Genomic DNA, 56,327 nt, shown 5'->3' on the forward strand with positions numbered 1-56,327 from the left:
GCTCATAAACCCTGGGAATCGCTCATAAACCCTGGGAATCGCTCATAAACCCTGGGAATCGCTCATAAACCCTGGGAATCGCTCGTCCAGCGAGCCTAACAGCCGCTGGACGAGCAAAAAAAACAAGCCCCTGCACTCGGCAGGGGCTTGTTTTCTTTCAAAGAAGTACTAAAAATTACTATAAGACTGTCCGCCATCTACGTTTAGCGTACTTCCAACGACCCATGATGCCTTTTTGGAAGCTAAAAACACCACAACGTTGGCTACTTCTTCTACTGTCCCGAATCGTCCGGCAGAAATATGTTCTTCCACAAACGAATTGATTTTATCTGGATCTTGTTCCAATCTTTTTTTCCAATTTCCTGTTTCATGCAAAATTGATCCAGGGGCAACGCCGTTTACTCGAATCCCCTTCTTGATCATCTCATCACCAAATGACTTTGTGAAGGAAATCATCGCGGCCTTGCTCGCATTGTAAGTGGGCTTACCACCCGATTCACGGCCAAAAATAGACGAAATGTTAATAATAGCTCCACCGTCAGATTTCCCAATCATTATTGCTGCCGCTCTCTTACTCAGATCGACTGCTGATAAAAAATTCAAATGCATAGCTTCTTCAAACTGCTCCATACTTGTCTCCATAACAGAAGAACCATTGCTCCCACCTGCATTGTTAACCAAGACATCTATTGTTCCAAACTTCGTAACGAAATCATCCATTACTCGTTCACGATCCTCAGCAATCGTTACATCACCTTGGAAAATTTCGATCCCTTCTTTTTGAGCAGCTTCGAGATCAGCCAAGTTACGACCGACGATCCCCACTTTTGCACCTTCTTCTAAAAAGGCATGGGCGATACCTTGACCGATCCCTTTAGATCCACCTGTAACAAGCACAACTTTACCTTCAAGATCTAAATTCATACGATTAACGCCTCCTTTATGAGCAGAATGATTTTTTGATGTGAGACAGGAAATGGATAATTTTCAAGTTCATCTACACGGACCCATTTCCAATCAGCAGGCAGCTGTTCCAAATCATCTTCACTTTCAATTTTTCCCTGCCATATTTGAATCTCCCATTTTAAGTGAGAAAACACATGCTCAATGTATCCTGCTTTTTCCTCTACAACCGCTCCAAAATCCGTCTGTTCTTGTACATATCCAACCAATGCCTCAATCTCTGCATCTTTGTGCTCCCCAACATACTCGGTGTTCGGAAATTCCCACATGTTAGCAAGCAATCCTTCAGATGGTCTTTTGTGAATGAGAATTTCCCCATCATGATTTAACAAAACACCTGCAGTCATCTTCGCTTTACGAACTTTTGTTTTTCCTAACTTTACAGGAAGTTCAGCTTGTCTTCCACTCTCAAACCCTCTGCATAATTCTCGCATCGGACATAATAAGCAAGCTGGTGATTTCGGCGTGCATATTAGTGCACCTAGCTCCATTAATGCTTGATTAAAAGAAGATGGATCTTCGTGTGAGATCAGCTCCCTTACTGCTTTTTCAAAAAGCACACGCGTTTTTGGTTTGCTGATATCTTCTTCGATCAATAGAATTCTGGATAAAACACGCATAACATTACCATCAACGGCTGGTTCTGGAATACCGTAAGCGATGCTAAGGACCGCTCCTGCTGTATAAGGGCCAACTCCCTTTAATCCAGCGATCTCTTTTGGCGTATTCGGTACTTTTCCTCCATAAGATTCGCATACTTCTTTTACTGCGGTTTGTAAGTTTCGAACTCGGGAATAATAACCTAGACCCTCCCATGCTTTTAAGACTTTTTCTTCATCCGCGTAAGCGAGGTCTTGCAGCGTTGGGAACAGTTGAGTAAATCGTTCAAAATAAGGAATGACCGTGTCTACTCTTGTTTGTTGAAGCATAATCTCAGAGACCCAGACACGGTAAGGGTCTTGATTTTCTCGCCAAGGCAATGTTCGTTTGTTCTCGTTATACCAAGTTAACAAATGGTCTTGAAATTGTTTCACATATGAATCATTGAGGGAAAATATACTATTACTTGTTGTGTTCAATTTACAGATCTTCCTTTGTGTTTAGCTTTTCAAACGCCCAGCAATGGATTTTTTCTAACCCTCCTGTTACACATTCGTCAAGGATTGAAAAAACAGGATGCTGAAGAGATGTTCGATTTTTTTTAATCGTATCATATGTTGCTTGATCGTTAACTTGGAAACATTCAACATATAATGAAGGCTGATCTGCAGCTCTGTACCATTGAATATCAGAAGCACCACTAGCTTTAAGCTCATTGATAACAGAATCCATTTGAGACTCATACAATTGAATGAAATCTGGACTTACTTTATACTCCATAAAAACCGTTAACATATTCTTTTCACTCCATTCCTACATAGGAGGTGATCGCCTTGGATACAGGCACACATATTGTGATGGGGCTCGGGTTAGGTGGTTTAGCGATGCTGGACCCTGCAATTGCAAATGATCCAGTAACCTCCCAAGCTATTCTTGCTGGGACTTTGATTGGTTCCCAAGCACCCGACTTTGACACAGTACTCAAACTAAAAAATAATGCGGTATACATCCGCAATCACAGAGGACTCACACATTCATTGCCAGCACTCGTAATATGGCCAATGCTTTTATTTGGGGCTATCTCATTATTTGTTCCAGAAGCCGATAACGGAAAGCTTTTATTATGGACAGCGATTGCCGTTTTCCTTCATGTTTTCGTTGATATCTTTAATGCTTACGGCACACAAGCTCTATACCCGGTTTCAAAGAAATGGATCGCGCTTGGTGTTATCAGTATCTTTGATCCCTTTATCTTTTTCTTGCATATCGGAGGCTTGCTACTCTGGTATATAGGTGTTGATCCCGGATACACGTTTCTAACGGTTTACAGCATACTCGTTGTTTATTACATCATTCGGATTATATCCAGACAGCGTGTGAACAAGATCGTGCTGAAAAAGATTCCAGAAGCGGAAGAAATCTATGCCAGCCCGACCATTCGTTGGGGACAGTACCATCTAGCCATTAAATCGAAACACGAATTCTTCGTAGCCGGTTTAAAAAATGGAAAAGTAACGGTTTGGGATACTTTCGATCGTCTTGCTGTTCCAAAAACAAAATTGATTGAAGCTGCGAAAAAGGACAAAAATATATCTGCTTTTCTTTCGTTCTCCCCAGTACACCGATGGGAAGTCGAAAAGAACGATCACGGACACCTCGTTCAATTTATTGATCTTAGGTATAGAAGTAAAGGACACTACCCTTTTGTCGCGATGGTACAGCTAGATGAGAACTTGAACATCATTACTTCCTTTACAGGATGGGTGTATTCTGAAGACCGTCTGAAAAAGAAGATGGAGTTCTCACCGCTCGACCTTATCAACAATAATGAATAGGAAGAAGACGGGCTTATTGAATAGGCCCGTCTTTTTTTACGAATCGCTGAAATTTAGGATTGTTTGAAAAATACTCGTGAAGCTTATGACCATAAGAAGTAATCAGCTGTGTTACCATCTTCTCGGTAACCTCTTGTCCTTCATATTCCCATCCCGCTTTCGCTCGAGTAGACTCAAAATCTTCCCATAATCCTTCCACCCATTCCCTAGCTTCTTGATTTGTAAGGGCTGGGTTCTTTTTTTGCAGTAGTTTCGCCAATCTGTCAAAACGCTCTTCCATTATTCTCCCTCCTTATCCAATTTTTAAAGAAACCCCCGTCACATAAAGGGTTCTCTCACGTTTCATACTAGTTGAGAACCGATAACAAGGAGGTAATCACATGCGTAACAAATCAAAAAACTTCCCTAATCGGATCTCCTTCTCAGGTGAGCCGAGATCAAAAGAAGAATTCTCTTCTAAACGGCCAGATGGATCCATTCGTGACCATCCGCAGGAACGAATGTTTTTATCCAATCAACACCGAGATGATCAGTAACTCTTGCGGTTATGAATTTCATTCTGGGGGGTGAATCAGTTGAACAAGAAAGACTACTTCTCATCAACGCGATTTAACGGTAAATATTCTGACCCCTTTCACTCACCGCGTGCCAATTCGAAGCATGCGTACAATCAAGTGAACGGGGAAACCCAGCAAGCATTAAATAACTATGTGCTTGAAATTCAAACACGTAAGCGTTCATAGTGACGAATAAAGGAGCGGTCCTGTACCGCTTCTTTATTTTGTTTATTATGTTTATAGCCTTTGTTGATTTCTGTTTTGAAGTTAATATCTTTTAGTGTTTACAATGCTTCTCTGACTAGTTGATTAGAGTGTAAGGTGCGAGACTCCTGGGGGATCAGCGGGACAGGTGAGACACCTAAGGTCGCAAAGCGACGAGGTGGCTCACCGCACGCCCCCCCGGAAAGGGAGCACCTGAAACGGAGATCAACCACTTCCATAAACATCATTGTAAATACTTATACTTTTTATTCTAGAACTGAAATCGGCAAAGCTTCGAGTGCACTTTGTTTATTTTTGTAACCCCAGGCAAAAATACCATTTAAGTACAGCACTGAAAACGTCGACCCCGGGTCTCCTTGAATTCCGTACTCTTTTCCGCTTTCGATCATTGAAGGATCCATCAAGTAGCATTTGCCCATCGCGATCTTTCGTTCATAAACAGCGTACTCACTTACCATGCCCATTTGTTCTGCTTTTTGTGCCTTAGCTCGAAGGGAAGCAATTTCGCCTTTAATTTCAACTTCTGTCATCTCGCTGAATCTTTTTTCCATTTGATTACTTCCTTTCTTTTCTGTACCCTATATATGCTTAAGAACTAACTACATAGGAGTGATAATTTTGAATAAGACTGTCATTATTACAGGAGGCGGTTCTGGTTTAGGACTCGCACTAGCCCGTGAATATAATAAAACGTACAACGTATATCTCGTTGGCCGTAATGAGCAAAAATTAGAGCAAGCTGTTCAATCATTCGCTCACAGCGAAAACAAAGTATCGTATAAAGTTTGTGATGTTACCGATTACGCAAAAACCGAATCCATGCTTCAATCCATCTTCCAAAGTGAGAACGTTCACGCTTTGATCAACAATGCAGGTATGGGTGTATTTGAGCCGCTTGAAGACTTAACAAAAACAGATATAACAGAAATGCTCGAAACGAATGTTTACGGCACCATTTTTCCGACTAAGCTTGCCTTTAAGCTATTTAAAAAGCAAGGCTTCGGCAAAGTAATGAACATCATTTCCACAGCCGGCTTACGCGGAAAAGTAAATGAATCTGTTTATTGTGCTTCTAAATTTGCCGTTAGAGGATTTACAGAAAGTCTCGTAAAGGAATGGGATGGCACTCATATCTATCCAACAGCAGTTTATATGGGCGGAATGGATACCCCTTTCTGGGATGATTCCAATCATATTGCAGATCGCTCTCGATTAAAGTCTCCGGAGCAGGTTGCTGCCCTAATCGTTGAACAGGACGACAACAGACCTGAGATCTTTATAGATCGTTAAGTTCATCACCGCTAAGCAGTTCTGAAATAACTCCAGAATCGAAGCCTTTGCTGTATAGAAATTTCTTCATGCGTGACTCGTATTCAAAGCCACTATACTTTTTATATTTTTGATGAGCTTTGCGAGCATGTACCAGCAAGGCTTCTTTTTCGTCTTCGGCAGATTGACTGATCTTCGCCTCTTGAAATGCCATTTCAATCACTTCCCACGAATAGCCTTTTTGCTGAAGCTGCTGAGCGATCCTCTGCTTCTGTTCTTTCTCAGAACGCTTCTTTCCGCTTGAAAATTGTTTTTGAATAAATGTAATACTCGCTTCTAGTTGCTCCTCATAACTGAACTGATCGAGAGCCTCTTCCGTATTACGTTCACTGATTCCTTTTTTCTTCAGCTCCTGCCGAATCATTCCTGGTCCTTTAAATGATGTGTTCATACGGCTTCTTACGAGTGATTTCGCAAAGGTTTGGTCATTCACAAAATCATACTCCGAAAGTTTTTGCAGAACTCGTTTGATCGTGGATTCAGGAACTTCTTTCTTTACTAGATATACCTCGATCTCATGAGCAGTACGCATTCGAAAAGATAAATAATGAAGTGCTTTATTAAATGCTTTTCGATATTGATCTTCTTCAATGATGGATTCCCATTCTTCTTCATCGATCTCCATACCTTTTTGAAGAGAAAACTTTATTAAAACATCTGCGTCTACACTAAATGCAAATTCTTCTTTTGGCCCTTTTTGTATAAAAATATTAAATCGTTCGTCGTTTTTTTGCTGAGCAGAAATCCTTGTTATAACAGCCATCTACCCACCTTCTTTCACCAAATAGTGTACCATATCTTATGGATTTCGTGCTGTTTGAACAGCCTTCAAACTATCGAATAGTATCTGTATGAGAAAGTTAACGGAAACAAGCACCTTACCTTTAGATGAAACACGGAAATTTAAGGAGCATCGGCGGTTAGAACTGATTTTCAGGTGTAAAAAGCGCAGGCACGGGTGCTTACGCGGCATTCTCAGGTGTAAATCGGTACATCACAGGTGGTTAACCCCACTTTACCGGTGAACGTGTAATAAAATATAAAAACACATACCGTAAAAAGCACACCTCCCTGCCCCCTACTCACCCATTCATCACATAAAAAAGCACCCTCCCCGTTTGGAGAGAATGCTTTTTTAATGAAAGTGCAACCTGCACTTATAAAGGCTTATCAACAGCGTTTTGCATTTGCGCCATATTTATTTTCGAGCAACTCTGCAAAAAACTCTTTTTCAGTCGGAGGTGTGCGATCGGGATGATTCTCTTTTAGATGTTTCACATAAGCTTGGTAATCAGGCAGATTTGAGATTCCCTTTCCGATATATAAAAGGATTTGAAAGATATCTTTCACCCATTTCCAAGCGGCATGAAATGTCACGATACATCACCAAGCTTTGTTTGCACAAATGGCTCTTCAACTGTTTCTAAAGGCTTCTCACTCTTAACAGCTTTGTACCAGATGCGCATCGCATCAATCAGTACACCTAGAATGAGCAACATAAAGATCGCGGTTAAATAAGCGTTTAACGTATTGTTGAAGACTAGCTGTTTAGCAGCTTCCATGGAAGGTACAGTTGCCGGCAAGTTTCCGCTCGCAATTGCTTCCTTCATCACTTCTGCTTGCTTTAAGAAACCGATTTTCGGAACATCAGAAAAAATCTTTTGCCAAGCCGCATAAAACGTTACAATCATCAGCCAAGCAAGAGGAACCAACGTCACCCATACAAACTTTTTCTTACCCATCTTCAAAATAACAGTTGTTGCCACGATAAGTGCGATAGCCGCTAACATTTGGTTAACGATACCGAACAATGGCCATAGTGTATTGATGCCGCCTAACGGATCCGTTACACCGACGACTAAGAAATAACCCCAGCCTGCAACGACTAACGCACTCGTGAAATATACAGCTGGCATAGAATCTGTTTTTCGTAAAGGTTTGTAAATTTGTCCAAGAAGATCTTGAAGCATAAACCTACCTACCCGTGTACCAGCGTCAATAGTGGTCAATATGAATACAGCTTCAAATAATATCGCAAAATGGTACCAGAACGCCATCAACTGTGGTCCACCGATCACTTGCGAGAAAATTTGTGCGATCCCTACAGCTAATGACGGAGCACCACCTGTTCGAGAAAGGATCGATTCTTCGTCTACATTTTCAGCGAGTTCATTGATCTCATCCGCTGATACCGTGAATCCCCAAGAAGATATCGTAGTAGCAGCTGTCGCGACATCCGTTCCGATCGCAGCACCTGGAGAGTTGATCGCAAAATAGATTCCTGGAGTTAGAAGCGTTGCCGCTACCATCGCCATGATCGCGACAAAAGATTCTGTTAACATTCCTGCATAACCGATCATAGGAGCATGCTGCTCGTTCGCGATTAGTTTAGGCGATGTTCCTGATGAGATCAAAGCATGGAAACCAGAGATGGCTCCACAAGCAATCGTAATGAACAAGAATGGAAAAAGGTTTCCTGCGAATACCGGACCAGTTCCATCAATAAATTTAGTAAGTGCAGGCATTTGAATCTCAGGCATTACGATAAGAATACCGAGTGCCATCATTCCGATTACCCCTACTTTTAGGAATGTGCTGAGATAGTCTCTTGGTGCAAGAAGCATCCAAACAGGAAGAACGGATGCAAGAAAACCATAAAAGATCAACATCCAAGCTAAAGTCTCACCATCAAATGTAAAAAGAGGTGCAAGTGTTGGAGAATCTGCAACCCATTGGCCGCTGACTAACGCAAAAATCAATAATACAAAACCAATAATGGACGCTTCCCCTACTCTACCCGGGCGAAGATAGCGCATATATACACCCATGAAAAGAGCGATGGGAATAGTCATGGCAATCGTGTATGTACCCCATGGGCTTGATTTAAGTGCGTTAACAACTACTAGTGCAAGAACGGCAATTAAAATAACCATAATAGCAAAAACACCGATAAGCGCTAGCATTCCACCAACTGGTCCTATTTCTTCTTTAGCAATCTGACCGATTGATTTACCTCTGCGTCTCATGGAAATAATTAAAATAACAAAATCTTGTACAGCACCGGCTAGAACTGCTCCGACAATAATCCAGATGGTACCAGGCAGATATCCCATCTGTGCCGCTAATGTTGGACCAACAAGTGGACCAGCACCCGCGATCGCTGCAAAATGGTGTCCATAGAGTACCCATTTGTTTGTCGGTACATAATCCTTACCATCTGCATATCTTTCTGCAGGTGTTGCATTGTTCTTATTAAGGCTGAAGATTTTTGTAGCAATGAATCGTGCATAAAAGCGGTAAGCAATAGCATACGTACACAAGGAAGCAACAACAAACCAGATTGCATTGATCTTCTCGTCTCTTTGGAGCGCGATGATCGATAAGGCGATTCCCCCAGCTAAAGCAATCCCAATCCATAACAGCGCTTTCAAAAAGGGGTTCTTCTTTTTTGCTTGCACATTTCTTTGGAGCTCCATAAGCCTTCTTTCCTCCTCAATAGGGTAATATAATATGTACAAGATGAATTATAACAAATATTCATAATTTTTAAATAAATAAATTGGAAAGAGGTGGATTATCTTGAAAAGAATCTTAGTAACCGGAGGCACTGGCTTTGTAGGAGGATTTCTGACCAAACACCTTACATCGCTTGGAAATGAGGTCTTTATTCTGACAAGAAAAGATAAACAGTCAGAGGAAAAAGGCGTTCAATATGTGCAATGGATGGGAAGCAATGAACCTGACCTGCCTCCGATCGATGCAGTTGTAAACCTTGCTGGAGAATCCATAAATGGCAGATGGACCGATGAAAAGAAAAAGTCGATCTTAAACAGCCGTTTAAAAGTTACAGAAGAATTATTAAAGCTTGTTAAGAAGATGCCACAAAAGCCTTCTGTTTGGGTTAACGCTTCTGCCATTGGTTATTATGGAACTTCTGAAACCGAAGTTTTCACAGAGAGGTCATCCAAGCATGGCTCTGACTTTTTAGCTGAAGTCGTAAGAGCATGGGAAACGAAAGCATCAGAAGCAAAATCTCTCGGTATCAGAACGGTTTTTACACGATTCGGTCTGGTACTAGGTAAAGACGGTGGAGTACTTCCCCAGCTAAGCCTTCCTTATCGTTTTTTTGCAGGTGGTACGGTTGGTTCAGGCAAGCAGTGGGTTTCGTGGGTACACGTGGAAGACGTAGCAAAACTCATTACGGAAGCCATAGAGAATGATCAATATTCAGGACCTGTTAATGTAACTTCCCCGCACCCCGTGACAATGAAAGAATTCGGTCAAGCAACAGGTGACGCTATGCATCGCCCACACTGGCTGCCTGCACCTTCCATAGCTTTTAAGATCATGTTTGGAGAAATGAGTATGTTGATTCTAAAGGGACAGCAGGTACTTCCAGAAAAAGCGCAAAACATAGGCTATACGTTCTCCTATCCACAATTAAAGGGGGCTTTACATGATTTGTTACAATGATAATAAAAATAATTTATCAGGTGACACATTATGAAAACATTAATTCAAAAAGCGAAAGTGTATCCAATTACGAGCAGTGAACTTCAGCAAGGCGACGTACTAGTTGAAAACGGCAAAATCATAGCTGTCGAAACGCATATTGAGCCAACAGCTGATATGGAGATCATCCAAGCTGAAAATCTGCATCTTCTTCCTGGATTCATTGATGTTCACACTCATCTAGGATTATATGATGAAGGAACAGGATGGGCTGGAAATGATGCTAATGAGACACACGAGGTGCTTACTCCTCATATTCGTGCGATCGATGGCTGTCATCCACTAGACATCGCCTTTAAGGATGCAGTACGTTTTGGAGTGACGACTGCACACATCATGCCTGGAAGTGCAAATGTTATTGGTGGAACGACCTCTGTCATTAAAACGCACGGACACGATATTAGAAAAATGATCATAAAGGAAACGGCTGGTCTTAAAATCGCATTAGGTGAAAATCCAAAACGAATTCATAGTGGACGTCATAATGATTCCATCACTCGGATGGGCATTATGGGTATGCTGCGTGAAGCTTTTTATCAAGCAAAAGATTCAGCTTACCAAGATAATTTACGTGTTGCACCGATCGCAGCCGCATTAAACCGAGAGATTCCTGTTCGCATTCATGCTCACCGTGCAGATGATATTCTTTCTGCTATCCGTTTTGCTGAAGAATTCAACTTAGACTTTCGTATTGAACATTGTACAGAAGGTCATCTCATTGCGGACTCATTCAAAGATTTAAATTTAAAAGTTAGTGTTGGTCCAACACTAACGCGAAAGTCAAAGATTGAACTGAAGAACAAATCGTGGGAAACGTATCGCATACTATCGGAAAATAATGTTGAGGTTTCAATCACGACCGATCACCCTTACATTCCGATTCAATATTTAAACGTTTGCGCGGCAATTGCCGTTAGAGAAGGATTGAGTGAAAAAAAAGCGCTTGAAGGCATCACTATTGCTCCTGCTAAGAACCTTGGAATTGATGATCGAGTAGGTAGTATTGAGCCCGGAAAAGATGCCGATTTATCCCTCTGGACTGAGCATCCGTTCCACTTTTCTGCTACCCCAGTCATGACCATGATTGACGGAGAAATAATTTACAAAAAATCTACAAAATAACTATTTTCTTTTTTGAAAAAATGTCTTATTATACAAATAGAGCAACATGCGGATTAAGCGAATCCGGAACATTTTAAAGGTCGCTCCAGAATCAAATACAACATTATTTTCATAAATTAAATACTGAAGCAAGGGAAGGCAATTGGTGCGCCACCAGCTATGACTGGTCCTAGTGGGTTCGATTCCCACCCCGAATTAATTTTTATTCTTAATTCGAGGGTGGGGGATAACTCTGCCCTCTAGGAGGGATTAAATTGTTGAAAAAGCGTGATTTATCAGACAGTCATGTTCTTTACAATTTAATGGTGCACCCAGACGTCTTCCCTTTTGTGCGTCAAAAAGCTGCTTCATTCGAGGAATTTCTATTTCTAACGAAGCAAACGATCGAGGAAGAAGACCAAGGAAACATTATTTCCAGAACGATTTTGGATGAGTGGCATAATCCAATCGGCACCATTAATTTATTCGATGTCCAAGATGGCTATGGCTTTCTTGGCACGTGGATTGGTCAGCCTTACTTCGGAAAAGGGTATAATTCTTTAGCAAAAGAAGCTTTCTTTTCTGAATTATTCTATGAGAAAGATATCCACACAATCTTTATGCGTATTCGCAAAGTAAATATTCGTTCACAAAAAGCAGCTGAAAAGATTCCTTATGTGACGTTAGCCAACGAAACAAGAAAAGATGTTTATGATCAGTTAAACCAAGGACAGGATATCTATAACCTTTATCAGATTGAAAAAGATAACTACCTCATGCACATGCTTCGTACACAAACACAGTCTCTGGAAATTATTGAAGAACAGTTAAAGGAAGCTTAATACAGGTAACTTGTACACTTACTCTGCGCATACTAATAAACATCACTTCCATTTGGAGTGATGTTTATTTTTTTGTAAGGAGGTAATGTCATGGAGAGTATAAAACAACAAGCAAAAGAAAGAAATGACGATCTAACTAAAACTCAAGAGATTCTTTATAAAGAGGAATTAAAATCTGCAGAATCAACAGCAGAGACACAAGAGATGACAAACGAAGATAATTCCTAAAAGGATGATTCTTCCTCTAATATTTAGCTAAAAAATGCACATTCTATAGTTGAGGACAAGTTCCTCAAATGCTTTTGATTTACGTTTCAAAACATCGTGATATCTTTAAGGAGGTATTTGTGTGGAAAAACGTAACCGAAAGTCCTCATTGCACAACAATGCTAAAGCTTCTCAAGCCAAAGGACTTGATGTCGAGTACTCAAGTGAATTGGCAGATCAAAACGATCTTGAAGCACAAGCACGTGCACAAGCCGCTGACCGACGTCAGAAAAATAGTCGTCGCTAAGTGCAAAAAGACCTGCTGGGATAGCAGGTCTTTTTTTAATATAGAAATCTTGATGCTCTACCTGTCTTGTGGATAAAGTTATCCACAGAGTTGTTAATAATGTTGATACATACAATTTTACGACATCTTAATGTGTGCAATTTTGTGCAAAACTTTTAAGTTATGCACATTTTCTGTGGAAAAACATGTGGATAGTGTGTATATTTCTGAATTTTTCAAGCTTTAAATATATTATTTCATTTCAATCGTTTTAATTATCTTAGCTGGATTCCCTCCAACTACTACATTTGCAGGAACGTTTTTAGTCACTACCGCTCCTGAAGCGACTACTGCATTATCCCCAATTTTTACACCTGGATTAATAATAGCTCCTCCACCAAGCCAAACGTTATTTCCGATATCGATAGGCTTTCCATACTCAGCCCCAGAATTTCTTTCTACTGGATCTAACGGATGAGTAGCTGTATAGATATGAACACCTGGTGCTAACATGCAGTTATCACCAAAACGCACCTCACATACATCTAAAATAGTGCAGTCAAAGTTTGCATAAAAATTTTCCCCTACATGAATGTTGTAGCCATAATCACATTTGAAGTTAGGCTCTATTCCAACATTTTGACCGGTTGAACCAAATAATTGTTTGATCAAGGAATTCCGTTTATCCCATTCCTCTTCTGTTGTCGCGTTGTATTCTCGGGTCAATTTTCTCGCTTGGATACGTTCGTTAACAAGCAGCTGATCATCCGCACGATACATTTCTCCATCGATCATTTTTTCTTTTTCCGTTTTCATGCAGCACCGTTCCTTTCAACTAACTATTTAAGAACTAATGTACATACAGCTTCAACTTGTGATGTTTGAGGAAACATATCCACAGGAGTGATCTGCTCTACCTTATAACCATTACTTATTAACATGTGGACATCTTTCGCTAATGTTGAAGGGTTACAAGAAACGTACACCATTTTTTTAGGTTTTGTTTTTATTATCGTTTCTAAGAAAACAGGATCACACCCTGTTCTCGGTGGATCTACGACTACTACGTCAGGTTGCCAGCCTTCTTTTACCCATTTCGGGAGAAGTTTTTCAGCTTTTCCTGTCTCATAATAAGCGTTTTTAATTTGGTGTTTTTCAGCATTCTTTCTTGCATCCATGATGGATTCTTTAATGATGTCCATCCCTCTTACTTCTTCTGCACCATTCGCAAGCCACATGCCGATCGTACCCGAACCGCAATAAGCATCGACGACCTTTTCATTACCAGTCAGATTGGCCTGTCTTTTTACTTCGTTATATAAGTTTACAGTCTGCTCAGGATTCAACTGGAAAAACGCACGTGCTGATAGCTCAAAACGAAGATCGCCAAGATGTTCAGTTATCGTATCTTTTCCGAATATACCCTCCGTCTGTTGACCAAATACGAGCGACGTTTTCTCTTCATTTACATTTTGAACAAAGGAAGTCACTTGAGGCAGTCTTTTCTTGATCTCTGCCACAAAAATTTCTTTTTTTGGCAGCTCATTCGTTGCAGTTACGATGACTAACTGAATTTCATCCGTACGGAAGGCTGTTCTAACTACAATGGTACGTATGCTGCCTGTTTGTTTTCTTTCGTCATATATAGGTAGATTCAGATCTCTAATGATCTGTTTAACTTTATTCGTGACAATATTCGTATCTTCATGTTGTACGAGACAGTGATCAATGTTGATCAACTTATGTGAGTTTGAGCTATAAAGCCCTGCGATTACAGTATCGTCGATCTTTCCAACTTGAAATTGAGACTTATTTCGATATGCCCAAGGCTCGTCCATTCCAATTGTATTTCTCACATTCAATTTATCTCTATGAATCTTTGTGTATCGCTCAAAAGCCTGCACAACGATATCTCGTTTTTCTCTTAGTTGAGCTGCATAAGACATATGCTGAATCTGACATCCGCCACATGTCTCATAGATTGGACAAGGTGGTGTTACTCTATCTTTGGACTTTTTAAATACTTTTTTTATCTTCGCTTCTGCTCGGTTTGGATAGACCTTTGTAATAATAACCGACATTTCTTCACCGGGAATGGCTCCAGGAACAAAGACTACTTGTCTTTGATGAAATCCAATTCCTTCACCGTTGATGCCTAATCGTTTAATTAGAAGCGGAATTGTTTCACCTATCTTCATAATAGGGTTGTTTTGTTTCGTATTTTTCATAATAATATTCACTCGTTTCTTAGCTAAAAGTGGCTTTCCTTATTGTAGACGAAACTCGCATGTTCTACCAACTTCAAATTCAATCGGAAAATGATTTTATACAAAAACAATACTAAAGTCAGATTGTGTTGGATTTTTAAAATCTCTATAATAGCTTTAACGAAAGCGCTTTCGTAAACAGCGCTTATATATTTTTAGTTTTCCCGAAACCGCTTTCGATTTACTGTTTATAAAAGGAGGATATTGCACAGTGAAAAAAATTTATGCTTTTGCTCTCTCTGCTTTATTAATGATGCCAAGCGGTGGGACCGCCTCTGCAGATGACGATGTGGATAAAGAAGTACAAAAAAAGAAAGGCAAAGCGAAATGGTCTCTTACTTGGTCTGATGAATTTAACAAACCTCCAATTGACCCCAAAAAATGGACGTATGATATAGGTAACTGGATAAAAGATGAAGAGGGCAATCTTATTACGCCTGGTTGGGGAAACAATGAAAAACAATATTATACAAACTCAGATGAGAACTCATTTATTAAAGATGGTAAATTAATTATTCGTGCTAAAAAAGAGAACACAACGGATGATTCTGGTAACTATGATTATACATCCGCTAAGCTAAAAACAAAGGGACTATTTAGTCAAACGTATGGCCGTTATGAGGTTCGTGCAAAATCTCCTACAGGTAAAGGGTTATGGCCAGCGGTTTGGATGTTACCCGAAAAAGATCGATATGGTGGATGGGCGGCATCAGGTGAAATAGACATCATGGAAGCTTGGGGAAGTAAACCAAATAAAGTGGCTGGCACGCTCCATTATGGTGAGACTTGGCCAAACAATCGTTATACAGGAAAAGAATTTGAATTTCCTTTTAACGAGGGAATCAATACTTGGCACACCTATGCCATCGAATGGGAACCTGGTGAGATCAGATGGTATGTAGATGGTAAACTGTATCAGACCCAAAATGAGTGGTATGCAAAAGGACCAAATAATCCGATCAAGTACTCGTATCCAGCGCCATTCGATCAAAACTTTTATTTAATCATGAACCTAGCTGTTGGCGGTTGGTTTGATGGAGATCCCGATGAAACGACTACGTTCCCTCAACAGATGGAGATTGATTATGTTCGTGTATATGAGTTAAAAAACCGCGATTACCGAGATCCAGTGGAACCTTCTCCAAAGCCTGTTGAACTGCCTGAAGATGCCAAACAACCTCTTGAAGATGGAAACCTCATTTATGACGGGAACTTTGAAAGACCATTTACTCGTATCGATCAAAATGAAACACCTTTCGATACATCCTACTGGAACCTTGTTACTCTTCCTGAATTTGGTGGTGAGGCTTCTGTAGAAAAGGAAATGATCGATAACAAGAATTTTGCGGTGATCACTCCATACGTTCCTGGATCATTTTCACATTCTGTACAAGCCATTCAACTTCTTTCACTCGGCAAAAGCGGACGTTACAAAGTTAGCTTTGATGCAAAAGCAGCATCTGATCGACAAATGACTGTTAAAGTAGGCGGTGGCGCAGATCGTGGTTGGGGTAAATACTCGAATGAAGAAAATATCAAATTAGGCACTGCACTTTCAAGTTATTCCTTTACCTTCGATATGCTTGTCGATACAGATCTTGCGGCTCGATTAGAATTCAATCTAGGAAACAACGGAAGCGTTCCGGTTTGGATTGGTAACGTACGTGTTGAAGAAGTTACAAATGAACCGATTGATGAATCCGCCTCTAAGCCACCACTTCGCGATGGTAACCACATTTATAATGGAACATTTGATCAAGGTGCGATGGATCGATTAACGTATTGGAAATTTGTTTCCAAACACAAAAAAGATAGAGCTGTTGTTAGTGAGAAATCTCGTGAATTTCATGCTGATTTAAAGGGACACTCTTCTAAGAAAACAGATAAATACCTTGTTCAAAAAGGAATCCAATTGATCAAAGGAAATGAATACCTTTTAACTTTTAAAGGAAAAGCCGATAGAGCTCGATCCATTGAAATTGGTGTGTTAGATGAAAGCGGCAAACAGTTCTATGTAACACCAGCTAAAGTAACTCTGAACAAAAAGAGTGATTCGCACGAGGTAAGATTTATGTATGAAGGAGAAACGTCAGATTATAATAGCCAGTTAATCTTTTACTTAGGCGGCAATCCTGCTGATGTTTACTTAGATGACATTTTTCTAAAGAAACTAACCAATATTCCCGATTACAACGATGTAGAGATGAATCCATTGAAAAATGGAGATTTTCTTTCCGGCCTTTCATTTTGGAACCCCTATATTCATTACGATGCTAATGCTGTAATCATGAGTGAGGAAGGTAAAGCCAAGATTAACATCGATTCTGAAGGAAATGAGCCATGGAGCATTCTTTTAGAACAAGGCAATTTAAAGCTAGTTGAGGGATTGAATTACGAACTACGTTTTTCGGTTTCCTCACAGATCACTCGCAACATAGAAGTAACGTTAGAGAACGCACAATTTGAGCGTTATTTTGCAGAGAACGTTGAAATTGCTAATGAAGAAACTACTTACACATTCCAAATCACCCCTACAAAATCAGATACGATGTCCTTGAAGTTTCTTTTTGGTAAAAGTCCTTTATCACCACTAGGCAAACATGAAATATACCTCGATGACGTACAGCTATCTGTTTTAAAATAATCCTTGAACGCTTAAACCACTGTCTTCTCAAACATAGGTTTAAGCGTTTTTTTGTATGCTTTTTAATACAAAAAGAAACACCTTCGCAAAGTATGCAAAAGTGTTTTTAAGATTTAAATAATAATGGAGTTGGCACAGATTTCTTAAGCTGTAAGTCGTCTAAGCTTTTGAATGTGTAGCCTCTTTCTTGAAGAGCTTCAATTGTGCGTTCGAGTGCATCTGCATTGTCTTTAGAAACTGTATGCAAAAGCATGATACTGCCTGGGTGAATCTGCTTCATGATCTGGTTGTATGAATATTGCCAACCACGCTGTTTATTGGTTTCCCAATCTAAAAAGGCAAGAGACCAAAACACATGTGTATAACCTTCTTGTTTAGCGAGCATGATCGTTCTTTCGCTAAACACTCCTCTTGGAGGCCGAATATAATTCATATCGGTTTTTCCCGTTATTTCCGTATATCTGATCTTTACTTTTTCAAGCTCGTTTTTTAATCGTGCATCAGACACTTGGGTAAGGTCTGGATGGTAATAAGAATGATTCCCTACAATATGCCCTTCTTCAGCCATTCGTTTTATTAGGTGAGGGTGAGTCTTCATAAATTGTCCGGTTACAAAAAAGGCTGCAGGTACTTTCTTCCTTTTCAACACATCCAAAACATTGTCGGTATAACCGTTTTCGTATCCATTATCAAAGGTTAAATAGATATCTTTTTTGGCAGGATCTCCAATAAAAAGGCTATCGTATTTGTGGACGAGCTCCATATATCTTGCATCTGTAACAGGAGGCTTTTCTTCCCCTTTTTTCTCAAAGTACCATTCTAGTCTTTGATTGGATACGCCTCTTTGAGCATAAATAACATGTGTTTGTGTGAAAAATATGATTGAAACCAATATTAGGCACAGGAGCCGATTGATTCTCATTAAACTTCCTCCTTCAAGCGACAACCTATACCTTTATTTTGTTGTAATTGTAGAAAACCATGCTAGGGATATAAAGGAAACGAGTGTAGTTGGTGATATCAAATGTCCCGGTGTGTGCGGAAATCCTAAGTTTTTATGATGAATCCAGAAGTTTTCTGCTTCAATCCACAAGTTTTGATGCCCAATCCTAAAGTTTTCTGCTTCAATCCACAAGTTTTGATGCCCAATCCTAAAGTTTTGTGCTTCAATCCACAAGTTTTGATGCCCAATCCTAAAGTTTTTGCGATTTATCCACGAGTCTACAGATATAGATAAATTTCGACATCCGAAACGCAAAAAAAAAAACCACAGTTCCCTATCAGAACTGTGGCTTACACATTCATTTTATTTAAATACAGGATCTTTAAACTGCTCCAACTTCTGTAAGGAAGACTTCTCCACATGCTCATGAAGACTGTTTCCGTGTGAGTCCATCGTTACAACTGCTGTAAAGCCATTAACGCGGATGTGCCACATTGCTTCTGGAACTCCGAATTCCATCAGGTCGACACCTTCTACTTTCTCCATACACTCTGCGTAATATTGTGCAGCACCGCCGATAGCGTTCAGATAAACACCGCCGTGTTCTTTTAGAGCGGCTAATGTTTTTGGACCCATTCCACCTTTACCAATAACCGCCCGGATTCCAAACTTCTTCATGATGTCGCCTTGGTAAGGTTCTTCACGAATACTTGTCGTTGGTCCTGCCGCTTTTACGACCCAATTTCCTTCAGCGTCTTTTGCCATTACTGGTCCGCAGTGATAGATGATCTGACCGTTCAGATCGATTGGAGCCGGATTATCCATTAAATGTTTATGAATAGCATCTCGACCTGTATGCATCATGCCGTTGATCGTCACAACATCTCCGACTTTTAGCTCCCGGATCTGCTCTTCGGTAATAGGAGCTTCAAGTGTGACGCTTCTCGTTTTTTCTTCCTGCTGTTCAACAGCTGCTGCTGCTTCCTCTTCAGCTTTAGTGAAGTCCACTTCTTCACCTTCTGTATACAACCAATCTTGAATTTCTCCCGTTTCAGCGTTCAGTTTTACACCTAAACGACGGTATGCCCAGCAGTTATAAGCTACTGATACAAAGAAACTCGCAGGAATACGGTTGATCACACCAACTTTACAGCCAAGCAATGTCGTTTCACCGCCAAAGCCCATCGTACCGATTCCAAGCTTATTCGCGTTCTCCATCACATACTCTTCAAGTTTACGAAGATTTTCGTTCGGATTAACGTCATCTACAGAACGGAATAGCATCTCTTTCGCTAATTCATAACCTGATGTACGGTCTCCCCCGATTCCAACACCGATAAAACCGGCACTGCAGCCTTGACCTTGAGCTTGATAGACAGAATGCATGATACATTTACGGATACCGTCTAAATCACGTCCCGCACGTCCTAAGCCTTCTAATTCAGCTGGCAGGCTATATTGAATGTTTTTATTCTCACACCCGCCGCCTTTTAAGATCAGACGAGCATCGATGTAATCTTCTTCCCATTGCTCGAACTTAATAACAGGCGTTCCGTCCCCTAGGTTGTCCCCACTGTTGTCTCCAGTGATCGAATCAACTGAGTTCGGACGAAGCTTCGTATCTTTTGTTGCATCCGCAATCGCTTGACGAATCGCTTTTTTCATCTTAATCTGGTTCGCTCCTACAGGAACTTTGATCTTAAAAGTAGGAAGTCCCGTATCCTGACAGATTGGTGAAACATTTTCATCAGCTTTTAAAATATTATCCGTAATCGTATCTAAAGACATCGCAGCACGTGTTCCGGCGTTTTCCTTTAGCTTAGCTGCAAGAATGGCACGGCGAACGTCTTTTGGCAATTTCGTTGATGTTTCTACAATCAGCTTGTACATGCTTTCTTGAAATTTCTCCATCTCTTCACTACCCCTTTATGACTTGCTATTGTAAGCGTAATCAAAATTATTAATGAGTTCATTATAACAAAAAAAACCGCTTCTTTAATAAAGAAACGGTTTTCGAGCTTATTTTTCTTCCCAATCGTGACGGAACTGTTTGCACTTTTCTTCTAAGTCATCCAGCATTCCGATGATTCGGTCGATCTCTTCAATTCCTGCTGTTTCAGCATCTATAGAATCTAAAACATCAACTAATAAGTCAATACGATTTTTAATATATTCTTTTTGAGAGGATTTATCCTGAATAGAGTTACCCATGTTGATCTCTCCTTTCCATCCCTTCTACTTTAACAAGGTCAACCGATTTTGCCAACAGAATATTATCCTTTTTCTTTAATGTGGGTTCGGTTAAGATAGATACTGTCCATTTATGGTCGCAAAGGAGATGTATGATGGTGTTAAAAACCGAATTAAAAGCGATAACCCCAAAGAATGATCCGTGGGAAGCTTATTTAGATATGAGTGAACATAAAAAACTTCAGCTATCCAATATAGAGATAACGACAACCACATTGTGTAACATGCGTTGTGCCCACTGTGCTGTCGGATACACGCTTCAAACAAAAGATCCTGAACCTCTTCCGCTCGACCTTGTCATCAAACGTCTTGATGAGATTCCTCAATTAAGAGCTTTCAGTATTACTGGCGGTGAGCCGATGCTTTCCTTAAAATCAGTAAATAATTACGTTGTGCCACTATTAAAATACGCAAGAGAACGTGGTGCACGTACTCAGATCAACTCAAATTTAACTTTAGATTTAGCACGCTACGAAAAAATTATTCCGTATTTGGATGTGCTTCACATTTCCCATAACTGGGGAACGGTGGAGGAATTTTCTGATACAGGTTTTGCCATGATGGAAAAGAAGCCTTCTGTTGAACAACGTGAAGCTTACTTTACCCGCTTAGTTGAAAACGCACAAGCTTTAACAAAAGCTGGTGTGATGGTATCTGCTGAAACGATGTTAAATAAGAAGACGTTGCCCTACTTGGAAGAGATACATAAACATGTTCTTGAGATGGGCTGCCAGCGTCATGAGATTCACCCTATGTACCCGAGCGATTTCGCGAGTACTTTGGAAACAATCTCTCTACAGGAAATGCGTGAAAGTATTCATCATCTACTCGATATTCGTGATAAGAACACATGGATGCTATTTGGAACTCTTCCCTTCTATGCTTGCTCCGAAGACGAAGAGGACTTAAGGTTGATCAGAAGACTTCAAAGAGAAGAAAATGTTACAGTGCGTAATGACCCTGATGGAAGATCACGATTAAATATCAACTTATTTGATGGCAATATTATCGTGACAGACTTTGGAGATGCTCCTGCACTTGGAAATATAAAAGATACGAGCTTACCCGATGCTTATGAAGCATGGAATCAATCAGCGCTTGCTAAAGAACTAAGCTGCCATTGCCCTGCTGTTCAATGTTTAGGACCGAACGTACTTGTAAAACATTCTTATTATAAAGAAGTAGATTTTAAAAATAACACCTCGAAGCTTTAAAGCGTTAAAAAGTTATAAACTTTACAAAAGTAAGTTTAAACCGTATAATAGAAGGCAAATATAGACTGTAGAAAAAGCATCGTTTTTTCATATAGATTGAGGTGAATGATAATGGATTATAGCACGATGTGTCCGAAGTACGAAGTAGCCATGGATATTATCGGAAAAAAATGGACAGGACTCATCATTCGCGTTTTGATGGATGGCCCTAAGCGGTTCAAAGACATCAAATCCCAGATTCCCGAAATGAGTGATCGCATGCTTACGGAACGGATGAAGGAATTGGAGTCTGTGGGAATTGTGAAGCGTAACGTTTACCCAGAGACACCTGTGCGAATTGAGTATTCACTGACGGATAAAGGTAATTCTTTAAAAACAATTATCAATGCCATTCAAGACTGGAGCGAACAATGGGTGGATCATTGTTAAGTATAGCCTGATAGTGTTAATTTCCGTTTCAGGTGCTCGCTTTCCAGGGGGCGTGCGGTGAGCCTCTTAGCGCTTTGCGCTGTTAAGAGTCTCACCTGTCCCGCTGATCCCCCAGGAGTCTTGCACCTTACACTCCAATTAACTTTTCAATGAAGCTTTCTTGGAACTCAGCACCATCTTGGATATGACTTTAATACGCAAAAAAGAAAGGACAGCTGATTAAGGAGCTGTCCTTTTTTACATATTGCTTGTATGAAAACTAAAAGATACATGGTCTTGAACGGGAATCCAAGCACCAATGCCTTGTTGTGTAACGTTTTGAATAACGATCTCTCTTTTACCGCCTTTTAAAACGATATAAACTTCTCCGTAAGTAACTCGTCCTCTTTCATTAACCGCTGGGACATAACTATCTAAATATCCTACCTGTTTTGGTGACACATGGTATACGTTTGATTTCTTTGTACCTGCGCCAACAGCTGTCTGAAACGATAAAGGCAGCTTTGACTTTTCTGCTGCTGTGATGAGCATCATCTTTTGAACCGCTTCACTATTTGGAATTGATGCTGTAAGACCACCACTTACTTTTTTATGAGCCGTTTGGTTATAAGACAGTTTTGCAACTGCTTTTGCACCTCTGTTGTCTAAACGGTTCGTATTGATTTGTTGGTGTTCCCAGTTCACAGTCGTCTCTGTTGATTGATAAGACAATGGCCATTGACCTAAGTAGATTTTTGCACGGTACCAAAAAGCTACTTTCGATCCATTTATCGTTGACTCATTCAATAAACGAATTAAATCTGGATTTGTGATTGGAACGTCCGATGTTTTAAGCATAGCTTTCGCAAGCTTACTCGGTTCTAAGTAAGGAAGATCTTGAGCTGAGTTAGGATATGTGTTCTCTTTGGATATGCTAAGAACCGAACTCGGTATTTTCACATCTGCTTTTGGAGCAGTTTTTTCTATCTTTTCTGTTTGTTTTTGTTTTTGTTCTGGTTGTTGCTTTGTTTTTTCAGCTGCTAGTGCTGTATTGGATAACACAAAAAGCATGACAAATAACATAATAAAAATTCTCTTTTTCATAACATCCTCCTTTCCCCTATTTTTTTCTAACCGATAAAATTTATCCATGTTCCCTGCTTAGATCTCTCCGGATTTTGTTGGAAAATAAAAAACCCTAATTCTATAGTGAATCAGGGCACTCATTTGACAATTGAATTTCAAAACTTTCCGTGATGTTTATACTGTCTTTTACAGATTGCACCATGGAACAGTTTTTTCTAGTTACGTTTAATGCTTTCTCGACCTTCTCTTCTGATAATTCTTTCCCTTTGATCAAAAAGTGAAGGTGAATGTCCGATACTCGGTTTGCCTCTTTTTCCACTCTGTTGATCTTTGCTTGAACAGTGATGTCATCATACTGCATTCTCATACGCTCTAATACTTTCCGAAGAACTCCACCACTGCATACAGCTATAGAAGAAACGAGAAGTTGAAATGGCCGATAACCATATTCAGCATTTCCACTTATCTCAAGTGTTCCATACTCTACATCCGCTTCAAATCCATTTTCAGTCATTTTAAATTCCAAGATTAATCATTCCTCTTCATAAAATTCCACTCAACTTTTTATGTTTTCCATTGTACAATGGTTTTAGTTTGTTTTGAAAAGGAGACGCTCATGCAGCTTTCTACGTATAAATTTTCAGTTTTAGTCAGCATTGTTTTTATTTCAGGTTTTGCTCAAGGTATGCTGCTTCCTTTAATTGCAGTCATCTTTGAACAGGACGGTACATCTGCTTCATTAAACGGTTTCCACGCAACAGCACTTTATATAGGTATCTTGATCGCTTCTCCGTTTATTGAGAAACCTCTTAGAAGGTTTGGCTATAAACCACTCATATTAGCAGGACTTTTAGCTGTTGTACTCTGTTTTGCTATGTTTCCTGTTTGGAAAGTATTTTGGTTTTGGTTTGTATTACGGCTCTTGATCGGTATTGGTGACCATATGCTGCATTTCTCTACGCAAACTTGGATTACGACAAGCAGCCCAGAAAAAAAGAGAGGCAGAAATATCTCTATATATGGGATTGCGTTTGGAGCAGGATTTGGAATCGGACCTCTAATGACAAAGATGCTGGAAGTAAACGAAAACCTACCTTTCTGGCTTGCTGCCGGTCTTTGTTTTCTTTCTTTTCTTCTAATGACGACGATTCGAAACGAAAGACCTGAAACAGAATCTGCTCGAACTTCTGGTATAACAGCCATCGACCGTTATAAAGATGTTTTGAAGTTAGCTTGGGTATCCTTATTGCCACCATTTGGTTACGGCTTTTTAGAAGCGACTCTTCATGGGTCTTTTCCCGTTTTTGCACTTCGTAACGGAATCAGCTTGGATTGGGTAGCAGTTCTGCTGCCAGCCTTCGTATTAGGCAGCCTAATCTTCCAGTTGCCACTCGGCATTCTCAGCGACAAGTTGGGTAGGAAACCAATCTTAATTTTTTCTTTTGTTTCGGGTTTCTTCTCGTTCCTGGCAACATATTGGAGCATGAATAACTTTTGGCTTCTGATCAGTCTGTTCTTTATATCCGGAATGTTTGTTGGATCGATGTTTTCTCTTGGTATCGCATATATGAGTGACCTGCTTCCTAAATACCATCTTCCTGCAGGAAATATCTTAGCAGGTATCAGCTTTAGCATCGGAAGCATGTCTGGTCCTATGATCGGCGGAAGCTTCATAAGCTGGTTTGATGGAGGTGCTTTTGTGTTTGCGATCTGCGGTATGTTATTTGTCCTATGCTTACCAATTCTTTTTATCAAAAATAAACATGAGATCGCGATAAAGTCCAAAACCGCTTAGAAATAATATTTTTCTTTTTATACCATATTAGTAAAGCAGGATTTTTGACTTTAGTTGTTCAACCTTTAAACTAGACATTAGATAAATTAAACTATCTTCAAAAACAAGGAGTAGATATTTTTATGATGAGATTACGTTCGGATATGCCAGAACTTAATGGTGCTACACAATGGATCAATGGAGAAGTTTCGAAAAGTGACTTGATCGGAAATAAACCAACGCTTATTCATTTTTGGTCTGTAAGCTGTGGACTATGTAAAGATGCGATGCCTAACATTAATCAATTTAGAGATGACTATAAAGACGAACTGAACGTGATTGCGGTACATATGCCTCGTTCAGAAAAAGACTTGGATATCGAGCAAATTAAAGAAGTAGCAGCAGAACACGATATTACACAGCCAATCTTTGTGGACAATGATCATGCTTTAACTGACGCGTTTGAAAACGAGTATGTGCCAGCTTATTATGTTTTTGATGCAGAAGGTAAGCTTCGTCATTACCAAGCTGGTGGAGATGGCATGAAGATGCTAACAAAGCGTGTTAACCGTGTACTAGGAAAAGAAACTAAGTAAGCAAACAAAAACCGGACAGCTGTAATCGCTGCCCGGTTTATTTTATAGTATTTGCTTTATTTTAATAATCGTTCGATCCATCGGAAGATCATCGCTAAAAACTTGTATAAAAATAGTCCTAGCATTGCTCCCATACCATTAAGAAAGATATCATCAATATCGAATATTCGTTTGAAATACTCATATTGAAGAACCTCAATAATGAAACTTGTACCAAAACCAAAAATGAAGATAAAACGCCAAGAATTAAACACTCGGTAAATTAAAGGCAGCAACAAACCAAATGGTACGAACAAGAGCACATTTCCGATGATATTCTTCAGGATAAGCCAATCATCCTCACTTCTCCACATCAGCCTTATGCTGTCAAACAAAACAAGATTAGCGGATCTACCATATACATACTCATTAAATGAAAAAAGAGTGGCTTTAATTAAGACTGCCATATATACGATAAAAACAAGTGTACCTAAAATGCTAAAGATGAATCTAACTTTTTTCATACTGCCTTTTCTCCTGCCTTTTAAAGAAATTCCCATAAGTGCCTTTTTAGTGTAACATGCAAAGCTCTTAAGGAGATACAGGTAAAAGACACAAACTTTTCTCCATTACCTATACACACTTCGAAGAATCCATTCAAAACATGTACTTCTTCTGTACTTTTTCATTGCCTTTCTTAACAAACAAAAAAGCCGCCCTGCTAAGAGGACAGCTTCATACTTGTTCGTATTTAGGTTAATGAAAGTCATTCTTTTTGTTCGAGGATTTACTTGTTTTGTGTTGACTATCATTTTTATTGTTCTTATTGCTGTGGGTCTGTTTGTTGCTTTTTCCCATATCAATAATACCTCCTTAACGACAAGGTATGTATAGTTTTTCCTAGGATTCAGCCTTTAACAAGCCCCTTTTCTTGGCAAAATCAATCTTAAACTTATGAAACGTGGCATTTAAGACGCCTCCAGATAATAAGACGATACCAGTGAGATAAAACCAAAGCATGAGAACAATAATCGCTCCAATACTTCCGTAAGTTGCAGAATAATTGCCAAAATGGTCAACATAAAAGGCGAAACCGAACGATACGATCTGCCAGAAGAATGTAGCAACTAGTGAACCGTACCAGATCTCACTATATTTCAGCTTTTTACATGGAGCTAAATAATATAGAACAGATACAACAGTAGCGATGATGAGGAAACTAATTAACCACCGTAACACTCCCCAGATCTGCAGGAACTCATCACTTAAACCTAAATAGGAAAAGGCTGCGTTCCCAAGCATCTTTCCGAATACAGGGAAAACGAGTGCAACAACAAAAGCGAAAATAACGCCAAACGTTAAGAATATAGCCAATAACCTTGTTTTTATGAAGCTTCGGCATTCTTTAACTCCATATGCTTCATTTAAAGTCTTGATTACAGCATTAATCGCATTAGAAGCTGACCAAATCGTAGCTAGAATACCGATTGATAAAAGGCCACCACTTCTTCCTTCTAATACAGCAAGTAAATTTTCTCTAACAGAATCCATCGCCTCTGATGGTACGAAGTGCTCTAACAGGTCGAGCGCTTCTTTTGGTTCTATAAAAAAGGCGCCAAGCGTTAATAAGAAGATAAGAAAAGGGAACAGCGAAAGCAGAAAATAATAAGCAAGCTGTGCTGCAAGTCCTGTTACATCTCCTCTTTGAAAACCGTGCATGAATTCAATTCCAAATGCTTTGGCTTTCATATGTTTGAGTATATGCCATAACGTCAAAGTTCCTCTCACCCCTTACTTATTTTTATACATTTCCCTTTATCTTTCCCCTTCCTTAGGGTGATAAAAACTTTTTTCAGGATAAGTTTATAATTTTTTATAATGGGTAACTTAAGAATAATTCCATATTACAACCTACAAAAAAAAAGGAGGAATTTTAAATGAGTTTATTATGGGCACTTATAATTGGAGGAATCATCGGTTGGTTAGCAGGTCTTTTAACAGGGCGTGACGTACCAGGCGGAATCATCGGTAACATCATCGCAGGTTTTGTTGGTGCATGGTTAGGTGGATTATTATTAGGTGATTGGGGACCAATGGTAGCAGGATTTGCAATCGTTCCAGCTATTATCGGTGCAGTTGTAGTAGTACTTATCGTAAGCTGGATCATGCGCAGTATGCGTAGCCGTGCTTAATAAGATTTACTAAAACATAATCTTTTTCGAAAAGAAAAGCTGGCTAAGGTCGATCATCATATGATCTTCCTTAGCCAGCTTTTTGCTTTGTTACAATAGTTATTAGGTTTTTTGAAATGCATAAAGATCTTGGTTCTTCTATTCGTGTTGGTTATTTTATTTGTTCTCAAAATTTATAGATCGGTTGTAGGAATTTATGTTCGCTTACGATTACCGACTGCTTATTTAAAATCTCTTTTTAAACACATAGCTCGGCATCTCATATTTCATCTTATCTGTATAAAAACGATGAGCGTCTAAACGGTTCACATTCGAACTTAACGCAACACAGTTACAGTTATTTTGAAGAGCAAAAGATTCCAAAAATGCTAGAAGTTCCTCACCATATCCTTTTGATCGTTCGTTGGAATCAGTGATCAGATCGTACAAATAAATATGCTTGCCGTCATAAAGATTGGTCAGCATAGCGAAACCTGCCAAAGCCACGATTTTCCCTTCATGAATATTGGCAAACAGCGTGTAGCCTTCTTTCTCCATCTGTAAAAAAAGTTCATAAAAAAGGTCTTCTGAAAGATGTGTACGAAGCTGATTTATAACCGGAAAAGCATCACGCACTTCTTGTTCTGATGATAATTGACGAATTTCACCCATCCGATATCCTCCTGATTATAACGATTCTCTATTTTTTATTTCTACTAAGAGTCTCTCACAGCCGATTGTCACAAGATCATATACTTCTTGGAAATTACCTGTAAAGTACGGATCTGGAACATCCTCTTTTTCAACCTCAGGTACAAAGTCCATTAGTCTTGCGATCATACCTGTTTGGGTTTGCCCCGCCATCCTATGCATGTTACCGATATTCTCAGCATCCATACCAATGATATAATCGTAATCTGTTAAATCTTTGGTTTTAACTTGGCGCGCTTTTTGACCTTCATAGGAAATTCGGTTTTCTCTCAAGATATTCCTAGTTCCCTCATGAGGCGGTTCTCCTGCATGCCAGTTTCCTGTTCCAGCAGAATCAATTGTAATAATTTCAGATAATCCTTCTCGTTTTACGAGATCTCGAAAAATCGCCTCCGCCATAGGAGATCGACATATGTTTCCTAAGCATACAAAGAGTACTTTAATCATGAATCATACCCCTTTCGTCTTCCTTTTAAAGGTATAACAATTTCATCCAATAATAAAGGGGAAATATACACAAAAAAGAAAACCAGGTTGATCCCCGGTTTTATTTGTTCTATTAACTATGCTGTTGAATGTCAGAAGTAACTTTTTTAGCATGCAGTCTTTAAAAGCTGAACGCCACGCGGAAAACGAGCTCCTGCAACGACAAGAAAACACCTTCGAATCTGAACAAAAATACCATCTTAGAAGTATTACAATAAGAAGATTCTTGATTTCTCATCACTGATTAGTTGATTGGAGTGGAAGGTGCGAGACTCTCGGCTAGGACAGGCGGGCGGGTGAGACACTTAAAAGTGAAACGTACAAATGTGGCTCACCGCCTGCCCCGCGGAAAGCGAGCACCTGGAACGGAAATCAACTACTTTCAAAAGCAACAAAGAAACACTAAAATATATTCATTTAAGTTAAGCCAGATAAGCCTCTCGAACGGACTCATTTGTAATGAGCTCATTCCCTTGACCAGCCATCACAATCTCTCCAGTCTGAAGTACATATCCTCGATTTGCAATTTGAAGAGCCTGAAACGCGTTTTGTTCAACGAGAAGAATCGTCATTCCTTCTTTATTAAGATCACTAATAATATCAAAAATTTGTTCTACGATAACAGGAGCTAATCCCATTGAAGGTTCATCAAGCAACAATAAACGCGGCTTTGACATAAGGGCACGACCCATAGCGAGCATCTGCTGCTCACCGCCACTCATCGTACCTCCTTTTTGAGTCAATCGTTCTCTTAACCTTGGAAAATAGTCGAAGACCTGTTCCATACGTTCCTTGATGACCTTTTTATCTTTTACAATAAAAGCACCCATCTCTAAGTTTTCTTTTACCGTTAGTCTTGGAAAAATCCTTCTTCCTTCAGGAACGTGTGCAATACCCGTTTGAGCAGTAATATGGGCAGGTTGTTTCGAGATGTCTTTTCCTTCATAGATAACAGAACCTGTTTTCGGGAGAACCTGTCCGCTGATCGTTTTTAAAGTAGTTGATTTCCCCGCTCCGTTCGATCCGATCAATGTAACGATTTCCCCTTTTTCTACAGAAATGCTGATACCTTTTAGCGCATGGATACCACCGTAATATGTGTTAATATCTTTTAATTGCAGAATACTCATCGTTCTCCTCCTTACGCTGGTGTTACGGCACTTTTTCCAAGATAAGCTTCAATCACTTTTACATCATTACGGATTTCAGCAGGCTTTCCTTCAGCGATCTTTTCGCCATGATCCAAAACAAAGATCTGTTCAGATATCTCCATGACTAGCTTCATATCATGTTCGATCAAAACGATCGTTACATCTAAGTCCTCTCTCATTCGATGGATAAATTCCGTTAACTCACGCGTTTCTCTCGGATTCATCCCTGCTGCTGGTTCATCTAGCAACAAAAGTTTAGGTTTTGTAGCCAGTGCACGCGCGATCTCAAGCCTGCGTTGAGCTCCATAAGATAGATTCTGTGCATCTTCGTTCAGATGTTTAGCAAGGCCGACATATTCTAGCCAATGGTAAGCTTCTTCTTTCGCCAGCTGTTCTTCTTCTCTTACTTTTTTTGTTTGAAACAAAGTACCGACAATTCCCGCTTTCAGCTGTTTATGCAAACCTACCATTACATTTTCAAGAACGGTAATGTTTGAAAAAAGACGGATGTTTTGGAACGTACGAGCAATTCCGTGCCGGGAAATCTCGTGTGGCTTCAACCCTACTAAAGAAGTTGATCCGAGTTGCACATTCCCATTGTCAGGCTGGTATACCCCTGTGATCAGGTTAAAAAAGGTAGTCTTGCCTGCTCCGTTCGGTCCAATTACAGCAGTTATCGAACCTTTTTCCACTGCCATATCCACTGAATTAACGGCAACAAGTCCGCCAAACTGTTTTGTAAGATTACTAACTGTTAATATGGACATCTTTATACCGCCTCCTATGCCTGAAACCCTTTGTCAGGTTCAACCGTAATCTTTTCTTTTCTGTGCTTCTTCGATCCTTCTTTAAGAGACTCTTCATCAAACACAGGATTTTTAGATGGTATTAACCCTTGAGGGCGATAGATGGCAAATATGATTAAAATCGCGCCAAAGATAAAGCGTTGCATTTTTGCAGGAGCGAGTGCTTCTGGAAAGCTGATCACACCGTCGAGACTCAGCTGATTTAAATAATTTGTTACCTCTGTCAGTACCTGTAGATTTAGAATAGTAATGACTGCTGCACCGAGGATTACACCTGGCACACTGCCCATGCCTCCTAAGATAACCATTACTAGGATAGTGATAGATTCTAGTAGTGTAAAACTTGTCGGATCAACGAATGTTTGTTTCGCTGCAAAAACAACCCCCATCATTCCTGAAAAAGAAGCTCCGATTGCGAATGCTAAAAGCTTCGTACGCACAAGGTGAATACCCATCGATTGTGCAGCGATCTCATTTTCTCTAACTGCTTTCCAAGACCTTCCTATTTTTGAGAACTCAAATCTTCTAACAGCTAGAATGACAAGAAACAAGATAGCAAGAACAATAAAGTAGAATTGATTCGGATATACAAACTGATAACCGAAGATCTCTGGAGGCTTAACTGAAGCTAGTCCCATTGCTCCATTCGTAATGTTCACCGGCTTATCAAGGTTATTAAATACAATTCTAATGATCTCACCGAAACCAAGCGTAACGATCGCTAAGTAGTCTCCTTTTACACGAAGTACAGGAATACCTAATAAAACACCGAAAAGTGCAGCTACAAAGCATCCGATTAAAATAAAGATCCAAAAGCTTTCACCCGATAACGGGAACGTTCCGAACGGCATAAAGTTAGCAGCTTGTCCTGTTGCAAAGATCCCATACGTATACGCCCCGATCGCAAAGAATGCGACGAACCCGAGGTCTAATAAGCCTGCTAAACCAACTACGATATTAAGTCCCAATGCCATCGCTACATAGATACCTACAACTGTAGCCACTTCCATGTAAGATTGATAACCTGGTCCAGTGCTTGATACAAAAGGTATTACGCCGATGAGAACGACCCCTGCGATCAACCATTTTAGACGGTCTGGCAGCTCTGTATAGTACAGAAGCAATAACGAGAACAACAGCAGCAGAAAAGCTGTGACAGATGCTTGAGCAAGATATAGGCTCAACGAGGTAATCAGTACATAAAGGACGAGCAGAATAATTTGTGCCAGCTTATTGCCTTTTAATTTACTTGTCAGCTTATTCATCGCTCTTCACCTACACTTTCTCAGTAACTGCTTTGCCAAACAGTCCTTCTGGTTTGAAAATCAATACGACGATTAAAATGGCAAACGCAAATACATCTTTATACTCTGCACCAAAGATACCACCCGTTAATAGCTGGAGATTGGCAGCAGCAAACATTTCTAGAATTCCTAACATGAGTCCACCTGCCATAGCACCACGGATATTTCCGATGCCTCCGAGTACTGCAGCCGTAAATGCTTTCAATCCTAGAATAAAACCGATATAAGGATCGATCGTTCCATATTGCACAGCAAACAGTACACCCGTTGCTCCACCTAGAGCTGATCCGATAAAAAAGGTCAACGAAATCACTCTATTCACATTGATCGACATAAGCGAAGCTGTTTCACGATCTTGAGCCACTGCTCTCATCGCCATGCCCCACTTCGTTTTATTGACGAAAAAGTCCAGTCCAATCATCATGATCACTACTGCAATAATCAGGATCAATGTAGACGTTTTAAAGAAAGCATCACTGAACGAAGAGGAGATGCTAGAAAATTTAATGGAAAACTGCTCATTAAACATGGATGGACCAGTTAAGATATAATTTCCTCTTTTGTATTCTGTAATAAAACGAACGAGATCCTGCAGCAAGAACGATACACCGATCGCTGAGATCAACGTGATCAGTTTAGGTGAATTTCGGAGCGGTCTGTATGCCATACGCTCTATTCCAACCCCCATGAAACCGGTTAAAATCGACGTAACAACCAAAACAAGAATCAAAGCAAGAATGGCAGGCATCGCTGCCAACCAGCCCATTCCTGTCATAAGAATCAGCATTGCAACGCCAATAAAAGCTCCGGTCATAAAAATCTCACCGTGGGCGAAATTAATGAGCTCTAATATTCCATAAACCATCGTATAACCGAGTGCAATAACGGCGTAAATCGCACCAAGAGCGATTCCATCTACAAGAACTTGTGGCAGACTTTGTAAAATTTCAGCTAACATAAATATTCCTCTCTTTCACGTCTGGGGAGTATGTAAAAAAGAAGAGGGACATGGCCGTTGGGGTCATTCCCTCTCTTGTAAACATAAGTTTACTTACTGATTTCGCCTTCTTGAACGCCTGGATATTTAGCTTCACTGAACTTGTAGATGTAGACTTTTGCAAACTTGTTATCACCGATATCATCAAACCCGACTTTTGTTACAACACCTTGGAAATCTTGAATCTTTCGGATTTCTTCTGCTACTTTTTCACGTGCTGGAAGATCTCCGTCACTTCCTTCGATCGCCGCCTCAAGTCCTTTTAATAGTACGCTCATAGAATCATAGCCATAAGCTGAATAAGACTCTACGTTTTTGTTGAACTTCTCTTTGTATTTTGAAGAGAAATCTTTGCCTTCTGTTGATTTGCTTGCATCAGCTGCTACAGAAGTATAATAAACGTCTTTTACAGAATCACCAGCGATCTCAACTAGAGTAGAAGAATCCATTCCATCTCCACCCATGAATGGAATCTTAATTCCTTTGTCACGAGCTTGTCTGATCAACTGCCCACCTTCTGTGTATAATCCACCAAAGAACACTAAATCAGGTTTCTTTGATAATACTTGTGTAAGTACACCGTTAAAGTCTTTCTCACCAACGGTAATTCCTTCGTAACCAAGAATTTCTGCTCCAGCCTCTTCAGCTGCCTTCTTAAACGCATCTGCAAGACCTGTTCCGTAAGCGGTTTTATCTTGGATAACAAAGATTTTCTTCGCTCCTAATTTATTGATTGCAAAGTCTGCACCTGCAGGGCCTTGGAAATCATCACGTGCTACGATACGGTTAACTGTTTTAAGTCCACGATCCGTTACTTCTGTCGCAGTATTTGCTGGAGAAACCATCGGCACTTTATACTTTTCATAAACTTCAGATGACGGGATGGAGACGCCTGAATTCAAGTGACCCACTACCCCTAGGATTGATTTATCTGAACCAATCAGCTGTGCGTTTGCTACACCTTTTTTAGGATCTGCTTGATCATCATACGGCTGAAGCTGAAGCTTGTACCCTAAGTCTTCAAACTTCTTCTTATTCTCTTCAAGCGCCAGTTGCGCACCAAGCTTAATAGATTCCCCTAGTGTTGCACTACCGCCAGACAAAGGAGTTTGAGTCGCGATTTTAATTACCTTTCCGCTTCCGCCCCCTCCATTGCTTCCTTCTGAACCGCCAGAAGAATTACAACCTGCCAAAAGTCCTAGTGATAATGCAGAAACCGCTAATACTTTTAACCCTCTCATAATCCCCACCTAAAATCCCCCTTGTTTTGAATATTATGATAATTTCCACTATTTAAAAAAATAGTACATGAAGAAAAGGGATTAGACAACTAAATTTTTGGAAAAATAGAATTTTTATGTTAAATTTAAAAGTTTTCCCTATTATTCAACATATTTCTTTATAGTTCGCCCATCTAGAACTTTAGTAGGAATAAAAAAAGACTCACTGTTAGAGACAGTGAGTCTTTAATAAATACTTTTATTTGTTCAATATTTTAACGTGATACTTTCGAGTTCGTGGACCATCAAACTCACAAAAATAAACACCTTGCCATGTTCCTAAGAGGAGCTTGCCGTTCTGAATAAATACCACTTGCGAAGACCCAACGGTACTTGCTTTAAGATGTGAAGCAGAGTTTCCTTCAGCATGGCGATACTTAGGGTGTTCCCACGGATACACCTCATCCAAGCGCATTAACATATCATGAACAACATCTGGATCTGCATTCTCGTTAATTGTTATTCCTGCTGTCGTATGCGGACAATATATGTACATCACACCATCGTTTACACGCTGCTCTTCTAGATAAGCCTCTAATGTACTCGTAATCTCATACATCTCATCTCTTTGATGCGTTTGTATCGTAAATACTTGTGCCAATCTCATCCCTCCTCATTCTTCTTATTTTGATGTTTCCCTATGAAAATCCTTTTTAATACTTGAAAGTTAATCATTCAGTATCAATAGGCAAAAAAAGAGGGGTGGTTATAAAACCATTCCTCTTCCATTTCAATTATTTACGATGAACGCGCGTGCGGTCACCAGCGAGTTTTTTCCATTTTGCTCTTTCGGCATTCGCTAACTTCTGATCTTCTTTGCGAGCAAAGTAAGCTAATTCACGCTGAAGTTTTACATAACTGTTATATCGATCTTTCTTTAACTCACCTGTTTCAATCGCTTCCTGCACTTTGCAACCAGGCTCATTTTGATGTGTACAATCACGAAAACGGCATAGTTCCGCATATCCTTCAACATCCTGGAAACTCTGGCTTAAGCTGCTGTCACCTTCCCACAATTGAAGCTCTCTCATTCCTGGAGTATCGATTAAGATTCCACCACGATCAAGAACAAGCAGTTCACGATGCGTGGTCGTATGCTTTCCTTTTCCATCTTCTTCACGAATAACGTTCGTTTTCAATACCTCTGACCCGAAAAGTTTGTTTGCAAGCGTGGATTTCCCAACACCTGAGGAACCTAATAGAGCAACGGTTTCCCCTTCTGAAATATAAGTTGCCAGATCCTCAAGACCAAAACCTGTTTCTGCACTAACTGCAAATGTCGGAACTCCAAACGCAATAGTTTCCACTTCATCTAATATCGTTTGAACATCATCACAAAGATCCGCCTTGCTTAGAACGATAACTGGAGTCGCACCGCTTTCCCACGCCATTAATAAATAGCGCTCGAGTCTGCGAAGGTTGAAGTCTTGATTTAGAGCATTTACTAAAAAGACCGTATCTACGTTTGTCGCAACAATCTGTTCATCCGTTGTTAAGCCGGCTGCTTTGCGAGAAAACTTACTTTTGCGCGGCAGGATTCCGTGGACGTAAGCTTTTCCTTCTTGCGGAATAGCCTGAACAGCTACCCAATCTCCAACTGCTGGGAAATCATGACGCCCTGTTGCATTAAAGCGAATCTTGCCTGTGATTTCACCTAATAATTCACCATGCTCCGTTAGAACGCTATAGAGCCCTTTGTGCTCTACACTTATTCTTCCTGGAACAAGATCTTGATTTTCATATGTTTTAAACGATTCTTCAAATGTTTGATTCCAACCTAATGATTTTAAATTCAATGTAATACCCTCCGAATAAATGTTGTCATTTTTTATAAAACTTTTCCTAAAACAATGTTGTCCTAGAATGTGGTTGATTTCTGTTCCAGGTGCTCGCTTTCCGGGGGGCGTGCGGTGAGCCACCTTGACGCTTTGCGCCCTTAGGTGTCTCACCTGTCCCGCTGATCCCCCAGGAGTCTCCCACCTTACACTACAATCATTTTCAAAGGAGAAAAAGGAACAAAAATTACTTCTTAGAAACAATGATTTAGTAAAAAGTCTTTCTTGCAAAATAAAAAGAACCTAAATATACATACTTAGGTTCTTTACAGAAAGAAAGGTACACAAATACCCCTCTTCATATAAAAAACCATGGCACTGTTGTACAGCCCATGGTTAAATGACAAATTTAAGAGAAGATATTACATACGCAAAAAAACTACTTGCGATTCTTCATTGTCCCAATAGGCTGTACATAAATTACACTCTCTGAAGTCAATCCATTAAGTTGTCTCATCATACATACCTCCTTGGGTTTCGTTAAGATTAGTTACTTTACTTCTACACTATAGCAGTATATGCATAAAATGTAAATAGATGCATATTTTTATTTTTGGGCAGAAGCGTTCTGATACCCCTCAATGATCCGTTTGATCATCGGCATATCCATCTGAAGGGGTGCAGCTTCTAATTCTTCTAGCATTCGTTGCGTATTGCTGTCATCAAACGTAATATTTCTGTTCAAGTAATTTTTATAAACATCAATCACGCTGTTGAGAAGCTGTTCTTCTTCATTAAGAGATGGCTCATAATCGTACGGAGCAAGCTTAAACAGCTCAAGTCCCGCTTTTTCCCTCATAACCTGAAAAACATCTGCACTAAGCGGCGGATTGTTATTTGTAATATGATAGATCTTTGTTTCTCTTCCCTTTTTTAAAACACCAGATAAAACATCCGCTACATAATCGACAGGAACAAGATTCTGCGTACTGCCTTCTTCACACAATAAGTGGAAGACGCGATCTCCCATTCCTTTTCTCTGAAACCTTTTCTTAAAGACCTCAAGGCTTCTGAGTAATCCATACAGCGTAAACTTAGAGTCCGCTTCTCCTGTCTTAGAGTCACCAATAATGATCGCCGGTCTTAAGATACTTACGTTAAAACGATCTGTGAACTCCATACATAAGTGCTCTGCTTTGCATTTACTTTCTTCATACGGATTGTTAAATACATTGTTCACACTGTGCAATTCTTCTTTAGCAAATTCGTCTTTGCCAAGTGTATAGGCTGTGCTTACATAATAAAAATGCGATACCCCCATGTTCTTTGCAGCATGAAGTGCATGTTGAGTACCTGTATAATTTATTTGAAAAAGTTCATCTTTAAGGTCTAAGTCAAATTTCACTAGGGCAGCCATATGATAAAATACATCAATTTTATCTGTAAGCTCTTGCTCCGCTTCCTTCGTCATACCTAAGCGAGGAGCTGTGATGTCCCCTTGAATAATATGAATAACGCCGTTCAAATCAGCTGTCTTGTGAAGAAGCTGTTCAGCTTTTTGTAAGTTTCGCGCTAACACATAAAGTGTATGACCTTCACGCGCCAAATTTTGAATTAAGCGACCACCTAGAAAACCAGTTGCTCCAGTTAAAAAAATATTCATTCAGCTGTTCCTTCCTATTCCTATATCAGCATACTTCTGCTTATATAGTACCACAACATTGCTTATGTGTTGCCGGTTTCAAAAGATATGAGAAATAAGCCACAAAATAAAAAAGCTGCTAAAAAGCAGCCTTATTTTTCATCATCAGGTTTAGCAATATTAATAGCTGGCATCTCACTATTCATATAATCAGTGGGATGGCCATCGGTTTGTTGTTTCTCATCATAAAAATAAGCGTTGATCTCTTGTTCTGCGTGAGCAGTCGGATCTTCAACGGGTTCGTGATTCTTACGTTCCTGGTCCACAGGCTAATCTCCTTTTCCACATGATTCACAAGCTTTAAATACTTCTTCATATTGAAGCTTTTCATTCGCATCAAACGTATGGTTGCTGAATTGAACAACACCTTTTTGATCGATAACAAAACATGATCGAATAGCAGTTCCATCTTCTTCGTTAAGAACACCAAACTTACTAGTTACTTTTTTGTGCCAATCGGCTAAAAGTGGGTAAGGCAAGGTTCCTAGGGCTGCCGCAAAGACATTGTGTGAGTATATGTGATCAACACTGATCGCAAGCACTTCTGTATTGGCATCTTCAAAGCGTTTGTAATCCTCTTTCCAAGAGGTAATTTCCTTAATTCAGCCAGGCGTGAAATCTAGTGGATAAAAAGCCACAAGGACATTTTTCTTTCCTTTAAAATCTGATAATGAGATATCTTTTTTTAATGTAGATGGTAACGTAAAATTCGGTGCAACATCACCTTTTTGTAGCACTATCCCACCTCCTTGCGTCTTTAAGAATATACTTCCCTGAACATATAAAAGAAAACGTTGGAATATATAGTCATTGCATGGTGCTGTCTAAAAACTGAGGACTTATAAAAAGCATTTCAAGACTTATAAATTTTTTTGAGGACTTATAAAAAAGTTTGAAGACTCATAAATTTTTCCGAAGACTTATAAAGAAATATTTCAATACAAAAAAGCCAGGGACCGCGAATCCCTGACTGCATTTTTTCTATTTTGTTGCCGTTTCTACTGTGATTTCAACCGTATTTTCAGTTGTATCTTCTTCAATTGCAGGTATTTCAACAACTTCTGAAGCATCTTCTTCTAAAACATCTTCAACTGCTAAAATTGCCGCGTTGATTGCTGCATGAAGCTTTGCATTTTCAGAAGCATGCTCAGCTGCTAATGAACGAATTTTGTTCAAAAGTGCAGAAAATTCTTCTTCAGTCGTTGTTTCTTCAGCTGCTGGTGCTTCCTCAGTTACTTCTTCTTCAGTCGTAGTCTCTTCAGTCGCCGGAGCTTCTTCTGTTACTTCTTCTTCAGTTGAAGTTTCTTCAGTCACAGGTGTTTCTTCTGTAACTTCAGCATCAGCATGTACTGCAGCATTTGGCGCAGCATGCATTTTTGCGTTTTCATTTGAACGCTCAAACGCATTAGAGTTGATTTTGTTTTGAAGAGATTTGTTTTCTAGCTTCTCTTTTCTGTCTTCAGAATCTTCATCATCAGAATGGTCTTTTCCATTCTCAGCATCATCGTCCTCTTTAACTGCATCATCATCAGCAATAACATCTGTTTTATCTTCTTCTTTTACTGGATTATCTGCATTTTTCTTCTGAACTGCTTCATCTTCAGAATCTTCATCGTCTTCTTTAACCGCATCTTCATCCGAAGCATATTCGATATCCTCTTTACGAGTAGCATCCTCATCATCTGTTACTGAATCTTCCTTTTTACCCTCTTCAGGATTCGTTGTAACTGGAACTTCAATTTCAATAACTTCTGTTCTTTCTTCCTCAACAGGAACTACAACTTCTGCTGTAGGTTCTTCAGTAACAGATTTTGCTGCAGGCTCTTCTGCTTTAGTCGAAACAGCGTGAACCGCCGCATTTGGAGCAGCGTGTTTCTTAGCCGTTTCACTCGCATGTTCAGCAGCTTGAGAATGACTCTTATCTTTTTCAGCTTTTTCTGGCTTCGTAGCTGTTTTCTCAGGTTTGGCTGGTTTTTCAACTTTTACTGGCTTTTGAATCTGCACAGTAACTTTAGCTGGTTTTTCAAACTTTTCGTCCTTAGCTTGTACGTGACCTTGAGATCCTTTTGCACTTTGAGCAGCAATAGCCTTTTCTGATTGGTGCCCAGCCGCCTCAGCAGCCCCAGTACCTACAACAGCTGCAAGAGTTAATGTTCCAGCAAATACGATAGATTTTACAAATGTACGGTTGACTTTTTTCATTTTTATTCGCTCCTTAAATTTTCAGATAGTTGTTCACATCACAATTTTCTAGAAAAATTAAAGAGCCTTTTCCGGTGGTATTCCTGGCGGTGCGTTCACCCATTGACTTCTTAAGAGGTCCATTCTGCCAAAATACACAGAAACCTTTTCCCCATCTTCAAAAATGATCGGCAACATTAAGCTAGCTTTAAAGTTAGCAAATGACGCTGTTCCGCTCCCACCATCCAAATGGTTTGTCGGTGAGGAGGATCCTTGTCCTGTAGCAGCTGGAATTACTTTTGAAACAGGATGCGGAGGTACTTTTGAAGACTTCTTATTTGATAAAGGAGAGACATCCTTTTTCATTTGTGGATGACTAACTTTCTCCTTTAATGGAGTTGGCTTCTTTCTAAGTACCTTTACCAATTCTTTTTTTGGAACGGATTTGTTTACCACTGTTTTTCTATGTATTGCACTTGATGATTCAGACTTTTTCAATTCAGAACGCTCTACCTGAATTACTCGTTCAGTCTGCTTCACCGGGACATGTTCTTTCGTTTGTCTTTGAGGAACTGATTTTTTTACCTTGCTTCGGTAGTTTGCATTTCGAGAATTTTTTTGTTTCGATATCGGAACTTTCTTCAACAACTTTGTTTCAGATCGCTTAGATTGAGGTTTATTCAACCCCGCTTTACCCTTACTTTCAGTCGGCTTTGCTCTCAACGCTGTTCCTACTTGCTTTGCTGCTTGTACAGGAACACGATCTGTAACTTTGTCTTGCTGTACGATTTGCTGGTTGTTTCGTTCAGCATTTTGATTCCGTTTCTCCACATCTTCTTTCTCTGCAAAAACTTCTGCAGGAATAAAAAGGACGGCACCCGCGATTAACCCCTGCATAATGAGGTTTGATATACGCATATACTCACCTCCCTTCTTTCAACTATATAATACTTCCATAACGTTAAATTTTTGTCGGTCTTTGTCTAAAATAGTCAAAATTTACTAATATCTTTAAAATTCATTGGAAATGTCATTATAATGAAGGATGGTGTGACATATTATTTTAACGCATGAAACTTTGATGATGTTGGTACGTATTTGATGTATGAAAAGAAGGAGGAATTTTCATGAGAAGTGCGAATCCTGCTTTAAAAGGCTCCACTTTTGATAAGTTCAGAGGGACGTCTTTTAGCAAGAAAATGACTTTGTCAGGAACAGTAAACAAAACGTTTATTCTTCTGCTTATCTTGATGGCATCTGCAATTTTTACTTGGTATCAATACAATTTAGGTAACCCAGTCGGTCATTTAATCGTGATCGGTTTAGTTGGAGGGCTAGTAACAGCATTAATCGTTGCATTTGTACCTAAAACAGCCCCTCTACTTGCACCGGTATATGCTGCACTAGAAGGACTGGCAGTTGGGGGGATATCAGCCAACTTTGAGGCTCAATTTAATGGCATTACATTGCAAGCTGTCGCTTTAACTTTCGGAACGTTGTTTGCCTTGTTACTCGCATATATGTTTAGGATCATAAAAGTGACTCAGAATTTCCGTTTAATTGTTTTCTCAGCGACTATGGGAATCATGCTCGTTTATCTCACCAGTTTTATCTTAGGTTTTTTCGGAATGAGTGTTCCTTATCTACACAGTACAGGTCCGATCGGGATTGGAATTTCCCTGTTTATCGTAGTGATCGCTGCACTTAATTTAGTTTTAGATTTTGATTTTATTGAATATGGAGCAGATCGCGGAGCGCCTAAGTATATGGAATGGTACGGTGCGTTCGGACTCATGGTCACATTGATTTGGCTGTACTTTGAAATATTGCATCTGCTAGCTAAATTAAGAAGAAACTAAAAAGAGAGAAGCCTCCATAAAAGGCTTCTCTCTTTTTACGTCAATATGTTTATCCATCGATAAATCGCCAAGCATCCTACACCAATATTGACTGCAAATAATGCAGCTAGCATGACTTTGTTATGATGAGTAACGAGCTGCGCGAAATATAATGCTCCCCACAGAATGAGAATAAGCAATGCCCATATGAGGCTGCTATCATTTCCTTGCATAACTGCTCCATAGCTGAAGATCCATGTATACGGAAGTAAGAGGCTTCCTGTAACAAAGTACATGCTATGAACACCGTGGGTTTGAAGTCTGTTAGCTAAAGGTGCTCCTTTAATCATTACACCATAAAGTAAACATATCCCCATGGTGATACCAAGGAAGAATCCGATCTGAAAAATTTCATAAAAGAAAACAGGCAATACGGAAAATGCCTCTAACCAAAACAATCTGCTAAAAAAAAGTATGGTTAGTCCGAACAAGATGTAAGGTAAGGAATAACGTGTTCGGATTCCCTTCCAAACTGTATGGCCTAATAAGATTAAGCCATAAACAAAAAACAAAAAACCCAGCAGTTTGCTGGAAAAAAGCATGAGGAAACTGTATAAACAGAAAAGAACGGCAAACGCAATATGATAAAAATAATCATATTTTGTATGCCTAGCTTTTTTGAACGTATTATTTATTAAATTCATGTTGCACCTGCCAAGACTAGTCGTGTTTATACATTTATCGTCAAAGACTGGTTATTTTCAAGTTATTCCTTTGGCACTTTAACCACGCCTCGCATGTGCCAGAGATGAATGAGTTCTAATCGTTTTCGATATTGTTTCGCCTGAAGCCTGCCTTTTTTGTATCTTTTCTTCAATAGCTGCATATAATCTTCAATCTTAATATGATAGTCGTCCATTCTTTTACCCACCCTCACCAATTATCTCATTGTCATATTCCCGAATTTAGTCGAAATGTAACATGAAATTTTGAATAAATGGGCAAAAGTAAGAAAAAAGTATTACTCGCCTAATTGCTTAATATCGTTTAATAAGTCAGTGTATACTTTGACATCATCTAGCAACCCACTCTTCTCCAAAAAGTCAGGAGTCAGTTCTCCGTTCTCTACTGCCGTTTGATACTTATCTATTCCATCTTGGAAGGTTTGATTATGTTCCATCACCTGATTATGAATATCTTCAAATACAGATGGTGGAGATAATTCATTAAATTCTTCAATCGTTGTATTCATTTCTTCAAGGGCCTTTTCTAACTCAACACGTGCATTTTGATCAGAGACAGCTTTCTCCGCTAACGAAGGAATTTCTTTTGAAAATTGTTGCACTTCGTTAATATATTCAGTTGCTTCTGGTACATAATTGATTCCGTTCGTTACGTCTTCGACCGCTGAACACCCTGTAAGTACACTAAATGACAAAAGAACAGCCAATATTGTTTTTTTCATTTCGATCTCCTCATTTCTTTAGAATTACTTTATTTGAATCTACATAAATTCGATTTTCACTTATTATTTTCTACGGCTTGGCTGCAAATAAGTTTCAAATTGGGACATTCTAATACTAGTTCAAACAGAAAGGCTGATTAACATGGCAAAAAAAGATAAAGAAAATGAAGGTAAAAAAGATTTATACTTAGACGTTGACCGAATGATGAACGAAGGAATGGCCGGAGGTACGGTAGCTGACGAAAAGGATCTCAATCAGATCGGCTATGATTCAGGAATCGATGATCAAGAAGAACCGCCAATAAAAGTAGATAAGAACAAGTAGAGCCGCTCATCATTGAACGGCTCTTTTCTTTTAAGACCTTAACTTATTTATTCTATCGAGTACCTCATTATATCGCTGATCGAGCTCACCTTTTCTATTGATATCTGAACAGGTGGAAAGCTGACTGATCAGTTCCGTCATCTCAAACTGCAGCTTTAGCAACTCATCACCATCGTGATTCTGCTCGTTTTGGGTTCCGCTTCGTTGTTTCTTAAACTCTGTATAGTCCCCTTCGAACCAATATGCCTTAGGTGGCTGCAGCTCTAGAATGTGTGTAGCTGTCTTTTCCATTAAACGTCTGTCATGTGTAGCTAAGATAAACGTACCAGGATAGGCTACCAAGACTTCTTCTAAAGCTTCTCTTGTAAACAAATCCAAGTAATTGGAAGGCTCATCTAACAATAATACATTGTAGTCACTCAAGAAAAGTTTGGCTAAAGCAGTCTTCATCTTTTCGCCGCCACTTAAGACTTCTACTCGTTTAAAAATATCCTCACGTTTAAACAACATTCTTGCCAAGATCGTTCTTACCCATGTTTCTTCATACAGACTATTTCCCATCACGTTCTCAAGAATACTTTTTTGTGGATCTAGAATATTAAGATGCTGATGAAAGTAGCCTACTTTAAGCTGATTGGATTTTTCAATCGCTTCATTTCCGTTATAGATCTCTTGTAGCAATGTAGATTTTCCGGTTCCGTTCTTGCCTGTGAGAACGATCTTCATCCCCGGTTTTATAGAGAACGTAAGATTTTGAAACAGTTGTTTTCCGTCAAATCCTAAAGAAAGGTCTTTAACAGCTAAGACTTGTTTTCCATGAATCCTAGAGAATCGTTGTATATCAAATTCCACGTTTTGCTGCTTATTTGGCTTTTCTTTTTTATCGAGCATCTCGATCCTTTTTTCAATAACTTTCGATTTTTTTTCAAGTGAACGCTTTGCATTTTGAAGTTTTCCTTTTCCTAGCTTTGCTTCACTATAAGACATGCGTGTTGGTTTGTTCTTCATGTCTCTCGCTTTTACTGCTTTTTCCTTGGCCGTTTTCTCTAACCTAGCTTTTTCTTTAATATACTGTTCATATTCAAGATGTTTTCTCTTGAGTTGTTGATCTTTTTGAATCTGATATTCTGAGTAGTTTCCTGGATATGTCGTAAACGTTTGGTGATCGATTTCGATGATCTTCGTACATATCATATCTAGAAATACACGGTCATGAGAGACAAGCAATAGAGCTCCTTTAAAATGTTGAAGCACACCTGCGAGCTGATCCATTCCTTCGACATCAAGATGAGACGTAGGTTCATCTAAGATAAGGATATCTGGGTCTTTTTCTAGAGCAGAGGCGATTTGAGTACGTGTTTTTTCACCACCGCTCATCGTGTCATACTTTTTGCCTTGCAGGTTCCAAGCGACCTCACTTTTTGAAGTAATACTTTGCTCTTCTTGGTCAAACTGACTTACGATTGCAAGTGTTCCGTTATGTTGGATGGACCCTGCATCTCTATCCTCAGTTTCTGCGATTAATTTGAGAAACGTAGATTTTCCAGTACCGTTCAAACCAACAAGACCAACTCGATCATTCGCAAAAAGTTGTAGCGGTTCTGTTTGTTTTATAATTAATTTTCCATCATACGATTTTTCTAAATGCTTTGCTTCTAATAGCAGCATAAAAAAACCTCCCCTATTTACTAGAGAGGTCTGCCCAAGCCATAATAAGTATCACAAAAAAACACGCAATAACACGTTTTTTTGCAACAAAAAAACAGGCCTGTAATGAAGTCCTAAAAATGGGCAGAGAAATCCTATCTAGCGTTCTACTTTTTTATTCAAGTAAATGGCTAAAATCAGATTAATTGCGCATTGGACGTATACACCTGTTCCTTCCGTTGTTTTCCTATATTGTAAGGTAGTTCAAATCCGGCCGTCAAGAATACGCTCGCTATTCTTGCACCCAGTTTAAGTTTACCTTTCGTTGGTTTGCTCCTGGTCGTGTATCTTTTAATAACCGAATAAACAACAACCCTTTTCGATAAAAAGCTTGAACAGGCTCCTGGAGGACTTTTTCAGGTAAATGAATCTCTCGATTAAATGCCCCGAGTTGAAATTCCTCTGAACTTAAGTGATAGGAATCTAACGTTAGTGATAACTTTCCTTGTACAGTCAGCTTAAACGGGTCAACCATAACTTCAACATCCTCTGTACGATTCAAACCTGGTAGCGCCAAAACACAGCATATTTCCTGTGGTGTGTCATAGATGTTGCAAAGAGGACTCTCATTATTTTGATGGTTATGCGATCTTTGATTTTGATTTGGTGTAAAGAACTGATCACCAAAATATTCTTCGGCCATCCTTTTCCAGTCCATCATTTGTTTCCAAGTGTCCAATTCAATCACCTCTTATGAAGGCGGCCCTAAAGGAACAGAAGGAGCAGTATCCGGATCCGGAATCTGAGGGGCAGGACCTGTAAAACCGCCTGTGTTAAATAATTGCGATATCGGCTGTATAACCCCGGCGCTTCCTATTTGGAGCACAGATGAGTTTTGTATGCCATCCACTCTTATCTGCTGAATAACGATCGTCTGACTAACAAAAAGGTTCATGTTTCCTCCTCCTCACTTTCCGGATTAGGATTCGTTAAGAAATTACGAACATGCTTCACACGAGATTGAAGTTTAATATCGTTAACCGATCCAATATGAAGGATTGATGAACTGGACACCCCAAGGATATCTATTTTTCCAACTCTAATATATGGGTTCGCATGATACGTTTGCTTTACCTTATAAACCGGGCAAACCGGAACTAATACGGGCTGTGAGAAAACTTTGTATTTGCTGTATGGAACATTGAACGTTCCAAACTTTGTACTTTCTCTCTGGATAGCTAATGCTGCAGAAAAGCTATTGATCTTGTCAGTATCTCCTGTTTGCAGTACACCTGAGTTAGCAAGAGAATTTAATATGATGCAATCAACGACAGATGTTCGATACATCATACACCTCTATAGAGGAACAAGTGATGTTCCTAAGACTAAAGATTCTGGAGGTGTATCGAATGCAGATCCTAGACTGATACAATCTGTGTCTCCGATTAATACGACTGACGATAACCCTACACCGATGATGTGAATCTCTCCTACATACAACTCATGATTGGTTACGCAAAATTTCACTCTCATCCCCTCCAGTAGACTTTGAATCTCGTAAATGTACGATAAACGTCTCAATACCACGATAGATGTCCTCTTTTGTTTTTTGAATAATATCTCTTCTGCCCCGCTCGTCTTTTGGTTCATATTTTGTGAGATAGTGCTTGATCCGTCCTGGCACTTGCCGCTGTACATCTTCTAAGATGAAGATTCGATAGGGTTCGTCTAACGGAATGTTCATTTTGCTTTCAAGTGACTTTAAATAAACAGGAGCTTCTTTTTCAAAGAAACCATCCATCACTTGAATCATCTCTCGGTAGTTTGGATTTTCGATCGTACTTCTTTCCATCTTCCCTGGCATCTGAAGGGTATTCTGACCAATATTGAACTGTTCGATCAAGTCTTTGCTATCATTTGAAGACCCAAGCCCAATGTGCAGGGTACCTTCAAGTTTTTCTATCTTTAATTGATCAAACTTATATTCAATGTTTTGAGGTTGGGACGACAGATCGCTTACTTTTTTCTTTAATGCTTTTATCTGATCTTCTAAGTCACTTATCTTATCATTCTGATCGAGGACCATCTGTTGAAGCTTACTCAAGTAATAGTTGCTCTCTTCATTCATACAATCAACTCCTTAGTTAGATGTATGCCTACTACCTAAGGAATTTGCTTGTCGTTTAAAAATTTGCTGCTGCATTGCTGTCATTTACATCAGGGTCTTGTGTAAACGTAACATTATAGCCGTTCTCCAGACGAAGATTATCCCCTGTATTGAAAGATCCCGCACCTGCATACGTTTTTGCGTAACTGACTGGGCAAATGGTCTGGACGTCTCCCACATGGAAAACGCTGCCGCTCGATATGGAGTTTACTGATACAGATCCCACAATTGCTGGCATATACGTTCATCCCCACTTTCAAGTACTTCTCACATGTTATGCATCCGCCCATTCTTTTGTGCCTAAACGCTTCCATTCACCATTAGGCTTCTACCTACATAACTTATCTGTAAAGGACGACGTCACAATCGTAACTTTTTAGAAAGAAGGAGGTGCTAAAAGTGCCCTGTTTAATTGTAGCTCCTATTAATATTAATGCGGCAGAAGGGGTTGTGAATTTTGGTGATACACTCGTCATCAATCCCAAATCAACAGGCAAAGGATACAACGGCTCTGGCGGAGGAAACACAGGGAATTTTATACAAACAACAAACGTAGTTAACGCAACAAACACTTTAGATCCTGATATTTTCGATTCTAATAATGCCGGCAATGCTTAGGGGGTATAAAGATGTTAGGCAAAGGTCCAATGATGCCTTTTTTTAATAACCGTTCTATGGATGACTGGCTAAATTCTTTTGAACAATACGTCAACAAAGGGCTCAATCAGTTCGAGAAATTTGCAGACCAGATGTCGTTTGAAGTGGATACAGAAGAAACAACAGACGACTACAAGATTCGTGCAAATCTAAAAGACTATAATCCTGAAGACCTTCAGATTGAAATCCTCAATCAAGGACTTCAGATTAAAGCACAACGCGAAGAAGTACGGTCAACAAAAAATAAACGGACGGGGCACTTTCAACAAAGAAAGGCAATGAAACGAACAGAGCGATTCGTCCAGCTGCCTTTCATGTTTCGAAACGAAGATGTTAAAGCACAATATACGAATGGCATCTTAACCATTTCCGTTAACAAAAATGGCGGAGAAGTTATGAATCCGACTGTACCTATACAAGTCGTGACTAATTCAAGTGATAATAGTGTTGAGAAAGACAGTAATGCTAACAATACTGCCAATGTAGTTAACAACAACGGGCAGTTTGAAGAGTAGGTGCAACATTTCGTTTTCTTATGTATATTAATGCCTATAAAAAATGCTGACAGAAAAGGCGCTATGTTCATCCTTTTATGTCAGCATTTCTTTTATCTTCCTAGTGTAGGCGCGATCCACACCTCGCCGGTACCTTCAAAAACGTGCAAGTAACCTTCACCACTTGTTGCAGATCCGATGATTGAAGAGGATGCTCGTTTTACAGAGAAATCGATATCCCCTTTTCTTAAGAGCGCAAAGTTCCCATCCACTTGCAGTTTTTCATCATGAAGCTGTATCTTCATGATCTGCTGAAGCGGAACTGGACTCTGAAGCACACAAAATCCTGAGCCTCTTAATCTCGTTTGAAACAGGCCATCCTCTCCTTTTATAGAAGACGTTAGTTTTTGTCTAGCTACACCCAATTGCACAGACGGTTCTGCCGCATAAAACATTCCGCGATCTGCAACAACTTCTTCGTCGTTTAAGTTTAATAATAAGTAATGACCATACGAGGGCTCTAAATAAATTTCTCCTGTACCTTCATATAATGGTTTGAAAAGAGATTCTTCCGTTAAGATATTGGAAGCCATCTTCTTCATGAACCCTCCAACTCCACCAGCATTGCTCTTCAAACCAAGATCACCTTTCATAAACTGCAAAGCTCCCGCTTCAGCTTGAACCGCTCCTTGGCGCAATGTGATCCGAACTTGTTTTAACGATATTCCCGTTTCTTTGGCGTAGTAAGAAGAACTTGAACCTGCACTTGTTACAGGCAACTGCTTATATTCAAGGACTTCAAAAGTTGCTCGACGTCCTTCTTCTTTTTCGATAACGTTAAAAAGTGATTCATTCATAACCATCAGCCTCCTCTTTCTAGCATAACAAACTCTGACTTTGTTTAAACAAAGCGTGGTATAATTCACACAAAGATATTGGCTAACGCCAAAAGAATATGAGAGAGGCGTGATTTGACGTGCAGAACAAAATCATTCTTGTAACAACTGATTCATTTGGTACTGGTAACGATCCTGCTCTTGGAGAAAACGTAATGGAAACGTATTTTACGGTTTTGAAGCAGCAATCCGATCTTCCAGCTGCGATCTTTTTCATGAATCGTGGTGTTTATTGCCTCACAGAGCAGTCTTTATGTTCGCTGCATCTAAAAGAAATAGAAGATAAGGGTGTTAAAGTGTTCGCCTGCAAGACTTGTGTTGATTACTATAACGTAGAAAATGAGCTTGCGGCTGGAGAAATTTCAGGAATGGCACATTTTGTAGAATTATCTGCTACATATGAAGTTATTACGATTGCATAATATATAAGAATTTTAATAGCTTTTACCATTTCGATGTGAGATTGGAAGTAGTTGATTTCCGCTCCAGGTTGCTCGCTTTCCGCGGGGCAGGCGGTGAGCCTCCTGTCTAGTTGCAGTGACTAGCCCCTCGAGGTCAAAAGTTAAACAGTCAAGAAGGCAAAGTGCGCCTTCATAGCCCATTCAACTTTTGCTTGTCGGGGCTGAACGAGTCACTTCCACTTTTCGGACTGCCGCTTTGCGCCACTAAGTGTCTCACCTGCCGGCCTGTCCCGCAGGAGTCTCGCACCTTCCACTCCAATCATCTTGCAATGAAGTGAAGAAAAAAATTCAAGGGCAACAATCCTCGAACAAAAAAGAAGATTCTCTACTTCCCACCTTCTTTTTTCTTCTAATTAATGTAACATAAAAAAACGTACACCTAACTTGCTGGTGTACGTTTTGTAGTCTTATCTTCTTTCTTCTCGGATAATTCTCTTTTCTCTAGTCGTTGCCTCGTCTCGGATAACGGGTTCTTCTCTAATAACTGTTTCACGATGAACGTGATCTGCCTTTCTTACTGAGAATAGCCTTTTCAGCAGCATGCCGACTACACCATACACAATGATTGCAACAATCGTAGACAATTCGATCACGAATCCATTGGCTAGTTCGATGTTTGGAAAAATCGCTGCAAATGGTAAAAGAAGCGGTTGGCTCAGACCGTATATGAGCTGTGCGAAAGCTGCTCCTTCATTTGCATTAAACAGTTGAAAAATAAAACGTAAAATTAAGATTAGCTGAATGATACCGACTATGAATGAAATAATTGTGGCTGGAACGGAACGCCTCATCGCAATTCCCTCATTTCATTGGATTTGCTACTAAACATACCCTTCTTTTCACAACATTAAGCATGCTCAATCGGTTTATTACTTTGATCATACTGACATAGCCATTTCTCCGTAAAATCCACCAGTTCTTTCTGTGGAATCAATCGACAATCAGCCATCCCTACTTTTCCTTTTTTGACAAGATAACTATTTCGCTCGTAAACCTCCCCAATCTCTTCGAACAATTCTTCTCGGTAAGAAATTTGAGTGAACGACTTCCATACTCTTTTTCCATCGCTAAAAAATGGGCCTGCATTTTGTTCTGTTTTTGGTGACGGTACGCGATGTTCGGCTAAATGCATGGAGGTATTCGAATCATAGCCTACACCTAGCAGAAGAACATGGCCCTGAAGTTCATAAACTCTTCCAAGAGGTGACTGTTCGCCTAAGCCGAAATCCACTGAATGATCGTTTATGATCGTTTCTTTATTTTTACCCCATGCAGCAAAAGAGTCTGTTGGATGATTGCTTCTTAGAACACCATGAAACGTGCGAAATGCTTCTACAATCGCTCCCATAAAATATGTCGGTGTTACAGCAGGATCAAACGCTGGCATCTCTTCTATGATTGTCGGCCACCAATCCTTTGGAACCGGTGGATTCAGCCACCCTGCCGGATCAGAATAATGAGCCGTATGTGTAGGCATAACCAATGTTCCTTCTTCTGTTATAACGTCCATCAACGCTTGTACAACTGCCACAGGTCCTCCTACCACCCATCCCATTGACTTCAAGCTAGAGTGAACGATAACGGTCATTCCTTTTTTCAGTCCTAATGATCTAAGATCCTCGGCTAAAGTCACCCTCGTTTTTGGATAATCTGTATGTAATTCAATACTACTCACGCTTCTCACAACCTTCACTTCTTATGTACCCTCATTATAACAAAAAGAAATGGAATACTTTGGTTATGATTGTTTTTGATTATTTTTGATTGTTTGTGATTGAAAAATGTAAGGGCTTACGTTACAATGATGTCAAAGAAAGAGAACATTTGGAGGTGTCAGGATGCTTACACCTGAAAGACATCGAAAGATTATTGAAGTATTAGGCGAAAAGTCAGTAGTAACTATACAAGAACTCGTAGAAGCAACAGCGTCCTCTGAATCAACAATACGCAGAGATCTAAGTCAGTTGCAGAGAGAAAAGAAGTTAAAACGCGTACACGGTGGAGCATCACTTACTCACCAAAAAAGCGAAGAATTGAGCGTTTTTGAAAAATCCGAGAGAAACGCTTTAGAAAAAGAAAAAATTGCACAATATGCTTGTGATTTAGTCCAGACTGGGGATTGCATCTATCTCGATGCAGGAACGACAACACTAAGGATGATTCCTCATCTAAAGAACAAAGAAATCACAGTTGTAACGAATGCCATCTCCCATCTTGAAGCGTTAAGTGAACATGAGATTAAAACGTACTTAATAGGCGGGCTCGTTAAATCTAAAACGAAAGCACTTGTGGGAAGCAGTGCGATAAAAAGTTTAAGTTCCTATCGGTTCGACAAGGTTTTCCTTGGTATGAACGGCATTCACATCGAAGCTGGTTTTACTACACCAGATCCCGAAGAAGCAGCAGTAAAAAATTTAGCGATCTCTCTTTCACAAAAAGCATTCATACTAGCTGATCATACGAAGTTTCATGAGACTTCTTTCTCAAAAGTAGCAGAACTAAATGAGGCGATCATTATAACGGACGATATTGATGATGACGTCATCTATGATTTTCAAGACAAGACAGAAGTAAGGGTTGTGACATCATGATTTATACTTGCACACTGAATCCGTCCATTGATTATGTAGCTCGAGTGGAGGATTTTAAAGAAGGGCAGATAAACCGCACATCAGATACATTTATTTATCCCGGAGGAAAAGGAATCAACGTTTCGCGAGTTTTGAAACACCTTGGTATAGAAAGTACTGCGCTTGGTTTCACGGGTGGTTTTACAGGTGCTTTTATCAAAGACTTTTTAACACAAGATCACATTCAGCATGATTTTATAGATGTTTCAGAAGTTACAAGAATTAATGTAAAGCTCAAGTCTCATAAAGAAACAGAGATTAATGGTCAAGGACCTGTAATCTCTATAGAAAACCAACAGAATTTACTTCAAAAAATCAATAACATGAGTAAAGGTGATTTCCTTCTTCTTGCAGGAAGCATTCCACCATCAATATCAGATAATTTTTATGCAGAGATTGCTAATAAATGTATGGTCAAAGGTGTTCATGTTGTCATTGATGCAGCTGGAGAAGCACTTCGTAAGAGCTTGTCGTACCGGCCATTTTTGATCAAACCCAACCACCATGAACTTGGAGAACTTTTTCATACAAACGTCCACAATAAAGAAGATGCTGTTTTTTATGGGAAGAAGCTGTTGGAAGCGGGGGTACAGAATGTCATCGTTTCTATGGCTGGAGATGGAGCGACCTTTCTCAACCAAGATACCGTTCTAATATCAAACGTACCCGTTGGAACCGTAAAAAATTCAGTAGGTGCTGGTGATTCTGTTGTAGCTGGATTTCTTTCTCAGGTTACCCAAGAACACGACTTCTCTACCGCGTTCCAATATGGAGTTGCCGCAGGAAGTGCTACTGCTTTTTCAGAAGATCTCTGCACATTAGAACAAGTAGAATCTTTACGAAAACAGATCGTTATAGAAGAATTACGGTAATGAGGAGGAATAAAAATGAAAATTACAGATTTATTAACTAAAGATACAATCTTACTAAACTTACAGTCTCAATCTAAAGAAGACGTCATAGATGAACTGATTGAAAAACTCTATTCAGCTGGAAAACTGAATGATAAAAAGGCATATAAAGAAGCTATATTAGCAAGAGAAACTCAAAGTACGACGGGAATCGGAGAAGGAATAGCCATACCTCATGCAAAAACGAATGCCGTTAGCGAGCCTGCCATCGCTTTCGGTCGTTCAACAGATGGCATCGACTATGAATCCTTGGATGGCCAGAACGCACATCTTTTCTTTATGATCGCCGCATATGAAGGCGCTAACAACGATCATTTAGCGACACTTTCCAGACTTTCTAGCTTTTTAATTGACCCCAACTTTAGAAAAAGTCTGGAATCTGCAGCAACAGAAAAAGAAATTCTAGACGCGATCGACGCAAAAGAAAAAGAGATGGAAAAAGAAGAAAATCCTACCTCTTCTTCTAAACAGAAGATACTAGCTGTTACAGCTTGCCCTACAGGCATTGCTCATACGTATATGGCAGCTGATGCGCTAAAAGCAAAAGCGAAAGAAATGGACGTCAACTTAAAAGTAGAAACAAATGGTTCGAGCGGAATTAAAAACGCACTTTCGAAAGATGATATTGAAGAAGCTCATGCGATTATAGTCGCTGCAGATAAACAAGTTGAGATGGAACGCTTTAACGGTAAACATGTGATTCAAGTTCCAGTAGCTCAAGGAATTCGAAAGCCTCAACAGCTCATTCAGCAAGCGTTAGATCAAGATGCTCCTGTTTATAAAAGTAACGGAGAAGCATCGAATGTTGATGAGAAGAAAAATGCTTCGCCAGGAAGATCTGGGTTTTATAAACACTTGATGAGCGGTGTGTCCAATATGCTTCCCTTCGTTGTTGGTGGAGGAATTCTGATTGCGATCTCGTTTATTTTCGGCATTAACGCAGCTGATCCGAAAGATCCTTCTTATCATCCGATCGCTGAAGCACTTAGCACAATAGGTGGCGGTAACGCGTTCGCTCTCATGATCCCTGTTTTAGCAGGTTTTATTGCGATGAGTATCGCAGATCGTCCAGGATTTGCGCCTGGTATGGTCGGAGGATTTATGGCCGCAACAGGAGGAGCTGGTTTCCTTGGCGGACTGATCGCTGGTTTCTTAGCAGGATATCTAGTTCTTGGATTAAAAAAGTTGTTTAGCAGTTTACCTCAATCATTAGAAGGGATCAAACCTGTTCTTCTTTATCCTTTATTCGGCATCCTTCTAACCGGTCTGATCATGATGTTCATTGTGATTGAACCCGTGAAAGCATTGAACGACGCATTAACGTTGTGGTTAAAAGGCATGGGAACTGGAAATCTTGTATTCTTAGGTTTAATTCTAGGCGGAATGATGGCTGTCGATATGGGTGGACCTATCAATAAAGCAGCTTTCACATTCGGTATCGCGATGATCGATGCAGGTAACTTTGCCCCTCATGCAGCCATTATGGCGGGGGGAATGGTGCCACCGCTAGGTCTTGCACTATCAACAACATTATTTAAAAAGAAATATACAAAAGCGGAGCGAGAAGCAGGTAAGACAAATTACATTATGGGAGCTTCCTTTATTACTGAAGGTGCTATTCCATTTGCAGCTGCCGATCCTGGTCGTGTAATTCCAGCCGCTGTGATCGGTTCCGCTGTAGCTGGTGCTTTATCAATGGTATTCGGTATCGGACTTCCAGCACCACATGGAGGCGCGTTCGTAATTCCAATCGTGAACGGAAATCCGTTGCTATACGTATTAGCCATTTTGATTGGTTCATTCGTTACCGCTTTTATTGCTGGTATGCTGAAAAAAGAAGTTCAAGAAAATAAAAAAGAACTCGCAGCTTAATGTGAGGGAGAATTGAAACAGAAAAGGATAAAACTAACTCGCGATGACGAGAAGTTTTATCCTTTTTCTTATGTGATGTTTTATTAACTAAATCAATATACTCATCCTAAAACCGTTCCGTTATCAATTAGAAGTTTAGCAAAAGGTTGTTTTTATGTTTTTCTCTTCATATGCAAGTTGATTGTAGCGCAAGGTGCGAGACTCCTATGGGACGAGCGGTCAGACCGAAAAGTGGAAGTGGCTCTTTCAGCGCCGACAAGCAAAAGGTGAATGGGCTGTGAAGGCGCTTTTTGCCTTCATGACCATTTAACTTTTGACCTCGAGGGGCTAGCCACTGCAACTAGACAGGTGAGACCCTTAAGGGCGCAAAGCGGCAGTCAGAAAAAGTGGAAGTGACTCGTTCAGCCCCGACAAGCAAAAGTTGAATGGGCTATGAAGGCGCACTTTGCCTTCTTGACCGTTTAACTTTTGACCTCGAGGGGCTAGTCACTGCAACTAGGCAAGGGGGCTCACCGGTCGCCCCATGGAAAGCGAGCAACCTGGAGCGGAGATCAACTACTATCAGAGCTACTAAGTAAATTGAAACAGCTTTTTAGTTCGATAATTAAACTTCTCTCGGTATCCATTCACCAAGAAGCTCACCCATCTTAACCTTGCCTTTTTTTCCTGTGAACTTCAAAGCCCCTTTTGGAATACACAAAACAACAGTAGAACCGAACGAAAAATACCCAAAAGAATCTCCTCTTTTTACAACCGACTCATGATTTGTGCGTTCAATCGTA

68 protein-coding genes (1 of these 68 running past the window's edge) are annotated in these 56,327 nt (G+C 39.8%); 23 read left to right on the top strand and 45 right to left on the bottom strand.

Features of this window, described 5'->3' with window-relative positions:
- Window positions 1-168: 168 nt before the first annotated feature.
- From FS458_RS17705 to FS458_RS17715, 3 genes are read right to left on the bottom strand one after another with little or no spacing between them, the layout of a single operon-like run.
- Window positions 169-924 (bottom strand): SDR family NAD(P)-dependent oxidoreductase, encoded by a 756-nt coding sequence (locus FS458_RS17705; protein WP_144703874.1) that lies wholly within the window; start codon window positions 922-924, stop codon window positions 169-171.
- A complete protein-coding gene (gene mutY, locus FS458_RS17710) occupies window positions 921-2,042 on the bottom strand; it encodes an A/G-specific adenine glycosylase (RefSeq protein ID WP_144703877.1) in 1,122 nt (373 codons plus the stop codon). Before mutY ends, FS458_RS17705 begins: the two co-directional genes overlap by 4 nt.
- 1 nt (window position 2,043) lies before the next feature.
- A complete protein-coding gene (locus FS458_RS17715) occupies window positions 2,044-2,358 on the bottom strand; it encodes a hypothetical protein (RefSeq protein ID WP_144703880.1) in 315 nt (104 codons plus the stop codon).
- Window positions 2,359-2,396: 38 nt separating this feature from the next.
- On the opposite strand from FS458_RS17715, the gene FS458_RS17720 reads away from it, so the two are divergent.
- Window positions 2,397-3,398, top strand: a complete 1,002-nt coding sequence (locus FS458_RS17720) for a metal-dependent hydrolase (protein ID WP_144703882.1) — start codon at window positions 2,397-2,399, stop codon at window positions 3,396-3,398.
- A 13-nt stretch (window positions 3,399-3,411) separates the two neighbouring features.
- Here FS458_RS17720 and FS458_RS17725 read toward each other — a convergent pair whose 3' ends face one another.
- Window positions 3,412-3,678 (bottom strand): YfhJ family protein, encoded by a 267-nt coding sequence (locus tag FS458_RS17725; protein WP_144703885.1) that lies wholly within the window; start codon window positions 3,676-3,678, stop codon window positions 3,412-3,414.
- Window positions 3,679-3,778: 100 nt separating this feature from the next.
- On the opposite strand from FS458_RS17725, the gene sspK reads away from it, so the two are divergent.
- Entirely contained in the window at window positions 3,779-3,934 is a 156-nt protein-coding gene (gene sspK, locus FS458_RS17730) for a small, acid-soluble spore protein K (RefSeq protein WP_066242730.1), read from the top strand.
- A 39-nt stretch (window positions 3,935-3,973) separates the two neighbouring features.
- Window positions 3,974-4,141, top strand: coding sequence for a YpzG family protein (locus FS458_RS17735; RefSeq protein ID WP_077364736.1), 168 nt, complete (start codon window positions 3,974-3,976; stop codon window positions 4,139-4,141).
- A gap of 284 nt (window positions 4,142-4,425) precedes the next feature.
- On the opposite strand, the gene FS458_RS17745 is transcribed toward FS458_RS17735, so the two are convergent.
- Complete coding sequence (locus FS458_RS17745) at window positions 4,426-4,731, bottom strand: YfhH family protein (protein ID WP_144703891.1); 306 nt, start codon at window positions 4,729-4,731, stop codon at window positions 4,426-4,428.
- 58 nt (window positions 4,732-4,789) lie between these two features.
- Here FS458_RS17745 and FS458_RS17750 point away from each other — a divergent pair, with 58 nt between their 5' ends.
- Window positions 4,790-5,470 carry an SDR family NAD(P)-dependent oxidoreductase gene (locus FS458_RS17750; RefSeq protein WP_313957541.1) on the top strand — a complete coding sequence of 227 codons (681 nt, stop codon included), beginning with the start codon at window positions 4,790-4,792 and terminating at the stop codon, window positions 5,468-5,470.
- Here the strand turns inward: FS458_RS17750 and recX are convergent.
- The 3 genes from recX to FS458_RS17765 form a co-directional block, all read right to left on the bottom strand.
- Entirely contained in the window at window positions 5,457-6,272 is an 816-nt protein-coding gene (gene recX, locus FS458_RS17755) for a recombination regulator RecX (protein ID WP_144703895.1), read from the bottom strand. The two genes, FS458_RS17750 and recX, sit on opposite strands and share 14 nt — an antisense overlap.
- A gap of 407 nt (window positions 6,273-6,679) precedes the next feature.
- The gene (locus FS458_RS17760) at window positions 6,680-6,886 is read right to left on the bottom strand and encodes a YbdD/YjiX family protein (RefSeq protein ID WP_197223011.1); all 207 of its coding nucleotides are present in this window, start codon (window positions 6,884-6,886) and stop codon (window positions 6,680-6,682) included.
- Entirely contained in the window at window positions 6,883-8,985 is a 2,103-nt protein-coding gene (locus FS458_RS17765) for a carbon starvation CstA family protein (protein ID WP_144703898.1), read from the bottom strand. The genes FS458_RS17760 and FS458_RS17765 overlap by 4 nt, the downstream gene beginning before the upstream one ends.
- A 103-nt stretch (window positions 8,986-9,088) precedes the next feature.
- On the opposite strand from FS458_RS17765, the gene FS458_RS17770 reads away from it, so the two are divergent.
- The 5 genes from FS458_RS17770 (at window position 9,089) to FS458_RS17785 (ending at window position 12,478) form a co-directional block, all read left to right on the top strand.
- Window positions 9,089-9,982: a TIGR01777 family oxidoreductase gene (locus FS458_RS17770; RefSeq protein WP_144703901.1), complete on the top strand. Its 894-nt coding sequence runs from the start codon at window positions 9,089-9,091 to the stop codon at window positions 9,980-9,982.
- Window positions 9,983-10,012: 30 nt separating this feature from the next.
- The gene (locus tag FS458_RS17775; RefSeq protein ID WP_144703904.1) at window positions 10,013-11,143 is read left to right on the top strand and encodes an amidohydrolase; all 1,131 of its coding nucleotides are present in this window, start codon (window positions 10,013-10,015) and stop codon (window positions 11,141-11,143) included.
- Window positions 11,144-11,397: 254 nt separating this feature from the next.
- Complete coding sequence (locus FS458_RS17780) at window positions 11,398-11,964, top strand: GNAT family N-acetyltransferase (protein ID WP_144703907.1); 567 nt, start codon at window positions 11,398-11,400, stop codon at window positions 11,962-11,964.
- Window positions 11,965-12,054: 90 nt separating this feature from the next.
- Complete coding sequence (locus FS458_RS20840; RefSeq protein WP_186320639.1) at window positions 12,055-12,192, top strand: hypothetical protein; 138 nt, start codon at window positions 12,055-12,057, stop codon at window positions 12,190-12,192.
- A 121-nt stretch (window positions 12,193-12,313) separates the two neighbouring features.
- A complete protein-coding gene (locus FS458_RS17785) occupies window positions 12,314-12,478 on the top strand; it encodes a YfhD family protein (RefSeq protein ID WP_137791569.1) in 165 nt (54 codons plus the stop codon).
- A 231-nt stretch (window positions 12,479-12,709) separates the two neighbouring features.
- On the opposite strand, the gene FS458_RS17790 is transcribed toward FS458_RS17785, so the two are convergent.
- On the bottom strand, window positions 12,710-13,273 hold the full coding sequence (locus FS458_RS17790; protein ID WP_144703910.1) for a maltose acetyltransferase domain-containing protein: 564 nt from the start codon (window positions 13,271-13,273) through the stop codon (window positions 12,710-12,712).
- 23 nt (window positions 13,274-13,296) lie between these two features.
- On the bottom strand, window positions 13,297-14,685 hold the full coding sequence (gene rlmD / locus FS458_RS17795) for a 23S rRNA (uracil(1939)-C(5))-methyltransferase RlmD (RefSeq protein WP_144703913.1): 1,389 nt from the start codon (window positions 14,683-14,685) through the stop codon (window positions 13,297-13,299).
- A gap of 250 nt (window positions 14,686-14,935) precedes the next feature.
- Here rlmD and FS458_RS17800 point away from each other — a divergent pair, with 250 nt between their 5' ends.
- Window positions 14,936-17,368 carry a carbohydrate binding domain-containing protein gene (locus FS458_RS17800; protein ID WP_260858800.1) on the top strand — a complete coding sequence of 811 codons (2,433 nt, stop codon included), beginning with the start codon at window positions 14,936-14,938 and terminating at the stop codon, window positions 17,366-17,368.
- Window positions 17,369-17,474: 106 nt separating this feature from the next.
- Here the strand turns inward: FS458_RS17800 and pdaA are convergent, their stop codons facing one another.
- The 3 genes from pdaA to FS458_RS17815 all read right to left on the bottom strand — a co-directional run bounded on the left by pdaA (window position 17,475) and on the right by FS458_RS17815 (window position 20,522).
- Window positions 17,475-18,284: a delta-lactam-biosynthetic de-N-acetylase gene (gene pdaA / locus FS458_RS17805; RefSeq protein ID WP_391503413.1), complete on the bottom strand. Its 810-nt coding sequence runs from the start codon at window positions 18,282-18,284 to the stop codon at window positions 17,475-17,477.
- Between the two features lie 390 nt (window positions 18,285-18,674).
- A complete protein-coding gene (locus FS458_RS17810) occupies window positions 18,675-20,222 on the bottom strand; it encodes a fumarate hydratase (protein ID WP_144703919.1) in 1,548 nt (515 codons plus the stop codon).
- Window positions 20,223-20,330: 108 nt separating this feature from the next.
- On the bottom strand, window positions 20,331-20,522 hold the full coding sequence (locus tag FS458_RS17815) for an SE1561 family protein (protein WP_066243343.1): 192 nt from the start codon (window positions 20,520-20,522) through the stop codon (window positions 20,331-20,333).
- Window positions 20,523-20,656: 134 nt separating this feature from the next.
- On the opposite strand from FS458_RS17815, the gene yfkAB reads away from it, so the two are divergent.
- Window positions 20,657-21,775 (top strand): radical SAM/CxCxxxxC motif protein YfkAB, encoded by a 1,119-nt coding sequence (yfkAB, locus tag FS458_RS17820; protein WP_144703922.1) that lies wholly within the window; start codon window positions 20,657-20,659, stop codon window positions 21,773-21,775.
- 111 nt (window positions 21,776-21,886) lie between these two features.
- A complete protein-coding gene (locus tag FS458_RS17825) occupies window positions 21,887-22,204 on the top strand; it encodes a winged helix-turn-helix transcriptional regulator (RefSeq protein ID WP_066243338.1) in 318 nt (105 codons plus the stop codon).
- Between the two features lie 237 nt (window positions 22,205-22,441).
- Here the strand turns inward: FS458_RS17825 and FS458_RS17830 are convergent, their stop codons facing one another.
- Both FS458_RS17830 and FS458_RS17835 read right to left on the bottom strand, forming a co-directional pair.
- Window positions 22,442-23,287, bottom strand: a complete 846-nt coding sequence (locus tag FS458_RS17830; RefSeq protein ID WP_144703925.1) for a YfkD famly protein — start codon at window positions 23,285-23,287, stop codon at window positions 22,442-22,444.
- 100 nt (window positions 23,288-23,387) lie between these two features.
- Entirely contained in the window at window positions 23,388-23,795 is a 408-nt protein-coding gene (locus FS458_RS17835; protein WP_144703928.1) for an OsmC family protein, read from the bottom strand.
- A 90-nt stretch (window positions 23,796-23,885) separates the two neighbouring features.
- Between FS458_RS17835 and FS458_RS17840 the strand changes: the two genes are divergently transcribed.
- Together FS458_RS17840 and FS458_RS17845 are read left to right on the top strand one after the other, a co-directional pair.
- Window positions 23,886-25,064 (top strand): MFS transporter, encoded by a 1,179-nt coding sequence (locus tag FS458_RS17840; RefSeq protein WP_391503411.1) that lies wholly within the window; start codon window positions 23,886-23,888, stop codon window positions 25,062-25,064.
- Window positions 25,065-25,189: 125 nt separating this feature from the next.
- Entirely contained in the window at window positions 25,190-25,639 is a 450-nt protein-coding gene (locus FS458_RS17845) for a TlpA disulfide reductase family protein (RefSeq protein ID WP_144704488.1), read from the top strand.
- A gap of 56 nt (window positions 25,640-25,695) precedes the next feature.
- On the opposite strand, the gene FS458_RS17850 is transcribed toward FS458_RS17845, so the two are convergent.
- Both FS458_RS17850 and FS458_RS17855 read right to left on the bottom strand, forming a co-directional pair.
- Window positions 25,696-26,142 carry a VanZ family protein gene (locus FS458_RS17850; RefSeq protein WP_144703936.1) on the bottom strand — a complete coding sequence of 149 codons (447 nt, stop codon included), beginning with the start codon at window positions 26,140-26,142 and terminating at the stop codon, window positions 25,696-25,698.
- Window positions 26,143-26,518: 376 nt separating this feature from the next.
- On the bottom strand, window positions 26,519-27,394 hold the full coding sequence (locus tag FS458_RS17855; protein WP_231607548.1) for a YihY/virulence factor BrkB family protein: 876 nt from the start codon (window positions 27,392-27,394) through the stop codon (window positions 26,519-26,521).
- A gap of 161 nt (window positions 27,395-27,555) precedes the next feature.
- Between FS458_RS17855 and FS458_RS17860 the strand changes: the two genes are divergently transcribed.
- On the top strand, window positions 27,556-27,810 hold the full coding sequence (locus FS458_RS17860; RefSeq protein ID WP_066391095.1) for a GlsB/YeaQ/YmgE family stress response membrane protein: 255 nt from the start codon (window positions 27,556-27,558) through the stop codon (window positions 27,808-27,810).
- Window positions 27,811-28,035: 225 nt separating this feature from the next.
- On the opposite strand, the gene FS458_RS17865 is transcribed toward FS458_RS17860, so the two are convergent.
- The 14 genes from FS458_RS17865 to FS458_RS17930 form a co-directional block, all read right to left on the bottom strand.
- The gene (locus FS458_RS17865; protein ID WP_144703939.1) at window positions 28,036-28,461 is read right to left on the bottom strand and encodes a GNAT family N-acetyltransferase; all 426 of its coding nucleotides are present in this window, start codon (window positions 28,459-28,461) and stop codon (window positions 28,036-28,038) included.
- A 15-nt stretch (window positions 28,462-28,476) separates the two neighbouring features.
- Window positions 28,477-28,947 carry a low molecular weight protein-tyrosine-phosphatase gene (locus FS458_RS17870; RefSeq protein WP_144703942.1) on the bottom strand — a complete coding sequence of 157 codons (471 nt, stop codon included), beginning with the start codon at window positions 28,945-28,947 and terminating at the stop codon, window positions 28,477-28,479.
- 461 nt (window positions 28,948-29,408) lie between these two features.
- A complete protein-coding gene (locus tag FS458_RS17875; RefSeq protein ID WP_144703945.1) occupies window positions 29,409-30,116 on the bottom strand; it encodes an ABC transporter ATP-binding protein in 708 nt (235 codons plus the stop codon).
- 11 nt (window positions 30,117-30,127) lie between these two features.
- Window positions 30,128-30,904: an ABC transporter ATP-binding protein gene (locus tag FS458_RS17880; RefSeq protein WP_144703948.1), complete on the bottom strand. Its 777-nt coding sequence runs from the start codon at window positions 30,902-30,904 to the stop codon at window positions 30,128-30,130.
- A 14-nt stretch (window positions 30,905-30,918) separates the two neighbouring features.
- Window positions 30,919-32,208: a branched-chain amino acid ABC transporter permease gene (locus tag FS458_RS17885; RefSeq protein WP_144703953.1), complete on the bottom strand. Its 1,290-nt coding sequence runs from the start codon at window positions 32,206-32,208 to the stop codon at window positions 30,919-30,921.
- A 10-nt stretch (window positions 32,209-32,218) separates the two neighbouring features.
- Entirely contained in the window at window positions 32,219-33,205 is a 987-nt protein-coding gene (locus FS458_RS17890) for a branched-chain amino acid ABC transporter permease (RefSeq protein WP_066391085.1), read from the bottom strand.
- Between the two features lie 89 nt (window positions 33,206-33,294).
- Window positions 33,295-34,485 carry a branched-chain amino acid ABC transporter substrate-binding protein gene (locus FS458_RS17895; RefSeq protein ID WP_186320656.1) on the bottom strand — a complete coding sequence of 397 codons (1,191 nt, stop codon included), beginning with the start codon at window positions 34,483-34,485 and terminating at the stop codon, window positions 33,295-33,297.
- Window positions 34,486-34,723: 238 nt separating this feature from the next.
- Window positions 34,724-35,125, bottom strand: a complete 402-nt coding sequence (locus FS458_RS17900; protein WP_137791554.1) for a secondary thiamine-phosphate synthase enzyme YjbQ — start codon at window positions 35,123-35,125, stop codon at window positions 34,724-34,726.
- A gap of 133 nt (window positions 35,126-35,258) precedes the next feature.
- Complete coding sequence (gene rsgA / locus FS458_RS17905) at window positions 35,259-36,320, bottom strand: ribosome small subunit-dependent GTPase A (protein WP_144703959.1); 1,062 nt, start codon at window positions 36,318-36,320, stop codon at window positions 35,259-35,261.
- Between the two features lie 586 nt (window positions 36,321-36,906).
- Complete coding sequence (locus tag FS458_RS17910; protein ID WP_144703962.1) at window positions 36,907-37,962, bottom strand: SDR family oxidoreductase; 1,056 nt, start codon at window positions 37,960-37,962, stop codon at window positions 36,907-36,909.
- Window positions 37,963-38,093: 131 nt separating this feature from the next.
- Window positions 38,094-38,267 carry a hypothetical protein gene (locus FS458_RS20845; protein ID WP_186320641.1) on the bottom strand — a complete coding sequence of 58 codons (174 nt, stop codon included), beginning with the start codon at window positions 38,265-38,267 and terminating at the stop codon, window positions 38,094-38,096.
- Between the two features lie 3 nt (window positions 38,268-38,270).
- Entirely contained in the window at window positions 38,271-38,738 is a 468-nt protein-coding gene (locus tag FS458_RS17915) for a redoxin domain-containing protein (protein WP_260858805.1), read from the bottom strand.
- A gap of 244 nt (window positions 38,739-38,982) precedes the next feature.
- The gene (locus FS458_RS17925; protein ID WP_144703972.1) at window positions 38,983-40,203 is read right to left on the bottom strand and encodes a hypothetical protein; all 1,221 of its coding nucleotides are present in this window, start codon (window positions 40,201-40,203) and stop codon (window positions 38,983-38,985) included.
- A gap of 57 nt (window positions 40,204-40,260) precedes the next feature.
- On the bottom strand, window positions 40,261-41,100 hold the full coding sequence (locus tag FS458_RS17930) for a hypothetical protein (RefSeq protein ID WP_144703975.1): 840 nt from the start codon (window positions 41,098-41,100) through the stop codon (window positions 40,261-40,263).
- Window positions 41,101-41,309: 209 nt separating this feature from the next.
- Between FS458_RS17930 and FS458_RS17935 the strand changes: the two genes are divergently transcribed.
- Window positions 41,310-42,041 (top strand): Bax inhibitor-1/YccA family protein, encoded by a 732-nt coding sequence (locus FS458_RS17935; RefSeq protein ID WP_144703978.1) that lies wholly within the window; start codon window positions 41,310-41,312, stop codon window positions 42,039-42,041.
- 35 nt (window positions 42,042-42,076) lie between these two features.
- Here FS458_RS17935 and FS458_RS17940 read toward each other — a convergent pair whose 3' ends face one another.
- From FS458_RS17940 to FS458_RS17945, 3 genes are all read right to left on the bottom strand, one after another.
- A complete protein-coding gene (locus FS458_RS17940) occupies window positions 42,077-42,724 on the bottom strand; it encodes a hypothetical protein (RefSeq protein WP_144703981.1) in 648 nt (215 codons plus the stop codon).
- 62 nt (window positions 42,725-42,786) lie between these two features.
- Window positions 42,787-42,939, bottom strand: a complete 153-nt coding sequence (locus tag FS458_RS20850; protein ID WP_153238238.1) for a hypothetical protein — start codon at window positions 42,937-42,939, stop codon at window positions 42,787-42,789.
- Window positions 42,940-43,041: 102 nt separating this feature from the next.
- Window positions 43,042-43,485, bottom strand: coding sequence for a DUF6376 family protein (locus FS458_RS17945; protein ID WP_144703984.1), 444 nt, complete (start codon window positions 43,483-43,485; stop codon window positions 43,042-43,044).
- Between the two features lie 142 nt (window positions 43,486-43,627).
- On the opposite strand from FS458_RS17945, the gene FS458_RS17950 reads away from it, so the two are divergent.
- Window positions 43,628-43,810: a hypothetical protein gene (locus FS458_RS17950; RefSeq protein ID WP_144703986.1), complete on the top strand. Its 183-nt coding sequence runs from the start codon at window positions 43,628-43,630 to the stop codon at window positions 43,808-43,810.
- Between the two features lie 30 nt (window positions 43,811-43,840).
- Here the strand turns inward: FS458_RS17950 and abc-f are convergent, their stop codons facing one another.
- The 7 genes from abc-f to FS458_RS17985 form a co-directional block, all read right to left on the bottom strand.
- A complete protein-coding gene (gene abc-f / locus FS458_RS17955) occupies window positions 43,841-45,478 on the bottom strand; it encodes a ribosomal protection-like ABC-F family protein (RefSeq protein ID WP_144703989.1) in 1,638 nt (545 codons plus the stop codon).
- Between the two features lie 271 nt (window positions 45,479-45,749).
- Entirely contained in the window at window positions 45,750-46,196 is a 447-nt protein-coding gene (locus FS458_RS17960; RefSeq protein ID WP_144703992.1) for an Hsp20/alpha crystallin family protein, read from the bottom strand.
- A gap of 12 nt (window positions 46,197-46,208) precedes the next feature.
- On the bottom strand, window positions 46,209-46,412 hold the full coding sequence (locus tag FS458_RS17965; RefSeq protein ID WP_066391066.1) for a spore germination protein GerPB: 204 nt from the start codon (window positions 46,410-46,412) through the stop codon (window positions 46,209-46,211).
- Entirely contained in the window at window positions 46,409-46,804 is a 396-nt protein-coding gene (locus tag FS458_RS17970; protein WP_186320643.1) for a spore germination protein GerPE, read from the bottom strand. The genes FS458_RS17965 and FS458_RS17970 overlap by 4 nt, the downstream gene beginning before the upstream one ends.
- 9 nt (window positions 46,805-46,813) lie before the next feature.
- A complete protein-coding gene (locus tag FS458_RS17975; RefSeq protein WP_144703998.1) occupies window positions 46,814-46,990 on the bottom strand; it encodes a spore gernimation protein GerPD in 177 nt (58 codons plus the stop codon).
- Entirely contained in the window at window positions 46,959-47,585 is a 627-nt protein-coding gene (gene gerPC / locus FS458_RS17980) for a spore germination protein GerPC (protein ID WP_144704001.1), read from the bottom strand. The genes FS458_RS17975 and gerPC overlap by 32 nt, the downstream gene beginning before the upstream one ends.
- A 55-nt stretch (window positions 47,586-47,640) precedes the next feature.
- On the bottom strand, window positions 47,641-47,862 hold the full coding sequence (locus tag FS458_RS17985) for a spore germination protein (RefSeq protein ID WP_066391062.1): 222 nt from the start codon (window positions 47,860-47,862) through the stop codon (window positions 47,641-47,643).
- A gap of 161 nt (window positions 47,863-48,023) precedes the next feature.
- Here FS458_RS17985 and FS458_RS17990 point away from each other — a divergent pair, with 161 nt between their 5' ends.
- Window positions 48,024-48,242, top strand: coding sequence for a spore germination protein (locus FS458_RS17990; RefSeq protein WP_066391061.1), 219 nt, complete (start codon window positions 48,024-48,026; stop codon window positions 48,240-48,242).
- An 11-nt stretch (window positions 48,243-48,253) separates the two neighbouring features.
- A complete protein-coding gene (locus tag FS458_RS17995) occupies window positions 48,254-48,796 on the top strand; it encodes an Hsp20/alpha crystallin family protein (protein ID WP_144704004.1) in 543 nt (180 codons plus the stop codon).
- A 92-nt stretch (window positions 48,797-48,888) separates the two neighbouring features.
- Here the strand turns inward: FS458_RS17995 and FS458_RS18000 are convergent, their stop codons facing one another.
- Window positions 48,889-49,632, bottom strand: a complete 744-nt coding sequence (locus FS458_RS18000; RefSeq protein WP_066391059.1) for an AIM24 family protein — start codon at window positions 49,630-49,632, stop codon at window positions 48,889-48,891.
- A gap of 119 nt (window positions 49,633-49,751) precedes the next feature.
- Here FS458_RS18000 and FS458_RS18005 point away from each other — a divergent pair, with 119 nt between their 5' ends.
- Window positions 49,752-50,093 carry a DsrE family protein gene (locus FS458_RS18005; RefSeq protein WP_144704007.1) on the top strand — a complete coding sequence of 114 codons (342 nt, stop codon included), beginning with the start codon at window positions 49,752-49,754 and terminating at the stop codon, window positions 50,091-50,093.
- A gap of 446 nt (window positions 50,094-50,539) precedes the next feature.
- On the opposite strand, the gene FS458_RS18010 is transcribed toward FS458_RS18005, so the two are convergent.
- Window positions 50,540-50,923 carry a YggT family protein gene (locus tag FS458_RS18010; RefSeq protein WP_144704010.1) on the bottom strand — a complete coding sequence of 128 codons (384 nt, stop codon included), beginning with the start codon at window positions 50,921-50,923 and terminating at the stop codon, window positions 50,540-50,542.
- A 56-nt stretch (window positions 50,924-50,979) separates the two neighbouring features.
- Window positions 50,980-51,807 (bottom strand): aminoglycoside N(3)-acetyltransferase, encoded by an 828-nt coding sequence (locus FS458_RS18015; RefSeq protein ID WP_260858807.1) that lies wholly within the window; start codon window positions 51,805-51,807, stop codon window positions 50,980-50,982.
- A gap of 163 nt (window positions 51,808-51,970) precedes the next feature.
- Between FS458_RS18015 and FS458_RS18020 the strand changes: the two genes are divergently transcribed.
- Genes FS458_RS18020 through FS458_RS18030 form a run of 3 tightly spaced genes read left to right on the top strand, consistent with a single transcriptional unit; the run spans window position 51,971 to window position 55,545 of the window.
- Window positions 51,971-52,723, top strand: coding sequence for a DeoR/GlpR family DNA-binding transcription regulator (locus FS458_RS18020; protein WP_144704013.1), 753 nt, complete (start codon window positions 51,971-51,973; stop codon window positions 52,721-52,723).
- A complete protein-coding gene (pfkB, locus tag FS458_RS18025; RefSeq protein WP_144704016.1) occupies window positions 52,720-53,634 on the top strand; it encodes a 1-phosphofructokinase in 915 nt (304 codons plus the stop codon). Before FS458_RS18020 ends, pfkB begins: the two co-directional genes overlap by 4 nt.
- Window positions 53,635-53,649: 15 nt before the next feature.
- Window positions 53,650-55,545 carry a PTS fructose transporter subunit IIABC gene (locus FS458_RS18030; protein WP_144704019.1) on the top strand — a complete coding sequence of 632 codons (1,896 nt, stop codon included), beginning with the start codon at window positions 53,650-53,652 and terminating at the stop codon, window positions 55,543-55,545.
- Window positions 55,546-56,149: 604 nt separating this feature from the next.
- Here the strand turns inward: FS458_RS18030 and FS458_RS18035 are convergent.
- On the bottom strand, window positions 56,150-56,327 hold the final stretch of the coding sequence (locus FS458_RS18035) for a phosphatidylserine decarboxylase (RefSeq protein WP_144704022.1). The gene runs 608 nt beyond the window's last position; only the last 178 of its 786 coding nucleotides appear in the window; its start codon lies off the right edge, out of view; the stop codon is at window positions 56,150-56,152.

Source organism: Fictibacillus phosphorivorans (genome assembly GCF_007673525.1).
Lineage (GTDB): Bacteria > Bacillota > Bacilli > Bacillales > Fictibacillaceae > Fictibacillus > Fictibacillus phosphorivorans_C.

Bases quoted from the DNA above. Each gene is read 5' to 3' on its own strand.
- FS458_RS17705 (WP_144703874.1), bottom strand. From the start codon at position 924: ATGAATTTAGATCTTGAAGGTAAAGTTGTGCTTGTTACAGGTGGATCT.
- FS458_RS17715 (WP_144703880.1), bottom strand. From the start codon at position 2,358: ATGTTAACGGTTTTTATGGAGTATAAAGTAAGTCCAGATTTCATTCAA.
- FS458_RS17725 (WP_144703885.1), bottom strand. From the start codon at position 3,678: ATGGAAGAGCGTTTTGACAGATTGGCGAAACTACTGCAAAAAAAGAAC.
- sspK (WP_066242730.1), top strand. From the start codon at position 3,779: ATGCGTAACAAATCAAAAAACTTCCCTAATCGGATCTCCTTCTCAGGT.
- FS458_RS17745 (WP_144703891.1), bottom strand. From the start codon at position 4,731: ATGGAAAAAAGATTCAGCGAGATGACAGAAGTTGAAATTAAAGGCGAA.
- recX (WP_144703895.1), bottom strand. From the start codon at position 6,272: ATGGCTGTTATAACAAGGATTTCTGCTCAGCAAAAAAACGACGAACGA.
- FS458_RS17765 (WP_144703898.1), bottom strand. From the start codon at position 8,985: ATGGAGCTCCAAAGAAATGTGCAAGCAAAAAAGAAGAACCCCTTTTTG.
- FS458_RS17775 (WP_144703904.1), top strand. From the start codon at position 10,013: ATGAAAACATTAATTCAAAAAGCGAAAGTGTATCCAATTACGAGCAGT.
- FS458_RS20840 (WP_186320639.1), top strand. From the start codon at position 12,055: ATGGAGAGTATAAAACAACAAGCAAAAGAAAGAAATGACGATCTAACT.
- FS458_RS17790 (WP_144703910.1), bottom strand. From the start codon at position 13,273: ATGAAAACGGAAAAAGAAAAAATGATCGATGGAGAAATGTATCGTGCG.
- rlmD (WP_144703913.1), bottom strand. From the start codon at position 14,685: ATGAAAAATACGAAACAAAACAACCCTATTATGAAGATAGGTGAAACA.
- FS458_RS17810 (WP_144703919.1), bottom strand. From the start codon at position 20,222: ATGGAGAAATTTCAAGAAAGCATGTACAAGCTGATTGTAGAAACATCA.
- FS458_RS17815 (WP_066243343.1), bottom strand. From the start codon at position 20,522: ATGGGTAACTCTATTCAGGATAAATCCTCTCAAAAAGAATATATTAAA.
- yfkAB (WP_144703922.1), top strand. From the start codon at position 20,657: ATGGTGTTAAAAACCGAATTAAAAGCGATAACCCCAAAGAATGATCCG.
- FS458_RS17825 (WP_066243338.1), top strand. From the start codon at position 21,887: ATGGATTATAGCACGATGTGTCCGAAGTACGAAGTAGCCATGGATATT.
- FS458_RS17830 (WP_144703925.1), bottom strand. From the start codon at position 23,287: ATGAAAAAGAGAATTTTTATTATGTTATTTGTCATGCTTTTTGTGTTA.
- FS458_RS17840 (WP_391503411.1), top strand. From the start codon at position 23,886: ATGCAGCTTTCTACGTATAAATTTTCAGTTTTAGTCAGCATTGTTTTT.
- FS458_RS17845 (WP_144704488.1), top strand. From the start codon at position 25,190: ATGAGATTACGTTCGGATATGCCAGAACTTAATGGTGCTACACAATGG.
- FS458_RS17850 (WP_144703936.1), bottom strand. From the start codon at position 26,142: ATGAAAAAAGTTAGATTCATCTTTAGCATTTTAGGTACACTTGTTTTT.
- FS458_RS17860 (WP_066391095.1), top strand. From the start codon at position 27,556: ATGAGTTTATTATGGGCACTTATAATTGGAGGAATCATCGGTTGGTTA.
- FS458_RS17865 (WP_144703939.1), bottom strand. From the start codon at position 28,461: ATGGGTGAAATTCGTCAATTATCATCAGAACAAGAAGTGCGTGATGCT.
- FS458_RS17870 (WP_144703942.1), bottom strand. From the start codon at position 28,947: ATGATTAAAGTACTCTTTGTATGCTTAGGAAACATATGTCGATCTCCT.
- FS458_RS17875 (WP_144703945.1), bottom strand. From the start codon at position 30,116: ATGAGTATTCTGCAATTAAAAGATATTAACACATATTACGGTGGTATC.
- FS458_RS17880 (WP_144703948.1), bottom strand. From the start codon at position 30,904: ATGTCCATATTAACAGTTAGTAATCTTACAAAACAGTTTGGCGGACTT.
- FS458_RS17885 (WP_144703953.1), bottom strand. From the start codon at position 32,208: ATGAATAAGCTGACAAGTAAATTAAAAGGCAATAAGCTGGCACAAATT.
- FS458_RS17890 (WP_066391085.1), bottom strand. From the start codon at position 33,205: ATGTTAGCTGAAATTTTACAAAGTCTGCCACAAGTTCTTGTAGATGGA.
- FS458_RS17895 (WP_186320656.1), bottom strand. From the start codon at position 34,485: ATGAGAGGGTTAAAAGTATTAGCGGTTTCTGCATTATCACTAGGACTT.
- FS458_RS17910 (WP_144703962.1), bottom strand. From the start codon at position 37,962: ATGAATATTTTTTTAACTGGAGCAACTGGTTTTCTAGGTGGTCGCTTA.
- FS458_RS17925 (WP_144703972.1), bottom strand. From the start codon at position 40,203: ATGAAAAAAGTCAACCGTACATTTGTAAAATCTATCGTATTTGCTGGA.
- FS458_RS17930 (WP_144703975.1), bottom strand. From the start codon at position 41,100: ATGCGTATATCAAACCTCATTATGCAGGGGTTAATCGCGGGTGCCGTC.
- FS458_RS17935 (WP_144703978.1), top strand. From the start codon at position 41,310: ATGAGAAGTGCGAATCCTGCTTTAAAAGGCTCCACTTTTGATAAGTTC.
- FS458_RS17940 (WP_144703981.1), bottom strand. From the start codon at position 42,724: ATGAATTTAATAAATAATACGTTCAAAAAAGCTAGGCATACAAAATAT.
- FS458_RS20850 (WP_153238238.1), bottom strand. From the start codon at position 42,939: ATGGACGACTATCATATTAAGATTGAAGATTATATGCAGCTATTGAAG.
- FS458_RS17945 (WP_144703984.1), bottom strand. From the start codon at position 43,485: ATGAAAAAAACAATATTGGCTGTTCTTTTGTCATTTAGTGTACTTACA.
- FS458_RS17950 (WP_144703986.1), top strand. From the start codon at position 43,628: ATGGCAAAAAAAGATAAAGAAAATGAAGGTAAAAAAGATTTATACTTA.
- abc-f (WP_144703989.1), bottom strand. From the start codon at position 45,478: ATGCTGCTATTAGAAGCAAAGCATTTAGAAAAATCGTATGATGGAAAA.
- FS458_RS17965 (WP_066391066.1), bottom strand. From the start codon at position 46,412: ATGAACCTTTTTGTTAGTCAGACGATCGTTATTCAGCAGATAAGAGTG.
- FS458_RS17970 (WP_186320643.1), bottom strand. From the start codon at position 46,804: ATGTATCGAACATCTGTCGTTGATTGCATCATATTAAATTCTCTTGCT.
- FS458_RS17975 (WP_144703998.1), bottom strand. From the start codon at position 46,990: ATGAGAGTGAAATTTTGCGTAACCAATCATGAGTTGTATGTAGGAGAG.
- gerPC (WP_144704001.1), bottom strand. From the start codon at position 47,585: ATGAATGAAGAGAGCAACTATTACTTGAGTAAGCTTCAACAGATGGTC.
- FS458_RS17985 (WP_066391062.1), bottom strand. From the start codon at position 47,862: ATGCCAGCAATTGTGGGATCTGTATCAGTAAACTCCATATCGAGCGGC.
- FS458_RS17995 (WP_144704004.1), top strand. From the start codon at position 48,254: ATGTTAGGCAAAGGTCCAATGATGCCTTTTTTTAATAACCGTTCTATG.
- FS458_RS18000 (WP_066391059.1), bottom strand. From the start codon at position 49,632: ATGAATGAATCACTTTTTAACGTTATCGAAAAAGAAGAAGGACGTCGA.
- FS458_RS18010 (WP_144704010.1), bottom strand. From the start codon at position 50,923: ATGAGGCGTTCCGTTCCAGCCACAATTATTTCATTCATAGTCGGTATC.
- FS458_RS18020 (WP_144704013.1), top strand. From the start codon at position 51,971: ATGCTTACACCTGAAAGACATCGAAAGATTATTGAAGTATTAGGCGAA.
- pfkB (WP_144704016.1), top strand. From the start codon at position 52,720: ATGATTTATACTTGCACACTGAATCCGTCCATTGATTATGTAGCTCGA.
- FS458_RS18030 (WP_144704019.1), top strand. From the start codon at position 53,650: ATGAAAATTACAGATTTATTAACTAAAGATACAATCTTACTAAACTTA.